General features: G+C 69.7%; 43 protein-coding genes and 1 other RNA gene. 23 read left to right on the forward strand and 21 right to left on the reverse strand.

Translation table 11 applies throughout. The annotated features are described in order from the left end of the window. Positions 1-37: 37 nt before the first annotated feature. The 4 genes from acnA to dut form a co-directional block, all read right to left on the reverse strand. Positions 38-2,707, reverse strand: coding sequence for an aconitate hydratase AcnA (gene acnA / locus J4H91_RS12875; RefSeq protein WP_208046666.1), 2,670 nt, complete (start codon positions 2,705-2,707; stop codon positions 38-40). Positions 2,708-2,809: 102 nt separating this feature from the next. After that, the gene (locus J4H91_RS12880; protein WP_208046667.1) at positions 2,810-3,592 is read right to left on the reverse strand and encodes a DUF3159 domain-containing protein; all 783 of its coding nucleotides are present in this window, start codon (positions 3,590-3,592) and stop codon (positions 2,810-2,812) included. Then, on the reverse strand, positions 3,589-4,251 hold the full coding sequence (locus J4H91_RS12885) for a DUF3710 domain-containing protein (RefSeq protein WP_208046668.1): 663 nt from the start codon (positions 4,249-4,251) through the stop codon (positions 3,589-3,591). Before J4H91_RS12885 ends, J4H91_RS12880 begins: the two co-directional genes overlap by 4 nt. Positions 4,252-4,316: 65 nt before the next feature. Beyond that, positions 4,317-4,754 (reverse strand): dUTP diphosphatase, encoded by a 438-nt coding sequence (gene dut / locus J4H91_RS12890; protein WP_208046669.1) that lies wholly within the window; start codon positions 4,752-4,754, stop codon positions 4,317-4,319. A gap of 64 nt (positions 4,755-4,818) precedes the next feature. Between dut and J4H91_RS12895 the strand changes: the two genes are divergently transcribed. Next, positions 4,819-5,280, forward strand: a complete 462-nt coding sequence (locus J4H91_RS12895; protein ID WP_208046670.1) for a DUF3093 domain-containing protein — start codon at positions 4,819-4,821, stop codon at positions 5,278-5,280. Positions 5,281-5,346: 66 nt separating this feature from the next. Here the strand turns inward: J4H91_RS12895 and J4H91_RS12900 are convergent, their stop codons facing one another. Next, on the reverse strand, positions 5,347-5,637 hold the full coding sequence (locus J4H91_RS12900; protein ID WP_208046671.1) for a DUF4193 domain-containing protein: 291 nt from the start codon (positions 5,635-5,637) through the stop codon (positions 5,347-5,349). Between the two features lie 272 nt (positions 5,638-5,909). On the opposite strand from J4H91_RS12900, the gene sepH reads away from it, so the two are divergent. Then, positions 5,910-7,202: a septation protein SepH gene (gene sepH / locus J4H91_RS12905; protein WP_208046672.1), complete on the forward strand. Its 1,293-nt coding sequence runs from the start codon at positions 5,910-5,912 to the stop codon at positions 7,200-7,202. Between the two features lie 24 nt (positions 7,203-7,226). Here the strand turns inward: sepH and J4H91_RS12910 are convergent, their stop codons facing one another. Beyond that, positions 7,227-8,420 carry an alkaline phosphatase family protein gene (locus tag J4H91_RS12910; protein WP_208046673.1) on the reverse strand — a complete coding sequence of 398 codons (1,194 nt, stop codon included), beginning with the start codon at positions 8,418-8,420 and terminating at the stop codon, positions 7,227-7,229. 10 nt (positions 8,421-8,430) lie between these two features. Here J4H91_RS12910 and J4H91_RS12915 point away from each other — a divergent pair, with 10 nt between their 5' ends. Continuing rightward, positions 8,431-10,965: a DNA gyrase/topoisomerase IV subunit A gene (locus J4H91_RS12915; protein WP_208046674.1), complete on the forward strand. Its 2,535-nt coding sequence runs from the start codon at positions 8,431-8,433 to the stop codon at positions 10,963-10,965. Positions 10,966-11,009: 44 nt separating this feature from the next. Here J4H91_RS12915 and J4H91_RS12920 read toward each other — a convergent pair whose 3' ends face one another. Beyond that, the gene (locus J4H91_RS12920; protein ID WP_208046675.1) at positions 11,010-13,130 is read right to left on the reverse strand and encodes a DNA gyrase subunit B; all 2,121 of its coding nucleotides are present in this window, start codon (positions 13,128-13,130) and stop codon (positions 11,010-11,012) included. A 196-nt stretch (positions 13,131-13,326) separates the two neighbouring features. Here J4H91_RS12920 and J4H91_RS12925 point away from each other — a divergent pair, with 196 nt between their 5' ends. After that, positions 13,327-13,557, forward strand: a complete 231-nt coding sequence (locus J4H91_RS12925) for a DUF7455 domain-containing protein (protein WP_208046676.1) — start codon at positions 13,327-13,329, stop codon at positions 13,555-13,557. Positions 13,558-13,623: 66 nt separating this feature from the next. On the opposite strand, the gene J4H91_RS12930 is transcribed toward J4H91_RS12925, so the two are convergent. Then, positions 13,624-14,883, reverse strand: a complete 1,260-nt coding sequence (locus J4H91_RS12930) for an RNA polymerase sigma factor (RefSeq protein ID WP_208046677.1) — start codon at positions 14,881-14,883, stop codon at positions 13,624-13,626. Positions 14,884-15,097: 214 nt separating this feature from the next. Next, complete coding sequence (locus J4H91_RS12935) at positions 15,098-16,039, reverse strand: PAC2 family protein (protein ID WP_208046678.1); 942 nt, start codon at positions 16,037-16,039, stop codon at positions 15,098-15,100. Positions 16,040-16,204: 165 nt separating this feature from the next. Here J4H91_RS12935 and lpdA point away from each other — a divergent pair, with 165 nt between their 5' ends. Both lpdA and sucB read left to right on the forward strand, forming a co-directional pair. Continuing rightward, the gene (gene lpdA / locus J4H91_RS12940) at positions 16,205-17,578 is read left to right on the forward strand and encodes a dihydrolipoyl dehydrogenase (protein ID WP_208046679.1); all 1,374 of its coding nucleotides are present in this window, start codon (positions 16,205-16,207) and stop codon (positions 17,576-17,578) included. Between the two features lie 25 nt (positions 17,579-17,603). Further along, on the forward strand, positions 17,604-19,358 hold the full coding sequence (gene sucB, locus J4H91_RS12945) for a 2-oxoglutarate dehydrogenase, E2 component, dihydrolipoamide succinyltransferase (protein ID WP_208046680.1): 1,755 nt from the start codon (positions 17,604-17,606) through the stop codon (positions 19,356-19,358). Here sucB and J4H91_RS12950 read toward each other — a convergent pair. Further along, on the reverse strand, positions 19,331-19,861 hold the full coding sequence (locus J4H91_RS12950; protein ID WP_208046681.1) for a hypothetical protein: 531 nt from the start codon (positions 19,859-19,861) through the stop codon (positions 19,331-19,333). The genes sucB and J4H91_RS12950 overlap by 28 nt on opposite strands. A 180-nt stretch (positions 19,862-20,041) precedes the next feature. On the opposite strand from J4H91_RS12950, the gene J4H91_RS12955 reads away from it, so the two are divergent. The 3 genes from J4H91_RS12955 (at position 20,042) to glnA (ending at position 22,712) form a co-directional block, all read left to right on the forward strand. After that, positions 20,042-20,728 carry a DUF4191 domain-containing protein gene (locus J4H91_RS12955; RefSeq protein ID WP_208046682.1) on the forward strand — a complete coding sequence of 229 codons (687 nt, stop codon included), beginning with the start codon at positions 20,042-20,044 and terminating at the stop codon, positions 20,726-20,728. Between the two features lie 5 nt (positions 20,729-20,733). Then, positions 20,734-21,162 carry an RDD family protein gene (locus J4H91_RS12960; protein WP_208046683.1) on the forward strand — a complete coding sequence of 143 codons (429 nt, stop codon included), beginning with the start codon at positions 20,734-20,736 and terminating at the stop codon, positions 21,160-21,162. A 125-nt stretch (positions 21,163-21,287) separates the two neighbouring features. Then, positions 21,288-22,712 (forward strand): type I glutamate--ammonia ligase, encoded by a 1,425-nt coding sequence (gene glnA / locus J4H91_RS12965; protein ID WP_208046684.1) that lies wholly within the window; start codon positions 21,288-21,290, stop codon positions 22,710-22,712. Between the two features lie 296 nt (positions 22,713-23,008). Here glnA and J4H91_RS12970 read toward each other — a convergent pair whose 3' ends face one another. The 3 genes from J4H91_RS12970 to J4H91_RS12980 all read right to left on the reverse strand — a co-directional run bounded on the left by J4H91_RS12970 (position 23,009) and on the right by J4H91_RS12980 (position 27,803). Then, positions 23,009-26,059, reverse strand: coding sequence for a bifunctional [glutamine synthetase] adenylyltransferase/[glutamine synthetase]-adenylyl-L-tyrosine phosphorylase (locus J4H91_RS12970; RefSeq protein ID WP_208046685.1), 3,051 nt, complete (start codon positions 26,057-26,059; stop codon positions 23,009-23,011). Positions 26,060-26,070: 11 nt separating this feature from the next. After that, positions 26,071-27,408 carry a glutamine synthetase beta-grasp domain-containing protein gene (locus J4H91_RS12975; RefSeq protein ID WP_208046686.1) on the reverse strand — a complete coding sequence of 446 codons (1,338 nt, stop codon included), beginning with the start codon at positions 27,406-27,408 and terminating at the stop codon, positions 26,071-26,073. Positions 27,409-27,536: 128 nt separating this feature from the next. Continuing rightward, positions 27,537-27,803: a methionine aminopeptidase gene (locus J4H91_RS12980; RefSeq protein WP_341783548.1), complete on the reverse strand. Its 267-nt coding sequence runs from the start codon at positions 27,801-27,803 to the stop codon at positions 27,537-27,539. Here J4H91_RS12980 and map point away from each other — a divergent pair. Both map and rnpB read left to right on the forward strand, forming a co-directional pair. Continuing rightward, positions 27,802-28,671: a type I methionyl aminopeptidase gene (map, locus tag J4H91_RS12985; protein ID WP_208046687.1), complete on the forward strand. Its 870-nt coding sequence runs from the start codon at positions 27,802-27,804 to the stop codon at positions 28,669-28,671. The two genes, J4H91_RS12980 and map, sit on opposite strands and share 2 nt — an antisense overlap. Positions 28,672-28,712: 41 nt before the next feature. Then, positions 28,713-29,092: RNase P RNA component class A (gene rnpB, locus J4H91_RS12990), an RNA gene on the forward strand. A 45-nt stretch (positions 29,093-29,137) separates the two neighbouring features. On the opposite strand, the gene J4H91_RS12995 is transcribed toward rnpB, so the two are convergent. From J4H91_RS12995 to J4H91_RS13015, 5 genes are all read right to left on the reverse strand, one after another. After that, positions 29,138-29,863, reverse strand: coding sequence for a zinc ribbon domain-containing protein (locus J4H91_RS12995; protein ID WP_208046688.1), 726 nt, complete (start codon positions 29,861-29,863; stop codon positions 29,138-29,140). Positions 29,864-29,873: 10 nt separating this feature from the next. Continuing rightward, positions 29,874-30,701 carry a Nif3-like dinuclear metal center hexameric protein gene (locus J4H91_RS13000; RefSeq protein WP_208046689.1) on the reverse strand — a complete coding sequence of 276 codons (828 nt, stop codon included), beginning with the start codon at positions 30,699-30,701 and terminating at the stop codon, positions 29,874-29,876. Beyond that, positions 30,698-31,357 (reverse strand): methionine ABC transporter permease, encoded by a 660-nt coding sequence (locus J4H91_RS13005; protein WP_208046690.1) that lies wholly within the window; start codon positions 31,355-31,357, stop codon positions 30,698-30,700. Before J4H91_RS13005 ends, J4H91_RS13000 begins: the two co-directional genes overlap by 4 nt. Further along, entirely contained in the window at positions 31,354-32,385 is a 1,032-nt protein-coding gene (locus tag J4H91_RS13010) for a methionine ABC transporter ATP-binding protein (RefSeq protein WP_208046691.1), read from the reverse strand. Before J4H91_RS13010 ends, J4H91_RS13005 begins: the two co-directional genes overlap by 4 nt. 163 nt (positions 32,386-32,548) lie before the next feature. Beyond that, the gene (locus J4H91_RS13015; RefSeq protein ID WP_208046692.1) at positions 32,549-33,445 is read right to left on the reverse strand and encodes a MetQ/NlpA family ABC transporter substrate-binding protein; all 897 of its coding nucleotides are present in this window, start codon (positions 33,443-33,445) and stop codon (positions 32,549-32,551) included. Between the two features lie 220 nt (positions 33,446-33,665). Between J4H91_RS13015 and J4H91_RS13020 the strand changes: the two genes are divergently transcribed. From J4H91_RS13020 to mmuM, 4 genes are read left to right on the forward strand one after another with little or no spacing between them, the layout of a single operon-like run. Further along, positions 33,666-35,105: a glyceraldehyde-3-phosphate dehydrogenase gene (locus J4H91_RS13020; protein ID WP_208046693.1), complete on the forward strand. Its 1,440-nt coding sequence runs from the start codon at positions 33,666-33,668 to the stop codon at positions 35,103-35,105. A gap of 57 nt (positions 35,106-35,162) precedes the next feature. Then, positions 35,163-36,011: a universal stress protein gene (locus J4H91_RS13025; protein WP_208046694.1), complete on the forward strand. Its 849-nt coding sequence runs from the start codon at positions 35,163-35,165 to the stop codon at positions 36,009-36,011. A gap of 5 nt (positions 36,012-36,016) precedes the next feature. Then, positions 36,017-36,664 (forward strand): MBL fold metallo-hydrolase, encoded by a 648-nt coding sequence (locus tag J4H91_RS13030; protein WP_208046695.1) that lies wholly within the window; start codon positions 36,017-36,019, stop codon positions 36,662-36,664. Further along, positions 36,661-37,575 (forward strand): homocysteine S-methyltransferase, encoded by a 915-nt coding sequence (gene mmuM / locus J4H91_RS13035; protein WP_208046696.1) that lies wholly within the window; start codon positions 36,661-36,663, stop codon positions 37,573-37,575. Before J4H91_RS13030 ends, mmuM begins: the two co-directional genes overlap by 4 nt. Before the next feature lie 3 nt (positions 37,576-37,578). Here the strand turns inward: mmuM and J4H91_RS13040 are convergent, their stop codons facing one another. Further along, on the reverse strand, positions 37,579-38,436 hold the full coding sequence (locus J4H91_RS13040; RefSeq protein ID WP_208046697.1) for a transporter substrate-binding domain-containing protein: 858 nt from the start codon (positions 38,434-38,436) through the stop codon (positions 37,579-37,581). A gap of 251 nt (positions 38,437-38,687) precedes the next feature. Here J4H91_RS13040 and J4H91_RS13045 point away from each other — a divergent pair, with 251 nt between their 5' ends. Together J4H91_RS13045 and J4H91_RS13050 are read left to right on the forward strand one after the other, a co-directional pair. Next, positions 38,688-39,938, forward strand: a complete 1,251-nt coding sequence (locus J4H91_RS13045) for an MFS transporter (RefSeq protein ID WP_208046698.1) — start codon at positions 38,688-38,690, stop codon at positions 39,936-39,938. 38 nt (positions 39,939-39,976) lie between these two features. Continuing rightward, positions 39,977-40,459, forward strand: a complete 483-nt coding sequence (locus tag J4H91_RS13050; RefSeq protein ID WP_208046699.1) for a glutathione peroxidase — start codon at positions 39,977-39,979, stop codon at positions 40,457-40,459. 16 nt (positions 40,460-40,475) lie between these two features. Here J4H91_RS13050 and J4H91_RS13055 read toward each other — a convergent pair whose 3' ends face one another. Beyond that, positions 40,476-40,964 carry a flavin reductase family protein gene (locus tag J4H91_RS13055; protein ID WP_208046700.1) on the reverse strand — a complete coding sequence of 163 codons (489 nt, stop codon included), beginning with the start codon at positions 40,962-40,964 and terminating at the stop codon, positions 40,476-40,478. Here J4H91_RS13055 and J4H91_RS13060 point away from each other — a divergent pair. Both J4H91_RS13060 and J4H91_RS13065 read left to right on the forward strand, forming a co-directional pair. Beyond that, positions 40,948-41,706: a phosphoribosylanthranilate isomerase gene (locus tag J4H91_RS13060; protein ID WP_341783549.1), complete on the forward strand. Its 759-nt coding sequence runs from the start codon at positions 40,948-40,950 to the stop codon at positions 41,704-41,706. The two genes, J4H91_RS13055 and J4H91_RS13060, sit on opposite strands and share 17 nt — an antisense overlap. An 86-nt stretch (positions 41,707-41,792) precedes the next feature. Next, complete coding sequence (locus tag J4H91_RS13065) at positions 41,793-42,776, forward strand: M23 family metallopeptidase (protein WP_243752966.1); 984 nt, start codon at positions 41,793-41,795, stop codon at positions 42,774-42,776. 79 nt (positions 42,777-42,855) lie between these two features. On the opposite strand, the gene trpD is transcribed toward J4H91_RS13065, so the two are convergent. Next, complete coding sequence (trpD, locus tag J4H91_RS13070) at positions 42,856-43,932, reverse strand: anthranilate phosphoribosyltransferase (RefSeq protein ID WP_208046701.1); 1,077 nt, start codon at positions 43,930-43,932, stop codon at positions 42,856-42,858. Between the two features lie 254 nt (positions 43,933-44,186). Here trpD and ctaE point away from each other — a divergent pair, with 254 nt between their 5' ends. From ctaE to qcrB, 4 genes are read left to right on the forward strand one after another with little or no spacing between them, the layout of a single operon-like run. After that, positions 44,187-44,792: an aa3-type cytochrome oxidase subunit III gene (gene ctaE, locus J4H91_RS13075; protein ID WP_208046702.1), complete on the forward strand. Its 606-nt coding sequence runs from the start codon at positions 44,187-44,189 to the stop codon at positions 44,790-44,792. 21 nt (positions 44,793-44,813) lie between these two features. Further along, positions 44,814-45,614, forward strand: a complete 801-nt coding sequence (gene qcrC / locus J4H91_RS13080) for a cytochrome bc1 complex diheme cytochrome c subunit (protein ID WP_208046703.1) — start codon at positions 44,814-44,816, stop codon at positions 45,612-45,614. A gap of 49 nt (positions 45,615-45,663) precedes the next feature. After that, positions 45,664-46,776, forward strand: a complete 1,113-nt coding sequence (qcrA, locus tag J4H91_RS13085; protein ID WP_208046704.1) for a cytochrome bc1 complex Rieske iron-sulfur subunit — start codon at positions 45,664-45,666, stop codon at positions 46,774-46,776. Next, positions 46,773-48,401 carry a cytochrome bc1 complex cytochrome b subunit gene (qcrB, locus tag J4H91_RS13090; RefSeq protein WP_208046705.1) on the forward strand — a complete coding sequence of 543 codons (1,629 nt, stop codon included), beginning with the start codon at positions 46,773-46,775 and terminating at the stop codon, positions 48,399-48,401. The genes qcrA and qcrB overlap by 4 nt, the downstream gene beginning before the upstream one ends. Positions 48,402-48,830: the final 429 nt, after the last annotated feature.

Genomic DNA, 48,830 nt, shown 5'->3' on the forward strand with positions numbered 1-48,830 from the left:
GGCTCGCGCCCGGGCCTCCGCCGTGTCCGCCGCGAACTCAGACGAGCGAGCGCAGCACGTACTGCAGGATGCCGCCGTTGCGGTAGTAGTCGGCCTCACCCGGCGTGTCGATGCGGACGACCGCGTCGAACTCGACGGCCGAGCCGTCGGCCTTCTCCGCGCGCACCGCGACCGTCTTCGGCGTGACGCCCGAGTTGAGCTCGGTGATGCCCGAGATCGAGAACGTCTCGGTGCCGTCGAGGCCGAGCGAATCGGCGCTCTCGCCCGCGGGGAACTGCAGCGGCAGCACGCCCATGCCGATCAGGTTCGAGCGGTGGATGCGCTCGAAGCTCTCCGTGATGACGGCCTTCACGCCCAGCAGGCGCGTGCCCTTCGCGGCCCAGTCGCGCGACGAGCCCGAGCCGTACTCCTTGCCGCCGAGCACCACGAGCGGAACACCCGCCGCGATGTAGTTCTGCGCCGCGTCGTAGACGTACGCCTGCGGGCCGCCCTCCTGCGTGAAGTCGCGGGTGAAGCCGCCCTCCACGTTGTCGAGCAGCTGGTTGCGGATGCGGATGTTCGCGAAGGTGCCGCGGATCATGACCTCGTGGTTGCCTCGGCGCGAGCCGTAGGTGTTGAAGTCGCGCGGCGCGATGCCGTTGGCCACCAGGTACTGGCCTGCGGGGGTCTCCGCCTTGAAGCTGCCCGCGGGGCTGATGTGGTCGGTGGTCACCGAGTCGCCGAGCTTCAGGAGCACGCGGGCGCCCGAGATGTCCTCGACCGGTGCCGGCTCGGCGGGCATGCCGTCGAAGTAGGGGGCCTTGCGCACGTAGGTCGACTTCTCGTCCCACTCGAAGGTGTTGCCCGCGGGGGTCGGCAGCGACTTCCAGTGCTCGTCGCCCTCGAAGACGGTGGCGTACTTCGAGTTGAACATGTCGCTGTCGATCGACGCGTCGGCGATCTTCTGCACCTCGACCGGGTCGGGCCAGATGTCGCGCAGGAAGACGTCGTTGCCTGCCTCGTCCTGACCGAGCGGCTCGGCGTCGAAGTCGAAGTCCATCGTGCCCGCGAGCGAGTAGGCCACCACGAGCGGCGGGCTCGCGAGGTAGTTCATCTTGATGTCGGGGTTGATGCGACCCTCGAAGTTGCGGTTGCCCGAGAGCACCGCGGTGACGGCGAGGTCGTTGTCGTTGACCGCCTGCGAGATCTCCTCGTTGAGGGGGCCCGAGTTGCCGATGCAGGTCATGCAGCCGTAACCGACGAGGTAGAAGCCGAGGGCCTCGAGGTCGTCTCGCAGACCCGACTTCTCGTAGTAGTCGGTGACCACCTTCGAGCCGGGGGCGAGCGTGGTCTTGACCCACGGCTTCGCCTTCAGGCCCTTCGCGACCGCGTTGCGGGCGAGCACGCCTGCGGCGAGCATGACCGACGGGTTCGAGGTGTTGGTGCACGAGGTGATCGAGGCGAGGGTCACCGCGCCGTGATCGATCTCGAACTCGCGGCCCTCGGGGTCCTTGACGAGCGCGGGGTTCGATGCCTCGGCGTAGTTCTTGAGATCGCTCTCGAACTGGGTCTTGGCGCTCGTGAGCTCGATGCGGTCCTGCGGGCGCTTCGGGCCGGCGATCGACGAGACGACGGTCGAGAGGTCGAGCTCGAGGTACTCGCTGAACTCGGGCTCGCGCGAGGGATCGTGCCACATGCCCTGCGCCTGCGTGTAGGCCTTCACGAGCTCGATCTGCTCGTCGGGGCGGCCGGTCAGGCGCATGTAGTCGAGCGTCACGTCGTCGACGGGGAACATGGCGGCGGTCGAGCCGAACTCGGGGCTCATGTTGCCGATGGTGGCGCGGTTGGCGAGCGGCACCGAGCCGACGCCCTCGCCGTAGAACTCGACGAACTTGCCGACGACGCCGTGCTTGCGCAGCATCTGCGTGATCGTGAGCACCACATCGGTCGCGGTTACGCCCGCGGGGATCTGGCCCGAGAGCTTGAAGCCGACGACGCGCGGGATGAGCATCGAGATGGGCTGGCCGAGCATCGCGGCCTCGGCCTCGATGCCGCCGACGCCCCAGCCGAGCACGCCGAGCCCGTTCTGCATGGTCGTGTGCGAGTCGGTTCCGACGGCGGTGTCGGGGTAGGCCTGCAGCACCCCGTCGACCTCGCGGGTGAAGGTGACTCGTGCCAGGTACTCGATGTTCACCTGGTGCACGATGCCGGTGCCCGGGGGCACCACCTTGAAGTCGGCGAAGGCGCCCTGACCCCAGCGGAGGAACTGGTATCGCTCGCCGTTGCGCTGGTACTCGATCTCGACGTTCTTCGCCGCGGCGCCGGGGGTGCCGTAGACGTCGGAGATGACCGAGTGGTCGATGACGAGCTCGGCGGGGGCGAGCGGGTTGATCTTGTCCGGGTCGCCGCCGAGGTCGGTGACGGCCTCGCGCATGGTCGCGAGGTCGACGACGCAGGGGACGCCGGTGAAGTCCTGCATGATCACGCGGGCGGGGGTGAACTGGATCTCGGTGTCGGGCTCGGCCGAGGGATCCCAGCCGCCGAGCGCCTCGATGTGCTGCTTCGTGACATTGGCGCCGTCCTCGGTGCGGAGAAGGTTCTCGAGCAGCACCTTCAGGCTGTAGGGCAGACGCTCGTGGCCCGGCACCTGATCGATCCGGTAGATCTCGTATTCCTTCTCGCCCACCGCGAGGGTGCTCTTCGCACCGAAGCTGTTGACCGCAGCCATGGCAGTTCCTCCACTCATTGTTCGACCGGCGCAGAAGCGGCGCCGCGAGCGCAGATGTCTCGATGTCGAGATAATTCTATACCGTTCCCGGAGGGCGGAGGTTCACTCGGTCGGGGTGTTCTGCCCAGTCGTGGCCTCGTTTTCGCCGCCCGAATCGTCAGATGATTCGGCGGGCGAGGGATCGCCGCCCTCACTCCCCTTGCCGTCGGCGGCGGCGTCGACCGCGGCCCCGACGCGGCTGAGCACCAGCCAGGTGAAGAGCACCGCGAGCGCGAACAGCGGGATCCCCATGAGCAGCCGGGCGAGTCCCAGCGCGTCGGTGGCCGCGACATCGCCTTCCTGAGCGGCGAGGTAGAGCGGCAGCTGCACGGCGAGGCGCGCCCCGAACACCGCGATCCACACGAGCGTGCAGAGCGCCGCCGCGCGCCGCAGCACGCGCACCCTGCGCCACTCGGTCAGGGATCCGCGCAGGAAGCCGAGCAGCAGACCGATCAGCGGCCAGCCGACGAGCAGCGAGATCGTGTGGGCCGCGATCCACGCGCCGTTGATCCAGAAGCCGGGGAGGAAGTAGTCCTCGCCCCGCCCGGTGAAGAGGGTGACGCCGACGCAGACGGCGACGCCCAGCAGCCCGGACAGCGCGGCCTGCACCGGCTCCCGCCTGATCAGCCGCCACAGGAACGCCGCGCCCGCGAGCACGAGCGGCGCGATGGCCGACATCCGGGCATCGCGGGTGATCACGTAGCAGGCCAGATAGACGGTCGCGGGGACGAGCGCCTCCGCGATCCCTCGCCACCCGCCGATGGCCTCGAACACGCCGCGAGCCGAGACCGCCTCGCCGTGCAGCCCGGCCTCGACGGCCCGGCCGAGGCCGCCGCGATCGGTCACGCCTGCGTCACGCCCTGGGCGGGACCGCCCTGCTGCTGCACGCCCGCGGGCACGCGCAGCGGCAGAAGCTCGCTCGGAGGCATCGGCTGGTCGCCGCGAACCACGACGATCTCGCGGAACAGATCGATCACGCCGGCGCGGGCATCGGCGTCGGTCGCAGCGCGGCCCATCACCACTCCGCGGAGCATCCAGCGCGGACCGTCCACTGCGATGAAGCGGGCGACCCGAGAGCCGCCGCCCTGATCCGCGGGCGCGGGAGTCGTCACGACGAGCTCGGGCCCGAGCGGACCCGATTCCTCGACGAGCTGAGCGCCCTGGGAGCCCATCTGCTGCGCGATCTCGGCGCGCACGCCGTTCCACAGCCCCGTCGTCTTCGGTGCCGCGAAGGCCTGCACCTGCAGCAGCGAGCCCTGGTAGTCGAGCGAGACCGCGACTACTCGCTTGGCGCGCTCGTCGACCTCGAGCCGCAGCTGCAGCCCCTCGCGCGGAGCCACCTTGATGCCGCCGAGATCGACGTACGGCCGCATCGACGGCACCTCGCTCGCATCGAAGGGCCCCGCGCTCGCGCGATCCTCGGGGGCCGACTTCGAATCGTCCACCTCGGGCGCGGCGTTCTCGCGCACGTCCAGCTCGTCGCCGCTCCGCTGTTCCTCGCTCATGATCTGACTTCTCCTTCACGTCTGCCGCAGCCGCGGCATCGAAATTTCCCCGGTTGCCTTCCGGATCAGCCCTGCACGCCCGTCGACCCGAAACCTCCGGTGCCGCGCACGCTCTCGGGCAGCTCCGCGACCGGCACGAACTCTGCGCGCGAGACCGGCATCACGATCAACTGCGCGATGCGATCGCCCGGCGCGATCGCGAACGAGCGCTCGGGGTCGGTGTTCAGCAGCGGCACCTTGATCTCACCGCGGTAGCCCGCGTCGATCGTCCCGGGCGAGTTCAGCACCGTGATGCCGTGCTTGACGGCCAGACCGCTCCGCGGCACCACGAACGCGGCATACCCCTCGGGCAGGGCGATCGAGACCCCCGTGCCGATGAGCGCCCGGTCGCCCGGCGCGATCTCGACGGCCTCGGCCGCGCGCAGATCGGCGCCCGCGTCATCGAAATGCGCGTAGACGGGAGGGGTCTCGGCCTGGATGGGGATCTCTACGACATCGGTCACCCGGACAGGCTACCCGATCACCCGGTAGGGCGGATGCGGAGGAACGAAGAGGGATAATGGAAGCATGACATCCGACGCTCCGGCGACCGCCTATCGGGAACGACTCGTACCGGGGATCGGCCTTTTCGCCGCCGTGCTGCTGCTCGCGCCGGCGGTGGCGATGGTCACGCTGCCGATCGCCTCCGAGTACGCCATCCCCGCGGGCGCCTGTGCCTACCTGCTGGTCGCACTCGTACTGTTCCTGTCCAGCCCGAGCGTGCGCGTGAGCGACGGCCGCCTCTTCGCCGGGCGCGCGCAGATCCCCGTCGATCAGCTCGGCGAGGTGGAACTGCTCGGCGCGGAGGCGCTGCGCGAGGCCATCGGCCCGGAGCTCGACGCGCGCAGCTATCTGCTCGTGCGCGGCTGGATCCACCGCGGCGTGCGCATCGAGAACATCGACCCCGCGGATCCGGCGCCCTACTGGATCATCACGAGCAGACGCCCGCGGGCGCTCGCCGACGCGATCGCCTCGGCACGGACGCGCTGATAGGTCCTAGCCGGCGCACTCCGCGCAGTGGCGCCGGCGCGGAATGCGCTGAATCGCTGCCGCGATTTAGCCGGCGCACTCCGCGCAAATGGGCCCGAGCTCGGTCTCGTGGTCCATCTGCGAGCGGTGGCGCACGAGGAAGCAGCTGACGCAGGTGAACTCGTCGTCCTGCTGCGGCAGCACCACGACATCGAGCTCGACATCCGACAGGTCGGAGCCTCCGAGGTCGAAGCTCGGGTTGTCGGCATCCTCCGAGTCGATGGAGGAGGCCCCCTTCGCCGTACCGCGTTCCTTCAGCGCCTCGATGGACTCGGCGTCTTCATCGGTCTTGCGCGGTGCGTCGTAGTCGGTAGCCATACTGTTCTGGGTCCCCCTGCGATTCGGCGCCGGATGCGGCACGGTCTTTTCCTGCGAGCGGCCATAGTCTGCCCTACCATTCCCCCTCGACGCAAACCACATGGCTCAGAGTTCTCTGAGCGCGGAAACGCGCCGCATCCCGTTCCCGCGCGTTTCACGCGCACCGGCGTCGATTATTCCCACGCGCCCGCGTCAATGCGCCGCACTCGCGCGCCACTGTGGCAGCCTGGGTTGCGCAGTCGGGTGTCGATCGAGAAGAGGAAAACGCGATTATGGACGAATTGCGCTTTGTGCGACGCGACGAGCGCGCCCTGATCGTCGCGAACGACGCGGGCGAGGAGTTCCGCCTGCTCGTCGACGAGGCGGTGCTCAGCGAACTGCGGCATCTCGGTCGCCGCGAGCGCGACGTGTCGCGCATCCGCCCTCGCGAGATCCAGGCGCTCATCCGCTCGGGCAAGACCCGCTCCCAGGTCGCCGAGGAGACGGGGCTCGAGGAGGCCGACATCGAGCGCTACGAGGAGCCCGTGCTCGCCGAGCGCCGGTACATCCTCGAGCGCGCCCACGCCGTCGCCGTGCGCGCGGAGGCGCATGACGAAGACGAGCAGTCGTTCGGCGCGGTCATCGGCGCCCGCCTCGTCACGCTCGGAGCGGACGCCAGCGAGTGGTCCTCCTGGAAGGAGGACCAGGCCGGATGGATGATCGGGCTCGAGTTCCTGTCGCACGACACCGCGCACCGCGCCGTCTGGTCCTTCGATCACCGCAAGGGCGTGCTCTCCCCGCTCAACACCGACGCCGTCAACCTGTCGAAGCAGGGCGATGTCGGCGATCGACTGATCCCCAAGCTCCGCGCGGTCGACAGCAGCGAGCCGCGCGGCCGCTTCGACTCGGGGGCCTTCGATCCCTCGCACCTCGCCGCGAAGCCGCAGGAGGGCGATGAGGCCGCGCAGCGGGCGCCGGAGGACAGAGAGGGATCCCCGGTCCCCGAGCAGCCCTCCGAGGCGGCGCAGGAGGACCCGGACGCGGAGTACGAGCGCCGGCGCGAGATCGAGCAGCGTGCGATGAAGACCGATTCTGCCGCCGGCTCCGACCTCAGCCAGACCGCGGATCTGCTCGACGCGCTGCGCCGCCGGCGCGGCGAGCGCGAGCGGAGCCTGGAGGAACGCGGAAGAGGCTCGGACGGCGCGGAGCGCAGCTCCGGCGGACGCGACGAGACGGCGGAGCCCACGGCGTTCCCCGGGAACCGCGCCGAGCACCCGGACGAGCACCCCTCCCGCATCAGGCCGGCCGAGAGCGGGAGCCCGCGTCCGCAGGCGCCGCGGGCGACGCAGGATCCCTCGCCCGATACCGCTGCGGCCCCCAGGCCGCGCAGCATCTGGGCCGCCGGGGGCGTGTCGCGGGAGGCGGGCAAGCCTCGCCCCGCCGATGCGCCGGTCGAGCCCGTCAAGAACGTCGAGCCCGTCAAGAAGAAGGACGTGAAGAGCGAGCAGCCCAAGAAGGGCCGCGCGTCGATCCCGAGCTGGGACGACATCCTCTTCGGCACCCGCAGCGACGAGGATCCGGCGTAGCCCCTCCGGTAACCGGGCGGGGGATCACGCTCGCCCGGTCGCGGCCTCCGCGACGGCCGCGGCGAAGCCCGTCCCTTCGAGCGCGCCCCCGAGCGCGAGCGGCACGCCGCGCTCGTCCTCGCTGAACGATCCGTGCTGCCCGATCATCGCGAGCGAGCGCGGGTCGTCGGCGGAGCTGTAGTAGGCCGCCTGCTTGCGCGCGGCGATGATCACATCGCCCAGGCGGTGGGCGACCTCGGCGTGGACGGGGCCGAACACCCCCGCCGCGATCGCCTCGTCGCGGGTCGCGACCCAGGCCCTGCCGCGCTCGGCCTCGGCCCAGCGGCTCGCGACCGCGGCGGGATCGACGCCGTCATCGAGGTAGAGGGATCTGAACCGCGGTTCTCCCCCGATCTCGGCGACCCCGTCGAGCATCGAGGGATCGGCGTCGAGCATCACCTGCTGGTGGGGTGCGACGTCGACGATGCCGTGGTCGGCGGTGACGACGACGCCCGTGTCGCCGGGGAGCGTGCGCAGCAGATCGGCGAGCGACGCGTCGAGCGCCTCCAACCGCCGCGTCCAGGCCTCGCTCTGCCAGCCCTGCTCGTGGGCGGCCTTGTCGAGCTCGTCGACGTAGAGGTACGCCACGATCGGATCGCCCTCGCGCAGCAGGCGCGACATCGCCGCGAAGCGATCCTCGATCCGCTGCCCCGGGTGGTACTCGGCTCCCGTGAGGATCGCCTCGGTCAGGCCCCCCGCAGCGTGGGCCGGCCGCCCGATCGCCACGGGCCGGGCTCCGGCCTCGCGCGCGGACGCGAACAGCGGCGTCGCGCGCTGCCAGGAGCGGCGATCCGCGACCCCTCCCCAGTCCTTGAGCGTCGTGACGAGACCGAGCTCGGGGTGCCTGATGCGGTAGCCGATGAGCCCGTGCTCGCCCGGGAGGGCGCCCGTCGTGAGCGTCGTGAGCGCTGCACCCGTCGTCGAGGGGGCGACCGTCTCGATGCGCCTGCGCGGCAGCCGGGCGAGGGTCGGCGCGTGCCCCCTGCGCGCCGACAGATTGGCGTGTCCGAGGCCGTCGACGACCACCATCACGAACGAGCGGAGCGCCGGCAGGCGCTCGGAGTCGGCGAAGGCGACGGCCCCGGGGGCCGCGGCCCCGATCCCTTTCGCGACCGCTGCGATCCCGCTCGGCAGAATCGCGGCAAGCCTCGCGCCGATGTCGGCGGCTGTCGGTAGCATGATCTCCATTATGACCGAAGCCCCCAGCCCCTCCTCCAGCAGCGACGATCAGCAGGCCGGGCACTCCGGCGCAGACGATGCGGCCTCGAACTCCGTCGTCGTGGCGCACGAGCTGCCGGGCGAGCGCATCGAAGACGTCGACATCTCGAGCGAGATGGAGGGATCCTTCCTCGAGTACGCCTACTCGGTGATCTACTCGCGCGCCCTGCCGGACGCGCGAGACGGTCTGAAGCCCGTGCAGCGCCGCATCCTCTTCGGCATGGTCGAGATGGGCCTGCGCCCCGAGAAGGGGCACGTCAAGAGCTCCCGCGTCGTCGGCGACGTGATGGGCAAGTTCCACCCGCACGGCGACTCCTCGATCTACGACGCCCTCGTGCGCCTCGCGCAAGACTTCAACCTGCGCCTGCCGCTCGTCGACGGCCACGGCAACTTCGGATCCCTCGACGACGGCCCCGCGGCTTCCCGCTACACGGAGGCCAGACTCGCGGGCGCGGCCCTCGCCATGACCGAGTCGCTCGACGAGGACGTCGTCGACTTCGTGCCGAACTACGACAACTCCTTCATGCAGCCCGAGGTGCTGCCCGCGGCCGTGCCGAACCTGCTCGTGAACGGTGCGAGCGGCATCGCGGTCGGCATGGCCACGAACCTCGCGCCCCACAACCTGCTCGAGGTCGTCGAGGGCGCGAAGCACCTGCTGCACCACCCCGATGCGACCGTCGACGAGCTCATGGAGTTCATTCCCGGTCCCGATCTGCCCGGCGGTGGCATCATCGTGGGCCTCGACGGCGTGAAAGACGCCTACCGCTCGGGCCGCGGTGCCTTCCGCACCAGGGCGAAGGTGTCGGTCGAGCAGCTCGGCCCCCGCAAGACGGGCCTCGTCGTCACCGAACTCCCCTACCTCGTCGGCCCCGAGCGCGTCATCGAGAAGATCAAGCAGGGCGTCGACGCGAAGAAGATCTCGGGCATCACCGACGTCGTCGATCTCACCGACCGCAAGAACGGGCTGAAGCTCGTCATCACCCTGAAGACCGGCTTCTCCCCCGAGGCCGTGCTCGAGCAGCTCTACCGGGCGACGCCGCTCGAGGACTCGTTCAGCATCAACTCGGTCGCGCTCGTGAACGGTCAGCCGCAGACGCTCGGACTGCGCGAGATGCTGCGCGTCTTCCTCGATCACCGCCTCTCGGTCGTCACCCGCCGCTCCGAGTTTCGACTGCGCAAGCGCCGCGAGCGGCTGCACCTCGTCGAGGGCCTGCTCATCGCGATCCTCGACATCGACGAGGTCATCCAGCTGATCCGCACGAGCGACGACGCCGAGGCCGCCCGCACGCGCCTGATGCAGGTGTTCGACCTCTCGGAGGCGCAGGCCGAGTACATCCTCGAGCTGCGCCTGCGACGCCTCACGAAGTTCTCGCGGGTCGAGCTCGAGGCGGAACGCGACGAGCTGCAGGCCGAGATCGAGCGCCTGCTCGAGATCCTGGGCAGCGAGGAGCGGCTGCGCGCCGTCGTCGCCGCCGAGATGGACGCCGCGGCCGAGGCCTACGGCACGCCGCGCCGCACGGTGCTCACGGGCGCCGTCGCGCGGCCGAGCCGCTCGGCGGCGGCCGCGAAGTCGCTCGAGGTGGCGGACACGCCCTGCACGGTACTGATCTCGGTGACGGGCCGCGCGCTGCGACTCGACAGGGATCCCTCGGCGCCCGAGCCGCAGCGCGGCTCGTCACGGGCGACCAAGCACGGCGCGGTGCTCGCGAGCGCCGACGGCACGGTGCGCGGCGAGTTCGGGGCGATCCTCTCCGACGGCACCCTGCACCGCTTCACCCCCGTCGATCTGCCGCTCGTGCCGGCCGCCTCGGTCGCGTTCTCGGCCGGCGTGAAGCTGCTCGACTACCTCGGCATCGCCGACAAGAAGCTGCGGGTCGTGGGCATCGCCCCGCTCGACGGCGAGGCCGCGGCGTCGACACCGCTCGGCCTCTTCACCGCGCAGGGCACCGTGAAGCGGGTGCTGCTCGCCGAGCTGCCGGCGAAGCCGACGTTCGAGGTGATCGGGCTCAAGGCCGGCGACTCGCTCGTCGGCGCCTTCCCGGCCCCCGACGACTCGGAGTTCGCCGTCGTGACGAGCGACGCGCAGCTGCTGCGCTTCGCCGCCGCCTCCGTGCGCCCGCAGGGCCGCCCGGCCGGCGGCATGGCGGGTATCCGTCTCTCTCCCGAGGCCAGGGTCGTCTTCGCGGGCGCGGTGCCCGTGGGGGCCGATGCGAGGGTGGTGACCGTCGCCGACAGCTCGATCACGCTGCCGGGAACGGACGTCGCCACGGCGAAGGTCTCGGACTGGGCGGAGATCCCTGCGAAGGGTCGCGCGACCGGCGGCGTGCGGGTGCAGCGCTTCCTGAAATGGGAGGATCAGATCGCGTGCGCCTGGGTCGGCGTGGGCGAGCCGCGCGCGCTCGCGGCCGACGGGGCGGCGCGCAAGCTGCCGACCGAGCTCGGCAAACGCGACGGCTCGGGCACCCCGATCGACGGCGCGGCATCGTTCGTCGGCGTCGCGCCGTAGGGCACGGCCCGTTCGCGGTCCACCGCACCCGCGCCGCCCGCCCGCTACGCGTCGATGCGCTCGCGGTCGAGGTCGTCGGCGTTCTCGATGAGGAACTCCTTGCGGGGCGCCACGTCGTTGCCCATCAGCAGTTCGAACACCTGCGAGGCGGCGTGCGCGTCCTCCATGCGCACGCGACGCAGCGTCCGGTGCTCCCGATCCATCGTGGTCTCGGCGAGCTGATCGGCGTCCATCTCTCCGAGTCCCTTGTAGCGCTGGATCGGCTCCTGGTACTTCTTGCCTCGCCTCCGCAGGTCTGCGAGCAGAGCATTCAGCTCGCGCTCGCTGTACGTGTAGACGACGTCGTTGGGTTTGCGGCCCGCGTTCTGCACGATCACGCGGTGCAGCGGCGGCACAGCGGCGTACACTCGGCCGGCCTCGAGCATGGGGCGCATGTAGCGGAAGAACAGTGTGAGCAGCAGGGTGCGGATGTGCGCGCCGTCGACGTCGGCGTCGCTCATGAGGATCACCTTGCCGTAGCGCGCCGAGTCGAGGTCGAAATCGCGCCCCGAGCCGGCGCCGATCACCTTGATGATGGCCCCGCACTCGGCGTTGTTCAGCATCTCCGCGACCGACGCCTTCTGCACGTTCAGGATCTTGCCGCGGATCGGCAGCAGCGCCTGGAACTCGCTGTCGCGGGCGGGGCGCGCCGTGCCGAGGGCGCTGTCGCCCTCGACGATGAAGAGCTCGGTCTCGGCGACGTTCTTGGAACGGCAGTCGATGAGCTTCGCCGGAAGCGACGAGCTCTCGAGCGAGCTCTTGCGCCGCGCCGTGTCCCGCTGCGCGCGCAGCGCGATGCGCGACTTCATCTCGGAGACCATCTTCTCGAGCAGCGTGCCGGTCTGCGCCCGGTCCTGCTTCTTCGTCGACTCGTAGCGCTCCGCAAGGCCGCCGACGACGGCCTTCGATACGATCGAGCGCACGGCCGCCGTGCCGAGCACCTCCTTGGTCTGGCCCTCGAACTGCGGCTCGGGCACCCGCACGGTGACGACGGCGGTCAGCCCCGTCAGGATGTCGTCCTTCTCCGGCTTGTCGCCGCCGGCCTTCAGCTTGCGCGCGTTCTGCTCGATCTGCTTGCGGAAGAACTTCGTGAGCCCCTGCTCGAAGCCGCTGAGGTGCGTGCCGCCCTTCGGCGTCGCGATGATGTTCACGAAGCTCTGCACTTCGGTGTCGTACCCAGTGCCCCAGCGCATCGCGATGTCGACCTCGCAGGTGCGCTCGACCTCGCGCGAGACGAGGTGGCCCGTCTCCTCGTCCATGACGGGCACCGTCTCGGTGAACGTCGCGCTGTCGATGACGCGCCAGGTGTCGGTGATCGGGGCGTCGACGGCCAGGAACTCCACGAACTCGGAGATGCCGCCCTCGTAGGAGAAGCGGTGCACGGGGACCTCGTCGCCCTCACCGCGGGACTCCGGCCGCTCGTCGACGATCTCGATCGCGAGACCGGGCACGAGGAAGGCCGTCTGCCGCGCACGCGCGACGAGGGAGTCGGATTCGAAGCGAGCGGTCGGCAGGAAGATCTGGGGATCGGCCCAGTAGCGCACTCGAGTGCCGGTCTTCGCCTTGGCCACCTTGCCGACGACCCGCAGCTCCGATGACTCCTCGAAGGGCGTGAACGGGCTGTTGGGGCCGTCACCCGCGAAGACGCCGGGCTCGCCGTGCCTGAAGGACATGGCCCAGGTCTTGCCGTCGCGATCGACCTCGACGTCGAGGCGCGACGACAGGGCGTTCACGACCGACGCGCCGACGCCGTGCAGACCGCCGGAGGATGCATAGCCGCCGCCGCCGAACTTGCCGCCGGCGTGCAGTTTCGTGAAGACCAGCTCCACGCCCGATAGGCCGCTCTTCGGCTCGACGTCCACGGGTACTCCGCGTCCGCTGTCTGCGACCGTGACGCTGCCGTCGGCGTGCAGCGTGATGCCGATCTCGTCGCCGTGACCGGCGAGCGCCTCATCGACCGAGTTGTCGATGATCTCCCACAGGCAGTGCATGAGACCGCGCGAATCGGTCGTGCCGATGTACATGCCCGGCCGCTTGCGCACCGCCTCGAGCCCTTCGAGCACGGTGAGGTGCCGTGCGGAATAGCTCGACTCCGTCGCCCGGTCCGCTGATCGCTTCGATGCCACTGCTGAGGTCTCCTTCGCTCAATGACCGTTCTACTGTAGGGCACGCTCCGGACAACCGCGGCGAGGCCGGGCGGCGAGTGCCGAAGCGGTGCGCGCGGTCTACGCGCACAGCGAACCGGGGCGCCCCGGGAGAGCGGATCGCAGCCGGACGTGCTTGGATGGGAGACGAAGAACCAGTGATGAAGAGGAGGTTGCCATGACCACGCTGGAGCACGAACGCACCCAGGGTCTCGAGACCGCCGAAGCCGCGAACCGCCCGCTGAGCGCGCTCGATCGCTGCGACAGCTGCGGCGCGCAGGCATACGTCCGCGCGGTGCTGAGCGGCAGCGAGCTGCTGTTCTGCGCGCACCACGCCCACAAGCACGAGGCCAAGCTGCGCCCCATGGCGGAGGTCTGGCACGACGAGAGCCACAAGCTGAACGCCTGAGCGAGTCGATACGGAAAAGCCCCGGCCGAGGCCGGGGCTTTTCTCATGCCTGTTTCTCGCGTCGGCCTACTCGAGGTAGTCGCGCAGCTGCTGCGACCGCGATGGGTGGCGCAGCTTCGCCATGGTCTTCGACTCGATCTGGCGGATGCGCTCGCGCGTCACACCGAAGGTGTCGCCGATCTGGTCGAGGGTCTTGGGCATGCCGTCGCCCAGGCCGAAGCGCATGCGGATCACGCCAGCTTCACGCTCTGAGAGCGAGTCGAGCAGCTGTTCGAGCTGCTGCTGCAGCATCGTGAAGCCGACCGCGTCGGCGGGCACGACCGCCTCGGTGTCCTCGATGAGGTCGCCGAACTCGCTGTCGCCGTCCTCGCCGAGCGGCGTGTGCAGCGAGATCGGCTCGCGGCCGTACTTCTGCACCTCGACGACCTTCTCGGGGGTCATATCGAGCTCGCGGCTCAGCTCCTCGGGAGTGGGCTCGCGGCCCAGATCCTGCAGCATCTGGCGCTGCACGCGGGCGAGCTTGTTGATGACCTCGACCATGTGCACCGGGATGCGGATGGTGCGGGCCTGGTCGGCCATGGCGCGGGTGATCGCCTGGCGGATCCACCAGGTCGCGTAGGTCGAGAACTTGAAGCCCTTGGTGTAGTCGAACTTCTCGACGGCGCGGATGAGGCCGAGGTTGCCCTCCTGGATGAGGTCGAGGAACTGCATGCCGCGACCGGTGTAGCGCTTGGCGAGCGAGACGACGAGGCGCAGGTTGGCTCCGAGCAGGTGGCTCTTGGCGCGCTGGCCGTCGCGGGCGACCCACTTCAGCTCTCGCGTGAGCTTCTTGGGCAGGTTCTTCTCGGTGGCGAGCTTCTCCTCGGCGAAGAGACCCGCCTCGATGCGCATCGCGAGCTCGACCTCTTCGGCCGCGTTCAGCAGAGCGACCTTGCCGATCTGCTTCAGGTAGTCCTTCACCGGGTCGGCGGTCGCACCGGGGATGGCGGTCGTGACGGTCGGCACATCCTCCTCGTCGGAGGCTTTGAGGACGATCGCGCCGGTCGGCAGCGGCTCATCGGCGGCGCGCGCCTGCTTCTCGTCCTTCTCCTCCTCCGCGGGGGCCTCCTCGGTCTCGAGCTCGTCGGCCTCGGTGGTCTCCTCGACCGCGTCCTTCGCCGAGGCGCGCTTCTTCGCCGCAGCCTTCTTCGCGGGAGCCTTCTTGGCAGCAGCCTTCTTCGCCGCGGCCTTGCGGGGAGCGACCTCGGGCGCAGTCGTGCCCTCGCTCTCCTCGGCGGAGGTCTCCTTCGAAGTCGCGCGAGTTTTGGTCGTGGTTGCAGTGGCCACGCAGCCGCCTCTCTCATATCGGGGTTTCCGCTGCGGCCCGGGTGAACCGGGCGCTCACAGCATGAAAACCCATGTCAAGTCCGAAATATTCCCGCGAGCGGGAGAATCCTTGGATTGAATGGGCTAGGCCCCCTATTATTGCACGTCGCGGCGGCTCCTCGGGACACGGCGCGGCATTCCGCGAGGGATCCCTCACCCTCCTTCCGGGGCAGCGTCACCCGAGCCCGTCGTCGCCGTCCCCGTCGGAAGGCCCCGACTGCTGCCGCTCCGCGAGGAAGCGCTCGAGCTCGCTCGCGATCTGGTCGGCGGTCGGAAGCGTCCCGTCCTCGCCGATGAGCGGCGACTGAGCACCGCGATCCTCCATGTATGCGTCGTAGCGGTGCTCGAGCGTGCGTACCATCTCCAACGATTCCTCGTTCTCGGAGATCTGCGCATCGACCTGCGCGCGGAAGGAGCGGGCGGCCTCGCGCACGCCGTCCGTCGAGAGGATCAGGCCGGTTGCCGCCATGATCCCGTCGAGCGACACGAGCAGCGCCTCGGGATACTCGGTGCCTGCGAGGTAGTGAGGGATCAGATGCGCGAATCCCACGACCTCCTCGCCGAGGCTGTGCAGCCGGTACTCGAGCACGTGGGCGGCCGATGCGGAGAGCCGGGTCGTCGGTCGCCACACCGAGCGCGCCTCGATGAGATCGTCGCGCGAACCGCTCACCGTCGCCCCGATCGGACGAGTGTGAGGGACCGGCATCGGGAACGCGTGGGTCCAGACGGTGATCGAGACCTCGAACTCGTGCACGAGCAGCAGGACCGTGTCGATGAACTGCTCCCAGCGGAAGTCGGGCTCGTATCCGCTGAGCACCAGGAACGGTGCGCCCAGCTCGTCGTGGGCGAGCCCGAGCACCAGCTCTTCAGGGGAGTAGTCGACGAGGTGATCGCCGTCGAAGGTGATGAGCGGCCTGCGGGCGCGGTAATCGAGCAGCAGGTCGGCGTTGAAACGCAGGATCTCCTCGGGGTGCGCGTGCTCCCAGAGGTACTCTTCCAGTTGCGAGACCGCTCCCCCGGCGTCGCTCAGACCCTCCATGGCGACCACCAGGGGCAGCCCACGGGGCACGCGGGCGCGGCGCTCGGCGTACTCGGCGGAGAAGATCGACTCGTTCACACCTCCATCCTACGAAGCGGCGCCATGACGGGACCCCGGAGCCGTGACGCCGAGAGCGAACCGCGGCCGACCCTGAACGTCAGAGGGAGGTAGTAGGGTGGACCCAGTGCGCTTCTTACCACAGAGCGCCCCACCCCCATGCGAACGATCCGAGGGAGATCCCACTTGGCTGATCAGCAGTTTGACATCGTAGTCCTAGGTGGCGGAAGCGCCGGATACGCAGCGGCCATCCGCGCGACCCAGCTCGGCTTCAGCGCGGCAGTGATCGAGAAGGACAAGCTCGGAGGCACCTGCCTGCACCGCGGCTGCGTTCCCACGAAGGCGCTGCTGCACTCGGCCGAGATCGTGGACGTCGCCGCGAGCGGCGAGGCCTACGGCGTCCTCTCGAGCGTCTCCGGCGTCGACATGGCCGGCGTGAACGGCTTCCGCCGCAAGCTCGTCGAGGGCAAGTTCAAGGGTCTCCAGGGGCTGCTGAAGGCCAACGGCATCACCGTGATCGACGGCGAGGGCCGACTGGTCGCCCCGAACACCGTGCAGGTGGGCGACGACCGCATCGTCGGCAAGAACGTCGTGCTCGCGACCGGCTCGTACTCCCGTTCGCTTCCCGGCCTCGACATCGAGGGCCGCGTGATCACGAGCGAGCAGGCGCTGGAGCTCGAGGAGGTGCCGAAGAGCGTCATCATCCTCGGCGGCGGCGTCATCGGCGTCGAGTTCGCGAGCGTCTGGCGCTCGTTCGGCGCGGATGTGACCATCGTCGAGGGCCTGCCCCACCTCGTGCCCAACGAGGAGGAGTCGGTCTCGAAGCAGCTCGAGCGCGCGTTCCGCAAGCGGAAGATCGCGTTCAAGCTCGGCGTCCGCTTCCAGGGCGTCACGCAGGACGCCGACAGCGTCACCGTGACGCTGGAGGACGGCACGGAGATCTCGGCCGACTACCTGCTCGTCGCCGTGGGCCGCGGCCCCGCCACGCAGGGGAACGGCTTCGAAGAGGTCGGCGTCGAGATGGACCGCGGCTTCGTGCTGACGAACGACCGCCTGGCCACCAACGTGCCGGGCGTCTACGCCGTCGGCGACATCGTACCCGGCCTGCAGCTCGCCCACCGCGGATACCAGCAGGGCATCTTCGTCGCGGAGGAGATCGCGGGCCTGAACCCCGTCGTCGTCCAGGACGTGAACATCCCGAAGGTCACCTACTGCGACCCCGAGATCGCCTCCGTCGGCCTCACGGAGGCCAAGGCGAAGGAGCAGTACGGCGAGGACAACGTGACCTCGTACGAGTACAACCTCGCGGGCAACGCCAAGAGCTCGATCCTCGGAACCGCCGGCTCGGTGAAGGCCGTGCGCGTGAACGACGGCCCGGTCGTCGGCGTGCACATGATCGGCGCGCGCGTCGGCGAGCTCGTGGGCGAGGCCCAGCTCATCGTGAACTGGGAGGCGCACCCCGAGGACGTCGCGCCCTTCGTCCACGGGCACCCGACCCAGAACGAAACCATCGGCGAGACCATGCTGAAGCTCGCCGGCAAGCCGCTGCACGCCATCTGAGCGACAACACGAACGGAATAGCGCGATGAGTGAATCTGTAGTACTCCCCGCCCTCGGTGAGAGCGTCACCGAGGGAACGGTCACCCGCTGGCTGAAGAACGTCGGCGACACGGTCGAGGTGGACGAGCCCCTGCTCGAGGTCTCCACCGACAAGGTCGACACCGAGATCCCCTCCCCCGTCTCCGGCGTGCTCGAGGAGATCCTCGTGCAGGAGGACGACACCGCCGAGGTCGGCGCGGTACTCGCCCGCATCGGCGACGGATCCGGCTCGGCCTCCCAGGAGCCCGCCGCGACCCAGGAGTCAGCCGCTGCGGAGCCCGAGGAGCAGGCCGGTCCCGCCGAGCAGGCCGCCCCCGAGGCCGAGGCGCCCGCCGCCCAGGCGCAGCCCGCTCAGCCCGAGGCCGCGCCCGCCCAGGGCGGGGCGGGCGACAGCACGACGGTGTCGCTCCCCTCGCTCGGCGAGAGCATCACCGAGGGAACGGTCACCCGCTGGCTGAAGAGCGTCGGCGACTCGGTCGAGGTCGACGAGCCCCTGCTCGAGGTCTCCACCGACAAGGTCGACACGGAGGTGCCGTCTCCCGTCGCCGGCATCCTGCAGGAGGTGCTCGTGCAGGAGGACGAGACCGTCGAGGTCGGCGGTGCACTCGCCCGCGTCGGCAGCGGCTCCCCCGCCCCGTCGGAGGCGCCGGCCGCCCCGGCTCCCGCCGAGGAGCCTGCAGCAGCTGCGCCCGCCGAGGCCCCGGCCGCAGCCGCCGAGCCCGAGCCCGCCGCAGAGCCCGAGGCTCAGGCGCCCGCCGAGCAGCCCGCCGAGGCGCCGGCGCAGCAGGAGCCCTCAGCCGCACAGGCGACGCAGCCCGGCTACGTGACCCCCATCGTCCGCAAGCTCGCGCACGACTCCGGCGTGGATCTCGCGTCGGTGACCGGCACGGGCGTCGGCGGCCGCATCCGCAAGGAGGACGTGATCGCGGCGGCGGAGCAGGCCTCCCAGCAGGCCGCTCCCGCCTCCGCATCGGCGCCGGCCGCGAAGCCCGCAGTCGAGGCGGCCCCCGCTCCCGAGGTATCGCCGCTGCGCGGAACGACTCAGAAGATGAGCCGCCTGCGGCGCGTCGTCGCCGAGCGCGCCGTCGCATCGCTGCAGCAGACCGCGCAGCTCACCACGGTCGTCGAGGTCGACGTGACCCGCATCGCGCAACTGCGCCAGGAGAAGAAGGACGAGTTCCTGCAGAAGACGGGCACGAAGCTCTCCTTCCTGCCATTCTTCGCCCTGGCCGCCGCGGAGGCGCTCCGCAGCTACCCGATCATCAACTCGACCGTCGAGGGCGATTCGATCGTGTACCCCGAGACCGAGAACATCAGCATCGCGGTCGACACGGAGAAGGGCCTGCTCACGCCGGTGCTCCGCGACGCGGGCGAGAAGAACATCGCTCAGATCGCCGACGAGATCGCCGACCTCGCTGCCCGTACCCGCGGCAACCAGCTGAAGCCCGACGAGCTCGCGGGCGGCACCTTCACGCTCACCAACACCGGTTCGCGCGGCGCGCTGTTCGACACCCCGCTCGTGTTCCTGCCGCAGAGCGCCATCCTCGGCACCGGTGCGGTCGTGAAGAAGCCCGGTGTGGTCTCGGGTCCCGACGGCGACGCCATCGCGATCCGCTCGACCGTGTACCTCGCGCTGTCGTACGATCACCGCACGATCGACGGCGCCGACGCAGCACGCTTCCTCACTCAGGTGAAGCAGCGCCTCGAGGCCGGTCAGTTCGAGGCCGACCTCGGCATCTGACCCCGCACCGCGGACAGGCGGGCCCGTCGCTCCGAAGAGCGGCGGGCCCGCTTTCGCGTGCGGGCCACCGCGGCCCGTTTCTCCGGTGTCAGCCGGCTGCGCAGCGCGTGGGCGACGGCGTCGCGGGCCTCCTCAGGGCTCCACGCGCCGACCCTCGCCCGACCGGCGAGCTCGGCGATGGCCAGATCGACCGCCTCGAGCACCAACTCCGCCGCGCCGACCCGGTCCCAGGAACGCAGCAGCCGCTCGAGGGTCTCGCGGGGCACGCCGAGTTCCGCGCAGCCGGCGCCGTGTCCGCGCCTCACGTGGGCCGCGTGCCTCCGCGCCGCCCCTGCGGAACGTTCGAGGAGCACGGCTCCGTTGTCGTCGATGCCGATCTCCCCGATGCGCGGAACGCCGAGGCACCAGCCCTCGCTGCGCAGCTCTATGCCGCGCTCGCAGAGCAGCTCAGCCATGCGGGCGAGATCCCTCGCCCCCTTCGCGCCCGCCCGCACCCGCCCCATCTCCGGCCTCCTCCCGACCCGTCGATGCGACCGTCCGCGCACCGTCTCGCGGTTCAGCATGCCCGATTTAGGCGAGGCCTGCCGCCCCCGGAGGGCCCGTGCGAACAACTTCCGCGTTTCGCGGGGATCGGGCGACTGTGGAGGACGAAGCACCCCGGTGAACGCGATATCCTAGAAGGTATGGCAGAAAAAGCGAAGCGCAACGGGCGCATCCGGCAGATGATCGAGATCTATCGCACGACGAAGGTGCACGATCGCGGTCTGACGCCGATCCTGCTGCTGTGCTTCATCGCACCGGTCCTCGTCTCCGTCGTGCTCGCCTGGGTCTTCGCCGGCAATTGGCTCGGCTGGATCGTCTGGCCCCTCACCGGCGTGCTCGTCGGCATCCTGCTCGTGATGATCGTGCTGGGCCGTCGCGCCGAGCGGGTCGCCTACCGCCAGATCGCCGGCAGGCCCGGCGCCGTCGGTGCGGTCGTGCAGGGGGCCCTGCGACGGTCGTGGCGCGGCTCGGAGGTGCCCGTCGCGGTCAACCGCAACCAGGATGCGGTCTACCGCGTGGTCGGTCGCGGCGGCGTCGTGCTGATCTCCGAGGGATCGCGGCAGCGCACGCAGCGCATGGCCGCCGATGAGGAGCGTAAGGTCAAGCGCGCGCTCCGCAACGTCGAGGTCGTGCACATCCACGTCGGCGAGGACGAGGACGGCGTTCCTCTCGAGAAGCTGTCCCGCACCCTCGTGAAGCTGCCGGCCAAGCTGCGCCGCCCCGAGGTCGACGCCGTGTTCAACCGGCTCTCCTCGCTGCAGGCGGCTCCGATCGGCATTCCCAAGGGCATGGACCCCAACCGCGTCCGCTCGCAGCGCCCGCGCTGATCCGCATGCCCACGCAGTCACCGCAGCGCTTCGGCGACCTCGCGCCCAGCGCCTGGCCGGGCGAACGGCTCGGGCTTCCCGAGAGCGGCCCGAGCTCGGTCGCACGGCCCGGTCGCCGCATACTCGCCATCATCATCGACTGGGCACTCGCGGCGCTCCCCGCCTACGCGCTCATCGGGGGCCGGCACCCCGAGCTGTGGAACATCCTGTTCTTCGCGATCCTGCAGATCGTCTTCATCCCGACCATCGGCGGGTCCATCGGCCACCGCGTCTGCGGCCTGCGCGTCGTCCCGATCGCGGGCGGCTGGGTCGGGCCCTGGCGCCCCGCCGTGCGCACGCTGCTGCTCGTGCTCGTGATCCCCGTCCTCGTCTGGGACTCGGATCAGCGGGGCTTCCACGACAAGATCGCGGGCACCGTGCTCATCAGGTCGTGATCCCTCGCTCGCACCGCCTGCCGTAACAGAGGCGAAACACGGGTCGAACCTTTCGGTAACCGGGTTCGCGTAGTCTGTTTACAAGCGAACGGCGTCGATCAGACGCCCCAGTCACGAGGAGCAGCATGTTCACAAGTCCGCAGGAAGTCATCGACTTCATCAAGGAGACGGACGTCAAGTTCGTCGATATCCGCTTCACCGATCTTCCGGGCGTGCAGCAGCACTTCAACATCCCGGCGGCGACCGTCGACGAGGACTTCTTCGAGACGGGGCAGATGTTCGACGGCTCCTCCATCCGCGGCTTCGCGGGCATCGCCGAGTCCGACATGCAGCTGATCCCCGATGTCACGACGGCCTACATCGATCAGTTCCGCGTCGAGCGCACCCTGATCGTCGTCTGCGACATCTTCAACCCCCGCACGGGCGAGATCTACTCGAAGGATCCCCGTCAGGTGGCGAAGAAGGCCGAGCAGTACCTCGTCTCCACCGGCATCGCGGACACCGCGTTCTTCGCGCCCGAAGCCGAGTTCTACATCCTCGACTCCGTCCGCTACGAGACCACCCCGCGCCGCACCTTCTACGAGATCGACTCCGAGGAGGCGCACTGGAACTCCGCGCGCAAGCAGGACGGCGCGAACCTCGGCAACACCACGCGCGAGAAGGGCGGCTACTTCCCGGTCTCCCCCGTCGACAAGCAGGCCGATCTGCGCGACGACATCTCTCTGCGCCTCATCGAGGCGGGCCTGCAGCTCGAGCGTTCGCACCACGAGGTGGGCGCGCCCGGCCAGGCCGAGATCAACTACCGATTCGACACGCTGGTGCACGCCGCGGACGACGTGCTGAAGTTCAAGTACATCGTGAAGAACACGGCCGAGACCTGGGGCAAGACCGCGACCTTCATGCCGAAGCCGGTCTTCGGCGACAACGGCTCGGGCATGCACACGCACATGTCGCTCTGGAAGGGCGGCGAGCCCCTCTTCTACGACGAGAACGGCTACGCCCAGCTCTCCGACATCGCCCGCTGGTACATCGGCGGCATCCTGCACCACGCACCCGCGCTGCTGGCGTTCACCAACCCGACGATCAACAGCTACCGGCGTCTCGTGAAGGGCTACGAGGCCCCGGTCAACCTCGCCTACTCGGCGGGCAACCGCTCGGCAGCGGTGCGCATCCCGCTCACGGGCTCGAACCCGAAGGCGAAGCGCATCGAGTTCCGCGCCCCGGACGCTTCGGGCAACCCCTACCTCGCGTTCGCCGCGCAGATGATGGCGGGCCTCGACGGCATCCGCAACCGCATCGAGCCGATGGAGCCGATCGACAAGGATCTGTACGAGCTGCCCCCCGAGGAGGCGAAGAACATCCCGCAGGTGCCGGGCTCGCTCGAGGAGGCGCTCGACGCACTCGAAGCCGATCACCAGTTCCTGCTCGAGGGCGGCGTCTTCACCGAGGAGCTCATCGAGACCTGGATCTCCTACAAGCGCGAGAACGAGATCGCCCCGATGGCGCTCCGCCCCCACCCCTACGAGTTCGAGATGTACTACGGGGTCTGATCGCCCCACCGTGAGGCGCCCCGCGCCCGCTCCGAACGGCGCGAGCCCCCGGCATCAGTGCCGGGGGCTCGCGTCTTTCTGTCTGATCGGGCGACTGCGGTGTCGCGGAACGGCTCGCCGTGTCAGGATTCGAGTTCGTCTTCGAACTCTGCACCGTCTTCAGCGAGGAGGGCCTCGAGAAATGACTGTAAGTATTGCATAACGATCAGGTTACGCTTCGATAACGGAATGAACAAGGTCTATTTCGCGAAGTGACGGTGAACAGCAGGTTGCGAGGGATCTCTGCGCCCGATCCCTCACGGCGTCGGGAAGCGCTCGTCCGGCCGATAGCCGAAGAACTCGCGCTCGAACACTGCTCGCGCACGCCGCGAGACGGCCAGCCATCGCTCCGGGATCTCGGAGACGCGATCGCGCGGCAGGTCGAGCACGCCGGCGATGCCGGAGAGGTCGCTCCAGTCTGAGGGCAGCACGTCGGACGCCCGCCCCGTCCAGAGCTTCAGCGCCGAGCGCACCGCGCTCGCGAAGCGCCAGGATTCCACGAGATGCTCGCACTCGTCGCGGCTGAGGTAGTCGAGATCGCGCGCCGCGTCGAGGGCATCGAGCGTCGACACGGTGCGCAGCTCGTCATGGGAGGCGCCGTGCCGCAGCTGGAGGAGCTGCACGAGCCATTCCACGTCGCTGATCCCGCCGGGACCGAGCTTGAGGTGCCTCCGCGGGTCGGCTCCCTGCGGCAGACGCTCGGCCTCGACGCGCGCCTTGATCCGCCGCACCTCGCGCACGTCGTTCTCGCCGAACGCCTCCGGGTATCGGATCTCGTCCGCGAGATCCTCGAAGGCGTCCCCCAGCTCGGCGCTCCCCGCGACCCAGCGGGCGCGGAGCAGCGCTTGGGCCTCCCAGGTCACCGACCACCGCTCGTAGTAGCTCCGATAGGCGTCGAGGCTGCGCACGATCGGGCCGTTCTTGCCCTCGGGCCGCAGGTCGAAGTCGAGGTCGACCGGGAACCGGGGGTCGGAGACCAGGCGTCTGAGCTCGGAGATCAAGCGCGTCGCCTCGCGCGATGCGCGCTCGCCGGGAACGCCCTCGGCGGCCCTGAAGACGGCGACGATGTCGATGTCCGAGGCGAAGCCGAGCTCGCGCCCGCCGTACCGTCCCATGCCGATCAGCGCGATCTCCGGCAGCGGATCGGTGCGCGTCTGCTGGTGCTCGGTGCGCAGGGCCATCAGCAGCGCGTCCAGGAGCGCCGTGTGCGCGGCATCGAGCCCGGCCGCGACCTCGCCGTCGCCGATGACCCCGGTCACCCGCCCCATGGCGAGGCGCAGCACCTCGCGGCGGTGCACGGCGCGCAGCATCCGCGCGGCGTCCTCAGCGCTGTGACGGCGGGAGGCGAGGGAGCGCATCTCCTCGAGCAGCGGCGCGAGCTGCGCCGGTCGCAGCGTCTCGTCGCGCTCGAGCCACGCGACCGCCTCGGGGATCGATTCGAGCAGCTCGGCGGAGAAGCGGGAGTTCGCGAGCACCCTGGTCAGCCGTTCGGCGGCCTCGGTCCCGTCCCGCAGCAGACGAAGGTACCAGGGGGTCTCGTGATTCGCCTCGCTCACGCGCCGGAACGCGAGCAGACCGTAGTCGGGATCCGTGCCGTCCGAGAGCCACTGCAGCAGCACTGGCATGAGGTTCCGCTGGATCCGCGCCCGCCGCGACGTGCCGCGGGTGAGGGCGCCGAGGTGCCGCATCGCGCCGTCGGGATCCTTGAAGCCGATGCTCGCGAGACGGGCGCGGGCCTCGTCGCTGCCGAGCACCAGCTCCTCCTCGGGCAGCGCGGCGACGGCGCTCAGCAGCGGCGCGTAGAAGATCTTGAGATGCAGCTCGCGCACTTCCCGCTTCACGGCGCCCCACCGGGCCAGCAGCTCGTCTCCCGTGTCCGCGAGGCCGCTCGCGCGGGCGAGCACCCTCAGGTGCTCGGAGTCGCGCGGCATGAGCGCCGTGCGTCGCAGGCCGCGCAGCTGCAGCCGGTGCTCGAGCACGCGCAGGAAGCGGTAGTCGGCCGCGAGCCGTTCGCCGTCGCCGCGCGCGACGAAGCCGCCCTCGACGAGTGCGCGCAGCGCGGGGAGCGTGCCCCGCAGGTGCAGCTGGTCGTGATACTGGCCGTGCACCAGCTGCAGCAGCTGCACGCTGAACTCGATGTCGCGCAGGCCGCCGGGGCCGAGTTTCAGCTGCACCTCGAGCTCGTCGTCGGCGATGTGCTCGGTGACGCGCTGCCGCATGCGCTGCACCGAGCCGACGAAGTCCTCGCGCGACGAGGACGACCAGACGTGCTCCCTGGTCTGCTCGACGAAGCTCTCGCCGAGCTCGATGTCGCCCGCGACGGCGCGCGCCTTGAGCAGCGCCTGGAACTCCCACGTCTTCGCCCAGCGCTCGTAGTAGCTCGTCATCGACCCGAGCGTCCGTACGAGCGCGCCGTGCCTGCCCTCGGGGCGCAGGTTCGCGTCGAGCTGCCAGAGCGGCGGCTCGGTGGCGGGGTCGTGGATGCCGCGCATCGTCTCGCTCGCCAACCGCGTCGCGAGGCGGATCAGGGCGTCGCCGCCGAGGGTCTCGTCGTCGGTCGACTCCGCGATGAAGACGACGTCGACGTCGGACACGACGTTGAGCTCCTCGGCCCCGCACTTGCCCATCGCGACGATCGCGAGGCGCACCGCGTCGAGACGTTCCGGCCGCACGGGCGGCCCGGCCTCTCCCGAGGCGATCGATGCGCGGGCGACGAGCAGGGATGCTTCGATCGCGCCGGCCGCCAGGTCGGAGAGCGACGCCGCCACGGCTTCGAAGAGCTCCAGCGCCCCGCCGCCCGGGGTTCGCTCGAGTTCGTAGAGCATCACCTCCGCGAGCAGTTCCCGGTAGCGCACGCGGAGCGCGTTCCAGCCGTCGGCGCAGGTGAGCACCGGTCGGTCGGCGGCGGTTCCGCGGGTGCGCACCGCCTCGGTGAGCTCGGCAGCGGCCTCGCCGCGGGAGACGATGTGGCCACCTCCCTCGAGCAGTGCGGCGAGGCGCTCTGGGCGCCTGGCGAAGAAGTCGCCGAGCGCGGGAGAGGCGCCGAAGAGTCGTGCCATGCGGCGCCACGACGCCGTGTTCAGGGAGTCGAGGGATCGCGGCTGCTGCTCGCGCAGCAGCCGCACGCGGGCGAGCGCCGCATCGGGGTCGGCCGCGACCGAGAAGGCGTCGAGCAGATCGGAGACCGGGAGGCGCAGTCCCTCACCGAGCTCGGCGAGCTGCTCGCGCGCGCCCGCCAGCTCCTGGAATCCCGCACGCGCGATATCGGCGAGCCGCAGTTCGCCGCCACCGCGCGCAGCGCCAGCCACACCGGCCCCGATCACACCGTGTCGAGCATCGAGGAGAGCTCGTAGGGCGTCACCTGGCTGCGGTAGCGGGCGACCTCCCTGCGCTTGTCTCGGAGGAAGTAGGCGAAGACCTGCTCCCCCAGCGTCTCGGCGACGAGCTCCGAGCGCTCCATCACGGCGAGCGCGTGGTCGAGGCTCGACGGGAGCGGGTCGAAGCCCATGGCGCGCCGCTCGCCGTCGCTGAGCGCCCAGACGTTGTTCTCGGCCTCGGGCGGAAGCTCGTACTCCTCCTCGATCCCTTTCAGGCCGGCGGCGAGCAGCACCGAGAAGCCGAGGTAGGGGTTCACCGCGCAGTCGATGGCACGGTACTCGACGCGGGCGGCGCCGCCCTTGTTCGGCTTGTACATGGGGATGCGCACGAGCGCCGAGCTGTTGTTGTGTCCCCAGCTGACGAATGACGGAGCCTCGTCACCGCCCCAGAGCCGCTTGTAGGAGTTGATGTACTGGTTCGTGACCGCCGTGATCTCGGGGGCGTGGCGCAGCAGGCCCGCGACGAAGCGACGGCCCGTCTGCGACAGCTGGTACTTCGCTGCGGGGTCGTAGAAGGCGTTGGTGTCGCCCTCGAAGAGCGACAGGTGCGTGTGCATGCCGGAGCCCGGCTGATTCGCGAGCGGCTTCGGCATGAAGGTGGCGTGCACGCCCTGCGCGATGGCGACCTCCTTCACGACCGTGCGGAAGGTCATGATGTTATCGGCCGTCGTGAGCGCGTCGGCGTAGCGCAAGTCGATCTCGTTCTGCCCGGGGCCGCCCTCGTGGTGGCTGAACTCGACCGAGATGCCGAGGTCCTCGAGCATGTTGACGGCGTCCCGGCGGAAGTCGTGCGCGGTGCCGCCGGGCACGTTGTCGAAGTAGCCTGCACGGTCGACGGGGATCGGGCCCTCGGGGCCGAGCTCCTTCGAGCGCAGCAGGTAGAACTCCATCTCGGGGTGCGTATAGAAGGAGAAGCCCAGCTCGGCCGCCCGCTCGAGGGTGCGTTTGAGCACGTTGCGCGGATCCGCGATGGCCGGCTCGCCGTTGGGAGTGCGGATCTCGCAGAACATGCGCGCGCTCGGCTGATCCTGGCTGCGCCACGGCAGCAGCTGGAAGGTCGAGGGATCGGGCACAGCGAGCAGATCGGACTCGTAGGCGCGCGTGAGCCCCTCGATGGCCGATCCGTCGAAGCCGATGCCTTCGCCGAACGCGCCCTCCACCTCGGCGGGCGCGATGGCCACCGACTTGAGGGTGCCGGAGACGTCGGTGAACCAGAGGCGCACGAAGCGCACGCCCCGCTCCTCGATGGTGCGAAGCACAAAATCACGCTGCTTGCTCACACTCGCTCCGTTCCGCTCGACTGCTCGACATGTTTCAGACTAGCGCTCCCCTGTGACAGACGTGTTTCGGGCGCCCGATCCGCCGCCCGATGTCCGCGGATCGACCCCGCCGCAGTCCGAACCGCCGCTCAATCCTCCGCGGCGTCCTCCTCCGCCCACTTGCGGGCGCGCTCGGCGACGATGTCGTTCGCCCTGGCCGCCTCGTCGCGGGTGGCGAAGGGGCCGAGGCGGTCGACCGACAGCGACTGCGGCCCCTCCTCGACCTCGCCGGTGCGGGTGTTGAACCAGAAGGTCTCCGAGGGATCGTCGATCCCCCACTCCTGCTTGCCCATGGTCGCTCCTCTCGTCGGATCGCCGGAGAGCTCGGCTCCCGGCACTTCATAGACTAGAGGCATGCCTTTCGATTCTCACGGCCACCTCGTTCCCGGCGCGCTTCCCGCGGGGCGGACGGTGCCGTCGTCCATCGCCCGCCCGCCCTACGTCGGCCTCGTCGCGCCTCCGAAGCACGAGGGCGACGACACCTACGCCGAGCACGAGATCGACCGTATCCGCGCCGCGGGCCGCATCGCCTCCCGCGCGCTCGACGCGGTGGGCGAAGCCGTGCGACCGGGCGTCACGACGGCCGAGCTCGACCGCATCGCCCACGAGTACGTGGTGTCGCAGGGCGCCTACCCCTCGACCCTCGGCTACCGCGGCTATCGCGCCTCCTCGTGCACCTCGGTCAACGAGGTCATCTGCCACGGCATCCCCGATGACACGGTGCTGCGCGAGGGCGACATCGTGAACGTCGACGTCACCGCCTACCTCGACGGGTTCCACGGCGATACCAACCGCACCTTCCGGGTCGGCGCCGTCGCCGAGGAGGTGGATCTGCTCATCGAGCGCACCCACGAGGCCATGCTGCGAGGGATCAGGGCGGCGAGACCCGGGCGCCAGGTCAACGTCATCGGCCGCGTGATCGAGACCTACGCGAAGCGCTTCGGCTACGGCGTGGTGCGCGACTTCACCGGGCACGGCGTCGGCTCGTCGTTCCACTCGGGGCTCATCATCCCCCACTACGACTCGGCGCCGGTCTACGACGACGTCATCCGCCCGAACATGGTCTTCACGGTCGAGCCGATGCTCACGCTCGGCACCCACGAGTGGGATCAGTGGGACGACGGCTGGACGGTCACGACGCGCGACAAGAGCATCACCGCCCAGTTCGAGCACACGATCGTGGTGCGCGAAGACGGCTTCGAGCTGCTCACCGTCTCGGACTAGCATCGGCGCGCACTACGGCGTGCACTACACTGGGACCCGGAATGGGCCGCTGGACGGTCGCGTCGCGGGTCGCTTCGGCGGCGCCGCGCCGAGGAACGTCCGGGCTGCACAGAGGAGGACGGTGGGTAACGCCCACCCGGGGCAACCCGCGAGAAAGTGCAACAGAGAGCAGACCGCCCGCTCCGGTTCGCCGGGCGGGTAAGGGTGAAAGGGTGGTGTAAGAGACCACCGGCGTCCGTGGTGACACGGACGGCCAGGTAAACCTCGTCCGCAGCAAGGCCAGACAGCAGGCGTCGACGCTCCTCGCCGAGTCTGCGGGTAGGCCGCTAGAGGGTACTGGCAACAGTGCCCCGAGAGAGATGACCGTCACCGATCGCTTCGCCGATCGGGACAGAACCCGGCGTACAGGCGGCCCATTCCCCCGCGTGCGCGACGCGCTGCTCGTCGCCCGTGTGCCCGACGCGCGCTACTCCGCCGCACGCACGAGGATGGCCCCGGTACCCGGGCAGAACACGAGCTCGTCGGGAGCGGCTGCGAGGATGTCGCCGAGCTCGGCGGGAGCGAGCGACATGTTGCTCGCCTCCGAGACGTTTCCCCGCAGCCGCGCGGCACCGATGCCGATGCGTCCGCGCAGCTCCTCGTAGAGGTCGAGCAGATCGCGCTGCACCTCGGCGGCCAGGCCCGCCCGCTCCTCCGTCTGCGCGGCCAGGTCGCGGTCGATGGCGGCCTCCGCGTCATCGATCTTCGCCTGGATGGCGGCCCGACGCCCGTCGACGCCCGAAAGCACGCGCTCGGCCTCGTCGAAGGCGGCCTGCGCCGTCTCCTGGATCTCCATGACCTCGAGCTCGCGATCCTCGAGGTCGGAGAGGCGCCGCGCGAGCGTGTCGAGCTCCTGCTGCAGCGCCTGCGCCTCCTTGCTCGAGGTGCTCACGGCGATGAGCTGCTCGTCGCGCTCGCGGCGCTGCCGCACGAGCCGCACATCGGCCTCGATGCGCTCGATCTCCGCGCGCTGCGTGTCGAGATCGCGCTGCGCCTCCATGAACCGCTCGCGCGCCTCCGCGATCTCCGAGGCGAGTGCGTCGAGCTCAGCGCGTTCGGGAAGCGTCTGCCGCCGACGGCGGAGCCGGGCGATCCCGGTGTCGAGATCCTGCAGGTCGAGCAGCAGCAGCTGCTGGCGTGGGCTGGCCTTCATGGGGTCAAGCCTAGTGCTCCCCGCCGACCGCGAAGGTCCACGGGTCGGTGCGGCGGCGGCTGACGCGGAACTCCACGCCGGGCAGGCGCCTCCCCAGCTCCGCGGCCGCGTCGTCGAGCCACAGCGACTCGCTCGCCCAGTGCGCGACGTCGACGAGCGCGGGGCCGCCGGTCGCCCGCGAGAGCTCGAGCGATTCCTGCGCGGGGTGGTGCCGCAGATCGGAGGTCAGGTACACGTCTGCGCCGCGCACCGCGGGGTGGTCGAGGAGGCTGTCGCCCGCTCCGCCGAGCAGCGCGACGCGCGAGACGGGCCGCGAGGGATCGCCCGCGGCCCGCACACCGGCGACCGTCGCGGGCATGATCGCGGCGACGCGCTCCGCGAACTCGCGCAGCGTCTCGGGCTGCGGCAGCGAGCCGGTCCTCCCGATGCCGAACACGGCCGTCGGCCCATCCGCGGGCACGATCGCAGCGATGTCCCCGAGGCCGAGCCTGCGCGCGATGACGTCGGAGACCCCGCCCTCGGGCTGGTCGGCGTTGGTGTGCGCCGAGAGCAGCGCGCACTCGCCCCGGATGAGTCGGGCGAGCAGGGATCCCTTGCCCGTGTCCTCGGCGATCGTGTGCACGCCGCGCAGCAGCAGCGGGTGGTGGGTGAGCAGCGCGTCGGCCTCCCACTCGAGCGCCTCGTCGACGGTGTCGGCGATCGCGTCGACCGCGAGCAGCACGCGCCGCAGCGGCGAATCGTCGCGGCCCGTCGCGAGGCCGACGCGATCCCAGCTCTCGGCCGTGGCCGCAGGCCACAGCTCCTCCGCGGCGCGGCGGAGGTCCGCGAGCACGGTCATCGGCGCAGCAGCTTGCGGGCCAGACCGTTGCCGAGCAGCTGCACGAGCTGCACGATCGCGATCATGATGAGCATCGCCGTCCAGGTCACCCACGGATTGAACTGGCGATAGCCGTAGAGCAGGGCGAAGTTGCCGAGACCCTCGGCGCCGAGGATGCCGGCGAGCGCCGTCATGTCCATGATCGCGACGAAGGCGAAGGTGTAACCCAGCACCAGCGGGCCCAGACCCTCGGGGATCAGCACGGTGAGGATGATGCGGATGCGGCTGGCACCCATCGCCCTCGCCGCCTCGATCACCCCGGGCGGCACGGTGAGCAGGTTCTGCTCGACGAGCCGCGAGATGCCGAAGGTGCACGCGAAGCAGAGCATGAAGATGAAGGCCGGATCCCCGATGCCGGTGCCGGTGACGAGGCGTGCGAGCGGCTGCAGCGTGAACGCCAGGATGAGGAACGGGATCGGCCGCACGAAGTTGACGAGGAAGTTCAGCGTGTAGAACACGGGTGCGTTCGGCGCGATCCCTCCCCGACGGGTCACGACGAGCACGATGCCGAAGAAGAGGCCGAGGCCGCCGCCGATCGTCATGGCCGCGGTGACGTAGATCACCGTCTGCAGGATCGCCTCGGGCAGCTTCGGGAGCAGCGGGATCAGATCGTTCATCGTGCCAGCACCTCCAGGTCGGCCTGCTGGCCGAGTGCGGCGATCGCGTGCTCGACGCGCACGTCGTCGCCGATGAGTTCGAGTGTGAGCTTGCCGAAGCTGCGGCCGCCGACGTCGGTGACGCCCCCGTGCACGATGCTCACGCCGACGCCCCGGTCGGCGAGGGTCTGGAAGACGACGGGCTGGTCGACGTCGCCGTCGCGGAAGGTGAGGGTGACGAGGCTGCCGCGGTGCCTGCGGTGCAGCTCCTCGAGGTGCTCGGCCTCCGGCTGCGTGGGCAGCGCCGTCGCGACGAACTTGCGGGTGGTGTCGGTCTGCGGGTCCGAGAAGACGTCGAACACGTCGCCCTGCTCGACCGCGCGGCCCTTCTCCATGACGGTGACGCGATTCGCGATGGAGCGCACCACCTCCATCTCGTGGGTGATGAGGATGATCGTGATCCCGAACTCCTCGTTCACCCGCTTCAGCAGCCCGAGCACCTCCTGCGAGGTCTCGGGATCGAGCGCGCTCGTCGCCTCGTCGGCGAGCAGCACGCCGGGGTTCGTGGCGAGCGCCCTCGCGATGCCGACGCGCTGCTTCTGCCCGCCCGACAGCTGGTCGGTGTACGAGTCGGCCTTGTCGCCGAGGCCGACGAAGTCGAGCATCTCGGCGACCCGGCGCTTGCGCTCCTCGGCGGGAACGCCGGCGACCACGAGCGGGTACTCGACGTTCTTCGCGACCTTCTTCGAGTGGAAGAGGTTGAACTGCTGGAAGATCATGCCGATGCGGCCGCGCACCGCGCGGAGCTTCGACTCCGACAGCTTCGTCACGTCGTCGTCGCCGACCAGGATGCTCCCCGAGGTCGCCTGCTCCAGGCCGTTCACCAGCCGCAGCAGGGTGCTCTTCCCAGCTCCGGAGTAGCCGATGACGGCGTGGATCTCGCCCGAGGCGACATCGATCGACACGTCGTCGACCGCGACGACCGGGGCAGAGCCGCTCCCCCGCGCGGGGTAGCGCTTGCCGACCCCGATCATTTGCACGCGAGTCATCGTTCTCCTTCTGCTGCCTGGGGTTCTGCTGCGTGGGTGTGATCCCCGTGGCATTTTCGCACGGGATGGATCCCCGGCGACACCATCGGGGCGCATCGAGCGAGAACGGCCGCGCCCCCGCCTGCTCGGCGGGAGCGCGGCCGGCCGTCGCGTCGAGCCGCCGTCAGCTGTTGGCGCGGACGTCGTCCTCGACCCGCTTGAGGCTCTCGAGCAGATCGGCGACGGGGACCTTGGTCATCACCGCGGTGTTGCCCGAATCCTCGACGACGCCGTCCTGCACCGCCTGGGTGCCCTGGTAGATCTCGACGAGCTTCTTGTAGGTCTCGTTGTCCTGATCCTCGGCGCGGGCGGCGAAGATGTTGACGTAGGGCAGCGCGTTCGGATCGCTGGGGTCGTCCTGGGCGATCGCGTCGGCGTAGTCGAGACCGGCCTTGGTCGCGAACTCGTTGTTGACGACGCCGCCCGCGACGTCCGCGAGCGAGTTGGGCACGAGGTCGGCCTGCACCTCGATGATCTTGACCTTCGACTTGGAGGCGTCGATCTCGTCGGGGGTCGAGAAGATCGTGCCGCCGCCCTTGAGCTCGAGCAGACCGGCCGACTGCAGCACGAGCAGCGCGCGTGCGCGGTTCACGACGTCGTTCGGGATCGCGATCTCGCTGCCCTCCGGGATGTCCTCGACGGAGTCGTACTTGTCCGAGAACAGGGCGAGGGGGTAGATGGCGGTCGAGCCGATCGGCACCAGGTCGTCGTCGTTCGCCACGTTGTACTCGGCGAGGTAGACGACGTGCTGGAACTGGTTCAGGTCGAGGTCGCCCTGGCTCAGTGCCGGGTTGGGCTGGTTGTAGTCCTGGAAGTCGACGAGGTCGACCTCGATGCCCTCCTCGGCCGCCGCGTCGACGAAGTCGGTCCAGTACGGGTTGCTCTCGCCGACGACGCCGAGGCGCACCGTCTCGGTCTTCTTCGATCCCTCGTCCGACGCGCCCCCGGACGCGCAGCCCGTCAGCGCGAGCGAGAACGCCGCGATGGAGGCGAAGACGATGCCGCTCTTCTTGAGTCTCATGATTTCCGAATACCTCTTCGTCTCAGTTGCAAATCTCGCCCGCGACGCGTTTCACGGCGGGCTCCATGAACAACCATGCAGCACGACGCCCACTGCGCGAAATCCTCGTGTCACACAGCGTCATCGTGCCCCGCGTGGGATACTGGAGGTGCCGCCACGACGCGGCGCCGGCGGGCAGGCCGATCACTTCTTCAATCGTTGAAAGGAACCCTCCGTTCACATGAACCAGCGTGCTGATGCTCACCTCGAGGCTTGGAAGGCGAAGCAGGAACTCGCAGAGCGGATGATTCCGCTGATCGGGCAGCTCTACAGGGATCGCGACGTGGTCATGTCGATCCACGGGCGCAGCCTGGTCGGCCGCTCCCCCATCGACATCATCCGGGCGCACAGCTTCGCCAGGAAGATCGACGAGGTCGAGCTTCCGCTCGAGGAGACCGTGCGACTCGTCGAGGCGCTGGCCGCGATCCAGCCCGGCCCGGTGTCGGTCGACCTCGCGCTGCTCGCGAGCGGCTTCCGCGCCTCGGGCGGCGGCGACGTCGAGGCCTACCTCCGCGAGACGCTCGCTCCCGCCCTCGACGCCCGCCCCGGCTCGGGCACCGACGTCGTCCTCTACGGCTTCGGCCGCATCGGCCGCCTCCTCGCACGCATCATCATCGAGCACTCCGGCAGCGGCAACGGGCTGAACCTGCGCGCGATCGTCGTGCGGAAGGGATCGGAGAACGACCTCGCCAAGCGGGCCAACCTGCTGCGCCGCGACTCGGTGCACGGTCCGTTCAACGGCACGATCAAGGTGCTGGAGGACGAGAACGTGATCCTCGCGAACGGCGTGCGCATCCAGGTCATCTACTCGAACGATCCGGCCGATGTCGACTACGCGCAGTACGGCATCGAGGATGCGATCCTGGTCGACAACACCGGCCGCTGGCGCGACTCCGACGGACTCTCGCAGCACCTGCGCAACGAGGGCATCGCACGCGTTCTGCTCACGGCGCCGGGCAAGGGCGACATGCTCAACATCGTCTACGGCGTGAACAACGACCGGATCACCGACGAGCACACGATCGTGAGCGCAGCGTCGTGCACGACGAACGCGATCACCCCCGTGCTCAAGGTGCTCAACGACCGCTTCGGCGTGAAGCGCGGGCACGTCGAGACGGTCCACTCCTACACCAACGACCAGAACCTCATCGACAACTTCCACAAGGGCGACCGTCGCGGCCGCTCCGCCGCGCTCAACATGGTCCTCACCGAGACGGGTGCGGCGAAGGCCGTGTCGAAGGCGCTGCCCGAGTTCGAGGGCAAGCTGACCGGCAATGCGATCCGCGTGCCCACGCCCGACGTCTCGATGGCGGTGCTCAACCTGCAGCTCGAGCGCGAGACGACGCGCGACGAGATCAACGGGATGCTGCAGCAGGTCTCGCTGACCGGTGCCCTGCGCACGCAGATCGACTACGTCGAGTCCGCCGAGATCGTCTCGACCGATTTCGTCGGCTCGAACCGAGCGGGCATCGTCGACGGCCTCGCGACGATCGCCACGGGCGACAGCGCGGTGGTCTACGTGTGGTACGACAACGAGTACGGCTACAGCTGCCAGGTGGTGCGCATCATCGAGCAGCTGGCGGGCGTGCACCCGCTGCACCTTCCCGCACTCGAAGCCTGACGGCGGCAGGCGCCGCGCAAGAGTTCCCCAGAGCCTCCAAGAGAAAGGACGGAAGAGATGTCCGAGAGATACATCATCGGCGTCGACGGGTCGGAGCACAGCAAGAAGGCCCTCGCGTGGGGCCTCGCGCGGGCGTCCGAGCGTCACGCGTCCGTCGAACTGCTGCACGTCGCAGACGACTCGTTCCTGTCGGAGAGCGTCGCGTTCCTCTCCGAGGCGCAGAAGGCGTCCGAGCAGATGCTCGCGGCCGAGAGCGAGTACGCGAAGGGGCTCGGCTACGACGGCCCGATCTCCGGCACCGCCGTGGTCGGACACCCGATCGCCGAGGTCGAGGAGGCCTCCAAGCGGGCCGACCTGCTGGTGCTCGGCGCTCACAGCGGCAGCCGCTTCGCCGGCTCGTTCTTCGGCACGCGGGCCGTGAAGATCGCGGCCGTGGCGCACTGCCCCGTCGCGGTGATCCCCGCCGAGTACGAGCCGCGCGAGAACGGCCCGGTCGTCGTGGGCGTCGACGGCTCGGAGGGATCCAAGAAGGCCATCGCCTACGCGGCGGCCGAGGCGTCGCGGCGCGGCGTGCCCCTCGTCGCGGTCTACGCGTGGATGCCGCCGCTGACCCCGGGCCTCGAGTACCTCTGGAGCGAGGAACTCGTCGAGTCGCAGCGCAGCGCGGCCGAGGAGGCGATCGCCATCGGCGTCGCGGGACTCGCGGAGCGCTACCCCGACCTCGAGGTGCGCCGCGAGATCGTGCAGGCCGCGCCCGTGTCGGCGCTCGTGCAGGCCGCTGAGGACGCGGCGCTGCTCGTCGTCGGCAGCCGCGGGCGCGGCGGCCTCACGCGCCTGCTGCTCGGCTCGGTGAGCCACGGCGTGCTGCAGGCGCTGCCCTGCCCGACCGTCGTGACCAGGCAGTAGTCGCGATGGGCGAGGTGCGTATCGAGCGAGTGGTCACCCGCGGCTTCATCGGGGCGGGCCGTCCCGGCATGCCGCCCGAGGGCGTCGAGCTCGAGAACAACGTCTGGGTCGTCGGCGACGACTCGGAGGCCCTGGTCGTCGACGCCGCCCACGACGCCGATGCGATCGTGGCGGCGGTCGGCGACCGCGACCCGCTCGGGATCCTGCTCACCCACGGGCACGAGGATCACGTGAACGCGGCGGTCGAGGCCGCCGGCAGGCTCGATACGCATCTCTATCTCCACCCGGACGATCTCTTCCTCTGGCGGGAGACCCACGGCGACGCGCTGCCCGACTTCGAACTGGAGCACGGCGCGGCCTTCCTCGTCGCGGGCGCCGAGATCGTGACCGCCCACACGCCGGGCCACACGCCCGGCTCCGTGTGCTTCCTCCTCCCGTCGCTCGGCACGGTCTTCTCCGGCGACACGCTCTTCAGGGGAGGCCCGGGCGCGACGCGCTGGGAGTACTCGAGCTTCCCGCAGATCATCGATTCGATCCGCGCAAGGCTGTTCGAGCTGCCCGGCGAGACCGAGGCGCGGCCCGGCCATGGCGACAGCACGACGATCGCGGCAGAGCGGGCCGACCTCGACGCCTGGCTGGCGCGGGGCTGGTGACGGCGTCGCTCGCGGAGGCGCTCGCGGCCGCGCCGATTCCGCTCGACGGCGGCCTCGGCACGCGCCTCGCTGCCCGCGGCAACGATGTGACCGGAGAGCTCTGGTCTGCCGAGATCCTGCGGAACGACCCCGCCGAGGTGCGCGCGGCCCACGTCGACTTCTTCGCGGCGGGCGCGCGCGTCGCCACCACCTGCTCGTATCAGGTGAGTTACGAGGGGTTCGCGCGCATCGGCGTCGATGAGGCGGAGGTCGACCGGCTGCTGCTGCGCAGCGTCGACGTGGCGCGCGAAGCCCGCGAGGAGGCCGGGCTCGCCCCGGACGACGCCTGGATCCTCGCCTCGGCGGGCCCGTACGGCGCCGCCCTCGCCGACGGCAGCGAGTACACGGGAGACTACGGGGCGGACGTCGACGAGCTGCGCCGCTGGCATCGCCGCCGACTCGGCGTGCTCGCCTCGGCGGCCCCCGACGCGCTGCTGTGCGAGACGATCCCCTCGCTCGACGAGGTGCGGGCCCTCTCCATCGAGCTCGCCGAACTCGGAGCGCCGTCGATCATGAGCTTCACCGTCTCGGGCGGCGCACTGCGCTCGGGCGATTCGATCGCGGACGCCGCCCGCCTCGCCGATCAGACGCCAGGCCTGCTCGCGGTCGGCGTCAACTGCTCCGACGCCGTGGATGCCACGACCGCCCTGCGGCTCATGCGCGCCGTCACGGAGCTGCCGCTCATCGTCTACCCGAACAGCGGCGAGGAGTGGGACGCGCGCTCGCGCTCCTGGTCGGGCAGCGCCGCCCCGCTCGACGCCCGCGTGCCGGAGTGGGCCGCGGCCGGGGCGAGGCTCATCGGGGGCTGCTGCCGAGTGGACACGGCTGAGATCTCGGCCGTCTCGGCCGCGGTGCGGGCGCTCGCGGCCTGATCCCTATTCGGTCGCCACGTTGATCGTGGCCCGCTCGATCGCGCCCGCCTCCGAGCGATACTCGCGCAGCAGCGCCTCATAGGTACCGTCGTCGATGAGCCGCTGCAGCGACTCCCGCACGGGCTCCGCGAGCTCGCTGCCCTTCGCGACGGGCAGTCCGTAGGGCGCGGCGTCGAACAGCTCGCCGACGGCCTCGAGCTCGCCGTCGAGTGCTCCGATCGCATCGATCGTGACGGGCGAGTCGGCCGAGAACGCGTCGGCCTTGCCGCCTACCACCGCGTTGGTGACCTCCGGCTGGCCCGTGAAGGGAAGGATCTCGATGGGTTCCTCACCGGCGGCCTCGCAGGCGGCGCTGCGTTCGGGCAGCTCGACGAGGTGCTGCGTCCCGCCCGACATGACGGCGACCGAGAGCCCGCAGGCATGCTCGGGGTCGACGTCGCTTCCCGCGGGCGCGGCCCACAGCGATCCCGCCTCGTAGTAATTGACGAAGTCCACGACCTCCTGCCGTTCGCGAGTGTCCGTGAAGGACCCGACGCCGATGTCGATCGCTCCGCCCTCGATTCGCGGCAGGATGTTGTCGAACAGCAGCAGCTCGTACTCGACCTCGAGGCCGAGATCGTCCGCGATCGCCTCCACGAGTTCGACCGCCCAGCCCGTGGGCCGGCCGTCGTCGGTCTTGAACTCGTTCGGCGGGTAGTCGGTGATCGTGCCGACGCGCAGCACACCGGACTCGCGGATCTGCTGCCAGCTGCGGACCTCGCCCGCAGGGGCGTCGACGGCCGCCTCGTCCGCGGAGTTGTCGGCGCAGCCGACGAGCAGCAGCGCCGCCGCGAGGAGCGGGGCGAGGGTGCGGAGCTTCACGGATACCTCGTTTCGATGTTCGTGCAGGGGCGGCAGGAGCCACGGCCCGATTATGCCGCAGCCCGGCACCCTCGCCCCGCTCGGTTACCGTGCATGACGATCGTGTTTCCGCGATCCCTCGCGATGGGGAGGGGCCGGCGGTATCCTTGCGGGGTCGCAGCGTCGCGCTTTCCATGCGGCGAGGATCGCTCCCGATCCCTCGCCGATCGGGGACACTCCCGACCCCTCACCGACCCCTTGGAGGCGCACCGATGCAGCAGCTCACCCCGTTCCGCCGCAACATGGCCCTCTTCGCCCTCACGCTCGGCGGCTTCGGCATCGGCGTCACCGAGTTCGCGGCGATGGGACTGCTGCCCGACATCGCCCGCGAGCTGCTGCCCGGATTCGATGAGTCGCCCGACCGAGTCATCGCACAGGCGGGCGTGCTGATCACCGTCTACGCGCTCGGGGTCGTCGTCGGGGCGCCGCTGTTCGCGGTGTTCGGAGCCCGCATGTCGCAGACGAGGCTCGCGTACTGGCTCCTCGCGCTGTTCGTCGTGGGATCGGCGGCGTCGGCGCTGATGCCCGGCTTCGGCTCCCTCGCGGTGGTCCGCTTCATCGCCGCACTGCCTCACGGAGCCTACTTCGGCGTCGCGGCCCTGCTCGCCGCCCGCATCATGGGACCCGGCAGCCAGGGGCGCGGCGTGGCGCTCTCTCTCAGCGGCCTGACCGTCGCGAACATCTTCGGCGTGCCCCTCGCCACGGGGCTCGGCCAGGCGCTGGGTTGGCGCACGGCCTACGTGCTCGTCGCCCTCATCTTCGCGATCACGCTCGTGCTGGTGATCGTGTTCCTGCCGCGTTACCCGGGCAACCCGGCGCGCAGCCCGCTCGCGGAGCTGTCGGCGCTGCGCAATCCGCGGGTGTGGATCATGATCGCCGTCGGAGCCGTCGGCTTCGGCGGGTTCTTCGCCGTGTACTCCTACATCGCCGAGGTGACCACCCGCGAGACCGGCCTGCCCGCCACGGCGGTGCCCTGGGTGCTCGCGACGCTCGGCCTCGGCATGACGATCGGCAACCTCGCGGGCGGCTGGGCGAGCGACCGCAACCTCAACCGCACGGCCTGCATCGGCTTCGGCTCCTTCATCGCAGCGCTGCTGCTTTACACGCAGATCGCGGGGCACCCGGCCGGTCTCTTCATCGGCTGCTTCCTGCTCGGCGCGACCTCGTCGCTGCTCATGCCCGCGGTGCAGGCGCGCCTCATCCGCATCTCGCACGAGGCGGCGCTCTTCGGCGCGGCCATCAATCACGCCTCGTTCAACATCGGCAACAGCCTGGGGGCCTGGCTCGGCGGGCTCGTCATCGCCGGCGGGCTCGGATACCGCGCCCCGGCCTGGGCGGGCCTCGTGCTCGCCGTGCTCGGCACCGCGCTGCTGCTCGTGAGCATCGCCGTCGAGCGACGGGACAAGCGGCGCAACCTCGACACCGTGGGCATCCCCGTGCGATCTCTCGCCGACGAGGAGTAGGCGGCCCCGCGCGCTCCCCCGAGGCGTACGCTGGTGGCATGGAGCTTCGAGAGATCCCATTGACCACCATCGACGGCGAGCGGACCGCGCTCGCCGAATACGCCGACCGCGCCGTGCTCGTCGTCAACGTCGCGTCGAAGTGCGGCCTGACGCCGCAGTACACGAAGCTCGAGGAGCTGCAGCGGCGCTACGGGCCGCGGGGCTTCACGGTGCTCGGCTTCCCCTGCAACCAGTTCCTGAACCAGGAGCCGGGGGACGCCGAGGAGATCAAGACGTTCTGCTCGGCGAGCTACGGCGTCACCTTCCCACTGATGGAGAAGGTACAGGTGAACGGTCGGCGCAAGCATCCGCTCTACGCGCTGCTGCACGAGGTGCCGGACGCCTCGGGCAAGACCGGCCGCATCAAGTGGAACTTCGAGAAGTTCGTGATCGCGCCCGACGACACGATCACCCGGTTCCGCCCGCAGGTGGAGCCCGACGATCCCGCCGTGCTCGCCGCGATCGAGGCGGCCCTGGCCTGAAGCGGCCCGGCCCCGCTCAGGCGAGGGATCGGAAGGCGCGGTCCAAGTAGACCATCGGCTCGGCCGCCTCGCCGAACTCGGCGCCCAGCACCTCGGCCACCACGATGACGGAGGATCCCACCCCGAGCGAGTGGAGCGTGCGGCAGCGCAGCGCGACACGCGTGTCCGGCAGATACGGCTCGCCCGTGGGCAGCGCCCTCCACCCCTGCCGCTCGGTGAATCTCTCGGAGCCGGAGACCGCGAAGGAGCCAGCGATGTCGGCGTGCCTGCCGTCGAGCAGGTGGATCAGGTAGCTGTCGGCGCCGAGGATGCCGCCCGCACTGCCGGTCGCCCGGGTGACCGAGAAGGAGACCGCCGGAGGGTCGATGCCCACCGACGCCACGCTCGAGGCTGTGAGCCCGACGGGGCCGTCAGGGGTCTGCGCGGTGATCAGCGCCACACCCGTGGGGTGCTCCCGGAACGCCCGCTTGAGCGCATCCGCCCCCACCGTGTTCTCCGAACCCATCCACTCGCTCCTTCTGCTCGCCGCGCCCGCCGGCGCGGACACGACTGTGTCATCGGATCCCTCGGTCAACGGATCCCTCGTCTGCAACGCGGCCCGCGATGCGATCATTCCCGGTACGCTGGCTGCCATGTACATCAAGATCTGCGGGCTGCGCGACGAGCTCGCCGCACGGGTCGCGGTCGACGCCGGGGCCGACGCCGTCGGCGTCGTGATGAGCGAGGGCAGCCCCCGCGATGCGAGTCGCGACGAGGCCGCCTCGGTCGTGGCGGCGGTCGAGGGATCCGGGCTCGACGCGGTGCTGGTGGTGCGAGGCGTGCCCGCGCGCGCGGCCGCGGAGACGGCGCTCGAGCTGGGCTTCGACGTGCTGCAGCTGCACGGTCCCTATTCGGGCGCCGACTTCGCCGCGGCGCTCGAGGTGCTTCCCCGAGTGTGGAGGGCGACCTCGCTCGTCGCGGAACCGCGGCTGCGGGCCGGCGAGTACGGGGAGGAGCATCTGCTCATCGACGGGGCGACTCCCGGATCGGGCGAGAGCTGGGATCTCGCTGCGCTCGCGGAGCAGGAGACCGCGGCGCGCATCGGAGACGGCTGGATCCTCGCGGGCGGTCTCGAGCCGGGCAACGTCGCCGAGGCGATCGCCGCCGCCCGCCCCTGGGGCGTCGACGTCTCGAGCGGCGTGGAACGGGCTCCGGGAGTGAAGGACCTCGAACTGATCCGGCGTTTCGTTCGGGCCGCGCGCAGCTGAGCACGGATCTGGCGCCTCGCGTCATGAGCCTGTAACCTATTCGTGACCTTCCGCACACCCGACGCGACACCGTACCGAAAGCCCGCATGATCGATTCCTCCACGCCCGCGAACGGGCCGTATCCCTCGCGCAGGTCATTGCGCGAGGCGGCCGAAGCCCTCTCGCAGCGGACGGAGGAACCCGCGGCCGAGACGGTCGCCGAGCAGGAGTCTGCAACGGTCCGGGAGCCGACCGCGATGCCCTCGGCCCCCGATGCCGCGCCTCGGACGAACTCGGTGCGGCTCCCCCGCCTCGAGCACGTGCCGGTGGTGGCGCTCGACGCCGTCGAGGCGAAGCGGGAGCGCCCGTCGATCGGGCGGCGCCTCGCGAGCCTGGCCGCGACGGCGAGCGTCTGCGGTCTGGTCGTCGCGCTCGCCTTCCCGTTCGCGAACCCGCCCGCGGCCGAGGGCGACGCGGCGGCGGCAGCTCAGCAGCGCCTCTTCTCCGAGCTCTCCGCCGAAGAACTGCCGGCCTCGCTCACCGAGATCACGGCGGCGGAGATCGACGACTCGACGCCGCAGAGCTATGCCTTCCGCCCCGAGGCTCTCGTGAACTACCCCTTCGCCTCCCCCGTGATGCTCACCGACGGCTTCGGATACCGCACCGCGCCCGTCGAGCAGTTCCACGACGCGCAGGACTTCGCGGCCGCGGCCGGCACCCCGATCCAGGTCATCGCCGACGGCACCGTTCTCGAGGCCGGCCAGGCGGACGACGGCTGCGGTTTCGGTCTCAAGGTCGAGCACCGCATCGACGGCAAGACCGTGACGAGCCGCTACTGCCATATGCAGGACGGCTCGCACACGTACAGCGTCGGCGACACCGTGAAGATGGGCGATCCCGCCGGCAAGGTCGGGAACACCGGCATGTCGTTCGGCCCGCACCTGCACCTCGCGCTCCGGGTGAACGACGAGCCCGTCGACCCGATGCCGTTCTTCGCGAAGTACACCCGCATGGACCGCCCGAAGGACGGGAAGGACGCGGAGAAGCCGACCGTCCAGGCGGAGGCGGCTCCCCCGGCGCAGACTCCCTAATCCGCGAGCTTCGCCGGTCCGCCGACTCTCTCGTCGCGTGCCTCGCCGGCCGCGCTCCTCGTCGGTCGGTCGCCTCCCTCTAGCGGTGCGCCTCGCCCGATCCCTGTCGAGCCGTCGATCGCACCCAGGCCTCGAGCTTGGCGACCGCCAGGCCGGAGTCGATCGCGTCGGCGGCCCTGCGCATGCCTCCGCCGAGCCGTTCGAGCAGCGGGCGCTCCGCCGTCTCGGGATCGGAGGCCAGATCGTAGGCCACCAGGCCGGCCGCGGCGTTCAGCAGCACGACGTCGCGCACGGGGCCGGGCTCGCCCCCGAGCACACGGCGCACCACATCGGCATTCTCCTCCGGGGTGCCGCCTGCGAGATCCGAGATCGAGGCGCGCGCGATGCCGAGATCCCTCGGGTCCAGATCGTGCTCGGTCACGGCGCCCCGGCTCACCTCCCAGATGCGGGAGTGACCCGTCGTCGTCAGCTCGTCGAGGCCGTCGTCGCCCCGGAAGACGAGTGCGGAGGCTCCGCGCAGCTGGAAGACGCCGACGAAGAGCGGCACGCGCTCGAGATCGGCGACGCCGACCGCCGAGGCCTCCGGACGCACGGGATTGCAGAGCGGCCCGAGGAAGTTGAACACCGTCGGGATGCCGAGCTCGGCCCGGGCAGGCGCGACGTGGCGGAAGCCGGTCAGGAAGCGCGCGGCGTGCACGAACGCGATGCCCGCCTCGTCGAAGGCCCGCGCCAGCTGCCCGGCGTCGAGGCCGAGGTCGACCCCGAGAGCGCTCAGCACGTCGGAGGAGCCGGACAGGCTGCTCGCCGCGCGGTTGCCGTGCTTCACCACCGGCGCGCCCGCTGCCGCGGCGGTGATTGAGGCCATCGTGGAGATGTTGACGGTGCCGAAGCGGTCTCCGCCGGTACCGACGATGTCGAGCGACATCGCGGGCAGCTCGATCGGCTCCGCGGCCGCGAGGATCGCATCTCGGAAACCGATGACCTCGTCGACCGTCACGCCCTTGGCCCGGAGCGCCACCAGGAAGCCGCCGATCTGCGCCCCCGTGGCCTCGCCCGCCATGAAGGCCGACATCGCCCACTCGGCCTGCGACACGCTCAGGTCGTCGCCGTCGAGCAGCGCGGTCAGGACATCGGGCCAGTTCCGTTCATCGATCATGGGTCGATTCTACCGAGCGGCTATGATCCCTCGCGGCAGCGGCGGGGGCCCGAGCGGGCGACGGAGGCGGGCCTTCACAGACCCCACCCGAATACCCTTTTTCATCAGATGAATTCGGGGTTCGCGAGGTGCGCGAACGACCTCCCCGACCCGCTAGGCTTGCACCAGGAACTCGCAGAAAGTTCGGCGCGCCGACCCCAGGTGAAAACGCACACCAAACTTTCAGCCATAATGGAGGGGTGACAACGACCACTATGAATACCAAGTCAGCCGTGCCCTCGGTGAAGCGACCGAATCTCGTCGCCGTCGGCACGATCGTGTGGCTCGGCAGCGAGGTCATGTTCTTCGCCGGCCTCTTCGCCATCTACTTCACGCTTCGCGCGATGAACCCCGAGCTGTGGGCCGAGCAGACGGAGAAGCACAACTTCACCTTCGCCCTCATCAACACCCTGATCCTGGTCGCCTCCTCCTTCACCGCACAGGCCGGCGTCTTCGCAGCCGAGCGCATGCAGCCCCGGAAGGCGAACGGCAAGTGGGGCACGGTCGAGTGGTTCTACCTCACCTTCTTCATGGGAGCCATCTTCGTCGCGGGCCAGGCCTACGAGTACGCGACCTTCGTGTCCGAGGGCATCACGCTCGCCTCCGACCCGTACGGCTCTGCGTTCTACATGACCACGGGCTTCCACGGCATCCACGTCTCGCTCGGCCTCGTCGCCTTCCTCCTGGTGATCGGCCGCATCTACGCTGTCAAGAACTTCACGCACAAGGAGGAGACCACGGCGGTCGTCGTGTCCTACTACTGGCACTTCGTCGACATCGTCTGGATCATCCTGTTCATCGTCATCTACGTCCTCAAGTAAGGGTCAGGAGAACAAGGCATCATGGCTCGCGCCAAGAAGAACCTCCGCAAGTCGGGTCGTCGGCACCCGCTCGCCACCGTCGCTCTCGTAGCGATCGGCCTGCTCGTCACGGGCGCCGCATACGCCGGCTTCAGCCAGACCTCCGCCACGGCCGAGATCGACCTGACCTCCCCGCAGACCATCGAAGAGGGCAAGAAGCTGTTCGGCGCCAACTGCGCCACCTGCCACGGCGCAGAGGCGCAGGGCACCAACGACGGCCCCTCGCTCTACGGCGCGGGCGCCGCCTCGGTGAACTTCCAGGTCGGCACCGGCCGCATGCCGCTGGCGTTCCAGGGCCCGCAGGGAATGGTGAAGCCCAAGCAGTTCACCGAGGAGCAGACGCTCCAGATGGCCGCCTACGTGGCCTCGCTCGCCCCCGGACCCGCGCTCCCCGAGTCGCAGTACCTGCAGGGCGACGGCGATATCGCGAACGGCGGTCAGCTGTTCAAGATCAACTGCGCGATGTGCCACAACGTGGCCGCCGCGGGCGGTGCCCTGACCCAGGGCAAGTTCGCTCCGAAGCTCACCGGGGTCGCACCCACGCACATCTACGAGGCCATGGTCACCGGCCCCCAGAACATGCCCGTGTTCAGCGACGCGAACATCTCGCCGCAGGAGAAGGCCGACATCATCTCGTACCTCAAGTACATCGAGAACGAGCCCGCCGTCGGCGGCCTGACTCTCGGCTCGATCGGCCCCGTGGCCGAGGGCCTCTTCATCTGGGTGATCGGCCTGGGCGCGATCATCGGTCTCACCGTCTGGGTCACCGCGAAGTCGAACTAGTTTCGGAACCCGCGCACAGATATCGACTATTCAGGAATCAAGGAGCAACATGGCAGAGGAAGCGCAGAACAACGGCGGCGAGAACGCCGTTGTCGCCGCCCACAGCCACGGCGGCGGTGAGGGTGCCGGCACTGCCGTCATCTCGTCCGACGCTGTACAGAATCCGGGTCTTCCCCCGCACCGGAAGCGCGTCACCGATCTCGACCCGAAGAGGGAGAAGCGCGCCGAGCGCACGGTCTACACCCTCTTCTACATCTCGATCGCGGGCAGCCTCGGCGCGGTGCTCGCCTACATGTTCTTCCCGATCGAGTCGGGCGAGCTTCTGGCGATCCGCCTCCACACCATGTTCGTCGGTCTCGGCATGGCGCTCGCCCTGCTCGCGATCGGCATCGGCGCGGTGCACTGGGGCAAGGCGATCATGGCCGATCACGAGTCGATCGACTACCGCCACCCCGTTCCGAGCGACGAGCCCACGCGCGAGGGCGCGGCAGAGGTCTTCAAGCTCGCCGACGAGGAGTCCGGTTTCTCCCGCCGCTCCCTCGTTCGCAACAGCCTCATCGGCGCGCTGATCGCCTTCCCGCTTCCCGGCATCACCCTCCTGCGCAGCCTCGCCCCGCAGGATCGCGACGCCGTGCAGCTCCTGAAGCACACCATGTGGGACAAGGGCGTTCGTCTCGCCCGCGACCCCTCCGGCGTGCCGATCAAGGCCAGCGAGGTCACCATCGGTTCGGCCTTCCACGTGATCCCCGAGACCCTCAACCACGAGGACTTCCACAAGCTCAGCCTCGACGAGCGCGGCGGCAGCGACAACCTGCTCGACGCGAAGGCCAAGGCGATCGTGCTCCTCATGCGCCTCGACCAGGAGGAGCTCAAGGAGCTCCCCGAGCGCGAGGGCTGGTCGTACGACGGCATCGTCGCCTACTCCAAGGTCTGCACGCACGTCGGCTGCCCCGTGGCGCTGTACGAGCAGCACACCCATCACCTGCTCTGCCCCTGCCACCAGTCGCAGTTCGACGTCTCCGAGCACGCCAAGGTCGTCTTCGGCCCGGCGAAGCGCCCGCTGCCTCAGCTGCCCATCACGGTCGACGACCAGGGCTACCTCGTCGCGCAGAGCGATTTCCACGAACCTGTCGGCCCGAGCTTCTGGGAGCGTCTCAAGTGAGCAGCACCGTTACCGAAACCCCCGCGCAGAGCGGGCAGGCGCAGAGCGGCTCGAGCCGTTTCACGGCCGCAGCGGCGAACTACATCGACGAGCGCACCAAGATCGGCGTCGCGGTCAAGGAGTTCGGCCGCAAGGTCTTCCCCGATCACTGGTCGTTCCTGCTCGGCGAGGTCGCCCTCTACAGCTTCGTCGTCATCCTGATCTCGGGCACCTTCCTGACCCTGTTCTTCCAGGCGTCGATGGCGGAGGTGCACTACGAGGGCCCCTACACGCCCATGAAGGGTCTCGAGATGTCGGTGGCCATGGCCTCGACGCTCGACATCTCCTTCTCGGTGCGCGGCGGCCTGCTCATGCGCCATGTGCACCACTGGGCGGCGCTGCTCTTCGTGGCGTCCATCGGCCTGCACATGCTGCGCATCTTCTTCACCGGCGCGTTCCGCAAGCCGCGCGAGCTCAACTGGGTCATCGGCTTCGTGCTCTTCGTGCTCGCGATGGCCGAGGGCTTCACCGGCTACTCGCTCCCCGATGACGTGCTCTCCGGCAACGGCCTCCGCATCATCGACGGCATCATCAAGGCCATCCCCGTGATCGGAACCTGGTTCTCGTTCTTCTTCTTCGGAGGCGAGTTCCCCGGCACCGCGATCGTCGGCAGGCTCTACATGCTGCACATCATGGTGCTGCCCGCGATGGTGATCCTGTTCGTCGCTCTGCACCTCGCCTTCGTGGTCATCCACAAGCACACGCAGTACCCCGGACCGGGCAAGACCCAGCAGAACGTGGTCGGCTTCCCCGTCCTCCCCGTGTACGCGGCGAAGGCCGGCGGCTTCTTCTTCATCGTGTTCGGCGTGATCGTGCTGATCGCCTCCCTCGTCGGCATCAACCCGATCTGGAACTACGGCCCCTACGATCCCTCGCCCGTGTCGGCCGGCACCCAGCCCGACTGGTACATCGGCTTCGCCGACGGCATGCTGCGTCTGGTGCCGCCGGGCCTCGAGACCGAGTGGTTCGGCTACACCTGGTCGTGGAACATGCTGCTGCCGCTCATCATCATCGGCCTGTTCCTCGTGCTCGTCGCGGCCTACCCCTTCATCGAGGCTTGGGTCACGGGCGACAAGCGCGAGCACCACATCCTGGATCGTCCGCGCAACGCTCCGACCCGCACCGCGATCGGCGCCGCCGGCGTCACCTTCTACGCGGTGATGTGGGCGGGCGCGAGCTCCGACCTCATGGCGACGCACTTCCAGCTCTCCATGGAGGGCGTGATCCACGCACTGCAGTTCCTGCTGATCTTCGGCCCGATCATCGCGTACCTGATCACCAAGCGCATCTGCCTCGGTCTGCAGAAGAAGGATCGTTCCATCGCCCTGCACGGCTTCGAGTCGGCCCGCATCGTGCGCATGCCCGGCGGCGAGTACATCGAGGTGCACAAGCCTCTGGACGAGTACGAGCGCTGGGAGCTGGTCAGCTACCACGACTACGCACCGCTCATGCTCCGCCCGAACGACGACGGACGCATCCCGTTCGGCAAGCGCCTCCGCGCCGGGTTCAGCCGCTGGTTCTTCGAGGACCGGATCGTGCCCCCCACGAAGGGCGAGATCGAAGAGGGCGGCCACGGCCACCACTGATCCCCGCTCCTCCGCTGCGAACGAGGCCCCGCGAGATTCGATTCTCGCGGGGCCTCTCGTCTTTTCATACGTCCGCAGTCGCTCGAGGAGCCTCAGAGGGATGCCCCTATGTTCCTTGTCCAGCACGACAAGCGTGACTGGCTGGGAACGTCGTGTGCATCTCCTCGGGCGCGTGAAGTCGGCGACTATGATCCGGGACATGTGCAGTGCGAAGCAGTCCGCGATCCCGACCTGGTTGAGGGTCGTCGTGTGGTCGGTCGCGATCGTTCTGGCGCTCGTCGGAATGGTGTTGGCCGTCGTGTCTAGGGCGTGTCTCCTATATACGTAGCCAGGTCAGGATCGCTGCGATCACGACCCCTGCACGGTACGTGACCGCGAGTTTGTCGTAGCGTGTCGCGAGTCCGCGCCACTGCTTCATGAGGCTGAATG

Source organism: Leucobacter ruminantium (assembly GCF_017565705.1).
GTDB classification, from domain to species: domain Bacteria; phylum Actinomycetota; class Actinomycetes; order Actinomycetales; family Microbacteriaceae; genus Leucobacter; species Leucobacter ruminantium.

Coding starts and splice junctions, on each gene's coding strand:
- J4H91_RS13055 (WP_208046700.1), bottom strand. CDS start 40,964: ATGGGTTCGGAGAACACGGTGGGGGCGGATGCGCTCAAGCGGGCGTTC.
- J4H91_RS13020 (WP_208046693.1), top strand. CDS start 33,666: ATGAACCAGCGTGCTGATGCTCACCTCGAGGCTTGGAAGGCGAAGCAG.
- qcrC (WP_208046703.1), top strand. CDS start 44,814: ATGGCTCGCGCCAAGAAGAACCTCCGCAAGTCGGGTCGTCGGCACCCG.
- J4H91_RS12950 (WP_208046681.1), bottom strand. CDS start 19,861: ATGGGGCGGGTGCGGGCGGGCGCGAAGGGGGCGAGGGATCTCGCCCGC.
- sucB (WP_208046680.1), top strand. CDS start 17,604: ATGAGTGAATCTGTAGTACTCCCCGCCCTCGGTGAGAGCGTCACCGAG.
- J4H91_RS13000 (WP_208046689.1), bottom strand. CDS start 30,701: ATGACCGTGCTCGCGGACCTCCGCCGCGCCGCGGAGGAGCTGTGGCCT.
- J4H91_RS12895 (WP_208046670.1), top strand. CDS start 4,819: ATGACATCCGACGCTCCGGCGACCGCCTATCGGGAACGACTCGTACCG.
- J4H91_RS12960 (WP_208046683.1), top strand. CDS start 20,734: ATGCCCACGCAGTCACCGCAGCGCTTCGGCGACCTCGCGCCCAGCGCC.
- sepH (WP_208046672.1), top strand. CDS start 5,910: ATGGACGAATTGCGCTTTGTGCGACGCGACGAGCGCGCCCTGATCGTC.
- map (WP_208046687.1), top strand. CDS start 27,802: ATGCCTTTCGATTCTCACGGCCACCTCGTTCCCGGCGCGCTTCCCGCG.
- J4H91_RS13065 (WP_243752966.1), top strand. CDS start 41,793: ATGATCGATTCCTCCACGCCCGCGAACGGGCCGTATCCCTCGCGCAGG.
- trpD (WP_208046701.1), bottom strand. CDS start 43,932: ATGATCGATGAACGGAACTGGCCCGATGTCCTGACCGCGCTGCTCGAC.
- acnA (WP_208046666.1), bottom strand. CDS start 2,707: ATGGCTGCGGTCAACAGCTTCGGTGCGAAGAGCACCCTCGCGGTGGGC.
- J4H91_RS13005 (WP_208046690.1), bottom strand. CDS start 31,357: ATGAACGATCTGATCCCGCTGCTCCCGAAGCTGCCCGAGGCGATCCTG.
- qcrA (WP_208046704.1), top strand. CDS start 45,664: ATGGCAGAGGAAGCGCAGAACAACGGCGGCGAGAACGCCGTTGTCGCC.
- J4H91_RS13025 (WP_208046694.1), top strand. CDS start 35,163: ATGTCCGAGAGATACATCATCGGCGTCGACGGGTCGGAGCACAGCAAG.
- J4H91_RS13015 (WP_208046692.1), bottom strand. CDS start 33,445: ATGAGACTCAAGAAGAGCGGCATCGTCTTCGCCTCCATCGCGGCGTTC.
- J4H91_RS12885 (WP_208046668.1), bottom strand. CDS start 4,251: ATGAGCGAGGAACAGCGGAGCGGCGACGAGCTGGACGTGCGCGAGAAC.
- J4H91_RS13050 (WP_208046699.1), top strand. CDS start 39,977: ATGGAGCTTCGAGAGATCCCATTGACCACCATCGACGGCGAGCGGACC.
- J4H91_RS13030 (WP_208046695.1), top strand. CDS start 36,017: ATGGGCGAGGTGCGTATCGAGCGAGTGGTCACCCGCGGCTTCATCGGG.
- glnA (WP_208046684.1), top strand. CDS start 21,288: ATGTTCACAAGTCCGCAGGAAGTCATCGACTTCATCAAGGAGACGGAC.
- J4H91_RS12915 (WP_208046674.1), top strand. CDS start 8,431: ATGACCGAAGCCCCCAGCCCCTCCTCCAGCAGCGACGATCAGCAGGCC.
- ctaE (WP_208046702.1), top strand. CDS start 44,187: ATGAATACCAAGTCAGCCGTGCCCTCGGTGAAGCGACCGAATCTCGTC.
- J4H91_RS12980 (WP_341783548.1), bottom strand. CDS start 27,803: ATGCCTCTAGTCTATGAAGTGCCGGGAGCCGAGCTCTCCGGCGATCCG.
- J4H91_RS12955 (WP_208046682.1), top strand. CDS start 20,042: ATGGCAGAAAAAGCGAAGCGCAACGGGCGCATCCGGCAGATGATCGAG.
- J4H91_RS12995 (WP_208046688.1), bottom strand. CDS start 29,863: ATGAAGGCCAGCCCACGCCAGCAGCTGCTGCTGCTCGACCTGCAGGAT.
- J4H91_RS12900 (WP_208046671.1), bottom strand. CDS start 5,637: ATGGCTACCGACTACGACGCACCGCGCAAGACCGATGAAGACGCCGAG.
- J4H91_RS13045 (WP_208046698.1), top strand. CDS start 38,688: ATGCAGCAGCTCACCCCGTTCCGCCGCAACATGGCCCTCTTCGCCCTC.
- J4H91_RS12925 (WP_208046676.1), top strand. CDS start 13,327: ATGACCACGCTGGAGCACGAACGCACCCAGGGTCTCGAGACCGCCGAA.
- J4H91_RS13010 (WP_208046691.1), bottom strand. CDS start 32,385: ATGACTCGCGTGCAAATGATCGGGGTCGGCAAGCGCTACCCCGCGCGG.
- J4H91_RS12910 (WP_208046673.1), bottom strand. CDS start 8,420: ATGCTACCGACAGCCGCCGACATCGGCGCGAGGCTTGCCGCGATTCTG.